General features: G+C 69.0%; 57 protein-coding genes, 1 tRNA gene and 1 pseudogene (2 of these 59 cut by a window edge). 26 read left to right on the top strand and 33 right to left on the bottom strand.

Annotation, left to right across the window (positions count from 1 at the left end; translation table 11 throughout):
- Positions 1 to 259, top strand: partial view of an ABC transporter ATP-binding protein gene (locus AXA68_RS10955; RefSeq protein WP_066416557.1) — the 3' portion only. 932 nt of this gene lie to the left of the window's left edge; the window shows 259 of its 1191 coding nt (coding positions 933-1191); the start codon falls outside the window, past its left edge; the stop codon is at positions 257 to 259.
- Between the two features lie 42 nt (positions 260 to 301).
- On the opposite strand, the gene AXA68_RS10950 is transcribed toward AXA68_RS10955, so the two are convergent.
- Positions 302 to 1504 carry a serine hydrolase domain-containing protein gene (locus AXA68_RS10950; RefSeq protein WP_080505235.1) on the bottom strand — a complete coding sequence of 401 codons (1203 nt, stop codon included), beginning with the start codon at positions 1502 to 1504 and terminating at the stop codon, positions 302 to 304.
- Positions 1505 to 1649: 145 nt separating this feature from the next.
- Between AXA68_RS10950 and AXA68_RS10945 the strand changes: the two genes are divergently transcribed.
- Together AXA68_RS10945 and AXA68_RS10940 are read left to right on the top strand one after the other, a co-directional pair.
- Positions 1650 to 2084 (top strand): hypothetical protein, encoded by a 435-nt coding sequence (locus tag AXA68_RS10945; protein ID WP_066416552.1) that lies wholly within the window; start codon positions 1650 to 1652, stop codon positions 2082 to 2084.
- A 46-nt stretch (positions 2085 to 2130) separates the two neighbouring features.
- The gene (locus AXA68_RS10940) at positions 2131 to 2613 is read left to right on the top strand and encodes a GIY-YIG nuclease family protein (RefSeq protein ID WP_066418544.1); all 483 of its coding nucleotides are present in this window, start codon (positions 2131 to 2133) and stop codon (positions 2611 to 2613) included.
- On the opposite strand, the gene AXA68_RS10935 is transcribed toward AXA68_RS10940, so the two are convergent.
- The 3 genes from AXA68_RS10935 to AXA68_RS10925 all read right to left on the bottom strand — a co-directional run bounded on the left by AXA68_RS10935 (position 2610) and on the right by AXA68_RS10925 (position 4521).
- Positions 2610 to 3053 (bottom strand): acyl-CoA thioesterase, encoded by a 444-nt coding sequence (locus AXA68_RS10935; RefSeq protein WP_066418542.1) that lies wholly within the window; start codon positions 3051 to 3053, stop codon positions 2610 to 2612. The genes AXA68_RS10940 and AXA68_RS10935 overlap by 4 nt on opposite strands.
- Before the next feature lie 141 nt (positions 3054 to 3194).
- Complete coding sequence (locus tag AXA68_RS10930; RefSeq protein WP_066416550.1) at positions 3195 to 3647, bottom strand: bifunctional nuclease family protein; 453 nt, start codon at positions 3645 to 3647, stop codon at positions 3195 to 3197.
- A 121-nt stretch (positions 3648 to 3768) separates the two neighbouring features.
- Positions 3769 to 4521: an ArsR/SmtB family transcription factor gene (locus AXA68_RS10925; protein ID WP_066416544.1), complete on the bottom strand. Its 753-nt coding sequence runs from the start codon at positions 4519 to 4521 to the stop codon at positions 3769 to 3771.
- Between the two features lie 151 nt (positions 4522 to 4672).
- Between AXA68_RS10925 and AXA68_RS10920 the strand changes: the two genes are divergently transcribed.
- The 3 genes from AXA68_RS10920 (at position 4673) to purM (ending at position 8192) form a co-directional block, all read left to right on the top strand.
- On the top strand, positions 4673 to 6412 hold the full coding sequence (locus AXA68_RS10920; RefSeq protein ID WP_066416537.1) for a TraB/GumN family protein: 1740 nt from the start codon (positions 4673 to 4675) through the stop codon (positions 6410 to 6412).
- A gap of 4 nt (positions 6413 to 6416) precedes the next feature.
- The gene (locus tag AXA68_RS10915) at positions 6417 to 7085 is read left to right on the top strand and encodes a Zn-dependent protease (RefSeq protein ID WP_066416534.1); all 669 of its coding nucleotides are present in this window, start codon (positions 6417 to 6419) and stop codon (positions 7083 to 7085) included.
- Between the two features lie 87 nt (positions 7086 to 7172).
- A complete protein-coding gene (gene purM, locus AXA68_RS10910) occupies positions 7173 to 8192 on the top strand; it encodes a phosphoribosylformylglycinamidine cyclo-ligase (RefSeq protein WP_066416531.1) in 1020 nt (339 codons plus the stop codon).
- Positions 8193 to 8637: 445 nt separating this feature from the next.
- Here the strand turns inward: purM and AXA68_RS10905 are convergent, their stop codons facing one another.
- From AXA68_RS10905 to AXA68_RS10895, 3 genes are all read right to left on the bottom strand, one after another.
- Positions 8638 to 8934 carry a DUF6360 family protein gene (locus AXA68_RS10905; RefSeq protein ID WP_066416523.1) on the bottom strand — a complete coding sequence of 99 codons (297 nt, stop codon included), beginning with the start codon at positions 8932 to 8934 and terminating at the stop codon, positions 8638 to 8640.
- 18 nt (positions 8935 to 8952) lie between these two features.
- Positions 8953 to 10737: a nitrite/sulfite reductase gene (locus AXA68_RS10900; RefSeq protein ID WP_066416520.1), complete on the bottom strand. Its 1785-nt coding sequence runs from the start codon at positions 10735 to 10737 to the stop codon at positions 8953 to 8955.
- A 111-nt stretch (positions 10738 to 10848) separates the two neighbouring features.
- The gene (locus tag AXA68_RS10895) at positions 10849 to 11157 is read right to left on the bottom strand and encodes a hypothetical protein (protein WP_198530050.1); all 309 of its coding nucleotides are present in this window, start codon (positions 11155 to 11157) and stop codon (positions 10849 to 10851) included.
- A 216-nt stretch (positions 11158 to 11373) separates the two neighbouring features.
- Here AXA68_RS10895 and AXA68_RS17475 point away from each other — a divergent pair, with 216 nt between their 5' ends.
- Both AXA68_RS17475 and AXA68_RS10890 read left to right on the top strand, forming a co-directional pair.
- Positions 11374 to 11502 carry a hypothetical protein gene (locus AXA68_RS17475; protein WP_269799193.1) on the top strand — a complete coding sequence of 43 codons (129 nt, stop codon included), beginning with the start codon at positions 11374 to 11376 and terminating at the stop codon, positions 11500 to 11502.
- On the top strand, positions 11499 to 11720 hold the full coding sequence (locus AXA68_RS10890; protein WP_066416518.1) for a hypothetical protein: 222 nt from the start codon (positions 11499 to 11501) through the stop codon (positions 11718 to 11720). The genes AXA68_RS17475 and AXA68_RS10890 overlap by 4 nt, the downstream gene beginning before the upstream one ends.
- Positions 11721 to 11758: 38 nt before the next feature.
- Here AXA68_RS10890 and AXA68_RS10885 read toward each other — a convergent pair whose 3' ends face one another.
- From AXA68_RS10885 to AXA68_RS10830, 12 genes are all read right to left on the bottom strand, one after another.
- A complete protein-coding gene (locus AXA68_RS10885; RefSeq protein ID WP_066416516.1) occupies positions 11759 to 12298 on the bottom strand; it encodes a CBS domain-containing protein in 540 nt (179 codons plus the stop codon).
- A 48-nt stretch (positions 12299 to 12346) separates the two neighbouring features.
- A complete protein-coding gene (locus AXA68_RS10880) occupies positions 12347 to 12727 on the bottom strand; it encodes a DUF555 domain-containing protein (protein WP_066416513.1) in 381 nt (126 codons plus the stop codon).
- A 126-nt stretch (positions 12728 to 12853) separates the two neighbouring features.
- A complete protein-coding gene (locus tag AXA68_RS10875) occupies positions 12854 to 13852 on the bottom strand; it encodes an isocitrate/isopropylmalate family dehydrogenase (protein WP_066416511.1) in 999 nt (332 codons plus the stop codon).
- Positions 13849 to 14505 carry a 3-isopropylmalate dehydratase small subunit gene (leuD, locus tag AXA68_RS10870; RefSeq protein ID WP_066416509.1) on the bottom strand — a complete coding sequence of 219 codons (657 nt, stop codon included), beginning with the start codon at positions 14503 to 14505 and terminating at the stop codon, positions 13849 to 13851. The genes AXA68_RS10875 and leuD overlap by 4 nt, the downstream gene beginning before the upstream one ends.
- Positions 14502 to 15923, bottom strand: a complete 1422-nt coding sequence (gene leuC / locus AXA68_RS10865; RefSeq protein WP_066416507.1) for a 3-isopropylmalate dehydratase large subunit — start codon at positions 15921 to 15923, stop codon at positions 14502 to 14504. Before leuC ends, leuD begins: the two co-directional genes overlap by 4 nt.
- A gap of 61 nt (positions 15924 to 15984) precedes the next feature.
- Positions 15985 to 17037 (bottom strand): ketol-acid reductoisomerase, encoded by a 1053-nt coding sequence (ilvC, locus tag AXA68_RS10860; protein WP_066416504.1) that lies wholly within the window; start codon positions 17035 to 17037, stop codon positions 15985 to 15987.
- A 6-nt stretch (positions 17038 to 17043) separates the two neighbouring features.
- Positions 17044 to 17697: an acetolactate synthase small subunit gene (ilvN, locus tag AXA68_RS10855; RefSeq protein ID WP_066416501.1), complete on the bottom strand. Its 654-nt coding sequence runs from the start codon at positions 17695 to 17697 to the stop codon at positions 17044 to 17046.
- Positions 17694 to 19526 (bottom strand): biosynthetic-type acetolactate synthase large subunit, encoded by a 1833-nt coding sequence (ilvB, locus tag AXA68_RS10850; RefSeq protein ID WP_066416489.1) that lies wholly within the window; start codon positions 19524 to 19526, stop codon positions 17694 to 17696. Before ilvB ends, ilvN begins: the two co-directional genes overlap by 4 nt.
- A 403-nt stretch (positions 19527 to 19929) precedes the next feature.
- On the bottom strand, positions 19930 to 21111 hold the full coding sequence (locus AXA68_RS10845) for a LeuA family protein (protein ID WP_080505233.1): 1182 nt from the start codon (positions 21109 to 21111) through the stop codon (positions 19930 to 19932).
- A gap of 215 nt (positions 21112 to 21326) precedes the next feature.
- Positions 21327 to 21785, bottom strand: coding sequence for a hypothetical protein (locus tag AXA68_RS10840; RefSeq protein WP_066416475.1), 459 nt, complete (start codon positions 21783 to 21785; stop codon positions 21327 to 21329).
- 95 nt (positions 21786 to 21880) lie between these two features.
- Positions 21881 to 22192 carry a DUF7111 family protein gene (locus AXA68_RS10835; RefSeq protein ID WP_066416472.1) on the bottom strand — a complete coding sequence of 104 codons (312 nt, stop codon included), beginning with the start codon at positions 22190 to 22192 and terminating at the stop codon, positions 21881 to 21883.
- Positions 22193 to 22585: 393 nt separating this feature from the next.
- Positions 22586 to 23128 (bottom strand): carboxymuconolactone decarboxylase family protein, encoded by a 543-nt coding sequence (locus tag AXA68_RS10830; protein ID WP_066416471.1) that lies wholly within the window; start codon positions 23126 to 23128, stop codon positions 22586 to 22588.
- A 151-nt stretch (positions 23129 to 23279) separates the two neighbouring features.
- Here AXA68_RS10830 and AXA68_RS10825 point away from each other — a divergent pair, with 151 nt between their 5' ends.
- On the top strand, positions 23280 to 24209 hold the full coding sequence (locus AXA68_RS10825) for a 1,4-dihydroxy-2-naphthoate polyprenyltransferase (protein WP_066416468.1): 930 nt from the start codon (positions 23280 to 23282) through the stop codon (positions 24207 to 24209).
- The gene (locus tag AXA68_RS10820) at positions 24209 to 25342 is read left to right on the top strand and encodes a mandelate racemase/muconate lactonizing enzyme family protein (protein WP_066416465.1); all 1134 of its coding nucleotides are present in this window, start codon (positions 24209 to 24211) and stop codon (positions 25340 to 25342) included. The genes AXA68_RS10825 and AXA68_RS10820 overlap by 1 nt, the downstream gene beginning before the upstream one ends.
- 46 nt (positions 25343 to 25388) lie before the next feature.
- Here AXA68_RS10820 and AXA68_RS10815 read toward each other — a convergent pair whose 3' ends face one another.
- A complete protein-coding gene (locus AXA68_RS10815; protein WP_066416462.1) occupies positions 25389 to 25940 on the bottom strand; it encodes a hypothetical protein in 552 nt (183 codons plus the stop codon).
- A gap of 92 nt (positions 25941 to 26032) precedes the next feature.
- A complete protein-coding gene (locus tag AXA68_RS10810; protein WP_066416459.1) occupies positions 26033 to 26401 on the bottom strand; it encodes a hypothetical protein in 369 nt (122 codons plus the stop codon).
- A gap of 110 nt (positions 26402 to 26511) precedes the next feature.
- On the opposite strand from AXA68_RS10810, the gene AXA68_RS10805 reads away from it, so the two are divergent.
- Entirely contained in the window at positions 26512 to 29202 is a 2691-nt protein-coding gene (locus AXA68_RS10805; RefSeq protein WP_066416457.1) for an AAA domain-containing protein, read from the top strand.
- 55 nt (positions 29203 to 29257) lie between these two features.
- Here the strand turns inward: AXA68_RS10805 and AXA68_RS10800 are convergent, their stop codons facing one another.
- The gene (locus AXA68_RS10800; protein ID WP_066416448.1) at positions 29258 to 30328 is read right to left on the bottom strand and encodes a pyridoxal-phosphate-dependent aminotransferase family protein; all 1071 of its coding nucleotides are present in this window, start codon (positions 30326 to 30328) and stop codon (positions 29258 to 29260) included.
- Between the two features lie 165 nt (positions 30329 to 30493).
- Between AXA68_RS10800 and AXA68_RS10795 the strand changes: the two genes are divergently transcribed.
- The 3 genes and pseudogenes from AXA68_RS10795 to lipA all read left to right on the top strand — a co-directional run bounded on the left by AXA68_RS10795 (position 30494) and on the right by lipA (position 32999).
- A complete protein-coding gene (locus AXA68_RS10795) occupies positions 30494 to 31372 on the top strand; it encodes a YqcI/YcgG family protein (RefSeq protein WP_066416445.1) in 879 nt (292 codons plus the stop codon).
- Positions 31365 to 31940, top strand: coding sequence for a cysteine hydrolase family protein (locus AXA68_RS10790; protein WP_066416443.1), 576 nt, complete (start codon positions 31365 to 31367; stop codon positions 31938 to 31940). The genes AXA68_RS10795 and AXA68_RS10790 overlap by 8 nt, the downstream gene beginning before the upstream one ends.
- Positions 31941 to 32010: 70 nt before the next feature.
- A pseudogene (lipA, locus tag AXA68_RS10785) lies at positions 32011 to 32999 on the top strand (lipoyl synthase).
- A 1-nt stretch (position 33000) separates the two neighbouring features.
- On the opposite strand, the gene ggt reads toward lipA, so the two are convergent.
- Entirely contained in the window at positions 33001 to 34662 is a 1662-nt protein-coding gene (gene ggt, locus AXA68_RS10780; RefSeq protein ID WP_066416440.1) for a gamma-glutamyltransferase, read from the bottom strand.
- A gap of 225 nt (positions 34663 to 34887) precedes the next feature.
- On the opposite strand from ggt, the gene AXA68_RS10775 reads away from it, so the two are divergent.
- Positions 34888 to 35256, top strand: coding sequence for an Hsp20/alpha crystallin family protein (locus tag AXA68_RS10775; protein ID WP_066416439.1), 369 nt, complete (start codon positions 34888 to 34890; stop codon positions 35254 to 35256).
- A gap of 235 nt (positions 35257 to 35491) precedes the next feature.
- On the top strand, positions 35492 to 36418 hold the full coding sequence (locus AXA68_RS10770; protein ID WP_066416433.1) for a DMT family transporter: 927 nt from the start codon (positions 35492 to 35494) through the stop codon (positions 36416 to 36418).
- Positions 36419 to 36467: 49 nt separating this feature from the next.
- Here the strand turns inward: AXA68_RS10770 and bcp are convergent, their stop codons facing one another.
- Entirely contained in the window at positions 36468 to 36935 is a 468-nt protein-coding gene (gene bcp, locus AXA68_RS10765) for a thioredoxin-dependent thiol peroxidase (protein ID WP_066416431.1), read from the bottom strand.
- A 595-nt stretch (positions 36936 to 37530) separates the two neighbouring features.
- Here bcp and AXA68_RS16800 point away from each other — a divergent pair.
- The gene (locus tag AXA68_RS16800) at positions 37531 to 38490 is read left to right on the top strand and encodes a hypothetical protein (RefSeq protein WP_157884829.1); all 960 of its coding nucleotides are present in this window, start codon (positions 37531 to 37533) and stop codon (positions 38488 to 38490) included.
- A 49-nt stretch (positions 38491 to 38539) separates the two neighbouring features.
- Complete coding sequence (locus tag AXA68_RS16795) at positions 38540 to 38854, top strand: hypothetical protein (RefSeq protein ID WP_157884828.1); 315 nt, start codon at positions 38540 to 38542, stop codon at positions 38852 to 38854.
- Between the two features lie 351 nt (positions 38855 to 39205).
- Here the strand turns inward: AXA68_RS16795 and AXA68_RS10760 are convergent.
- A tRNA-Tyr gene (locus AXA68_RS10760) sits at positions 39206 to 39279 on the bottom strand.
- Positions 39280 to 39447: 168 nt separating this feature from the next.
- Here AXA68_RS10760 and AXA68_RS10755 point away from each other — a divergent pair.
- Both AXA68_RS10755 and AXA68_RS10750 read left to right on the top strand, forming a co-directional pair.
- Entirely contained in the window at positions 39448 to 40323 is an 876-nt protein-coding gene (locus tag AXA68_RS10755; protein ID WP_066416430.1) for a hypothetical protein, read from the top strand.
- Between the two features lie 63 nt (positions 40324 to 40386).
- The gene (locus AXA68_RS10750; RefSeq protein WP_066416427.1) at positions 40387 to 43176 is read left to right on the top strand and encodes an ATP-dependent helicase; all 2790 of its coding nucleotides are present in this window, start codon (positions 40387 to 40389) and stop codon (positions 43174 to 43176) included.
- Positions 43177 to 43196: 20 nt separating this feature from the next.
- On the opposite strand, the gene AXA68_RS10745 is transcribed toward AXA68_RS10750, so the two are convergent.
- On the bottom strand, positions 43197 to 43385 hold the full coding sequence (locus AXA68_RS10745) for a hypothetical protein (protein WP_066416425.1): 189 nt from the start codon (positions 43383 to 43385) through the stop codon (positions 43197 to 43199).
- 71 nt (positions 43386 to 43456) lie between these two features.
- A complete protein-coding gene (locus AXA68_RS10740) occupies positions 43457 to 44437 on the bottom strand; it encodes a formyltetrahydrofolate deformylase (protein ID WP_066416423.1) in 981 nt (326 codons plus the stop codon).
- A 180-nt stretch (positions 44438 to 44617) separates the two neighbouring features.
- On the opposite strand from AXA68_RS10740, the gene purS reads away from it, so the two are divergent.
- Both purS and purQ read left to right on the top strand, forming a co-directional pair.
- Positions 44618 to 44869 (top strand): phosphoribosylformylglycinamidine synthase subunit PurS, encoded by a 252-nt coding sequence (gene purS, locus AXA68_RS10735; RefSeq protein WP_066416421.1) that lies wholly within the window; start codon positions 44618 to 44620, stop codon positions 44867 to 44869.
- Positions 44866 to 45543, top strand: a complete 678-nt coding sequence (purQ, locus tag AXA68_RS10730; RefSeq protein WP_066416419.1) for a phosphoribosylformylglycinamidine synthase I — start codon at positions 44866 to 44868, stop codon at positions 45541 to 45543. Before purS ends, purQ begins: the two co-directional genes overlap by 4 nt.
- 25 nt (positions 45544 to 45568) lie before the next feature.
- Here the strand turns inward: purQ and AXA68_RS17130 are convergent, their stop codons facing one another.
- The gene (locus tag AXA68_RS17130; RefSeq protein WP_198530049.1) at positions 45569 to 46054 is read right to left on the bottom strand and encodes an SHOCT domain-containing protein; all 486 of its coding nucleotides are present in this window, start codon (positions 46052 to 46054) and stop codon (positions 45569 to 45571) included.
- Between the two features lie 97 nt (positions 46055 to 46151).
- On the opposite strand from AXA68_RS17130, the gene AXA68_RS10720 reads away from it, so the two are divergent.
- Positions 46152 to 46544: a VOC family protein gene (locus AXA68_RS10720; protein WP_066416418.1), complete on the top strand. Its 393-nt coding sequence runs from the start codon at positions 46152 to 46154 to the stop codon at positions 46542 to 46544.
- A gap of 22 nt (positions 46545 to 46566) precedes the next feature.
- Here the strand turns inward: AXA68_RS10720 and AXA68_RS10715 are convergent, their stop codons facing one another.
- Entirely contained in the window at positions 46567 to 46845 is a 279-nt protein-coding gene (locus AXA68_RS10715) for an acylphosphatase (protein WP_066416414.1), read from the bottom strand.
- A gap of 84 nt (positions 46846 to 46929) precedes the next feature.
- Here AXA68_RS10715 and AXA68_RS10710 point away from each other — a divergent pair, with 84 nt between their 5' ends.
- Positions 46930 to 47280 (top strand): DUF4870 domain-containing protein, encoded by a 351-nt coding sequence (locus tag AXA68_RS10710; protein ID WP_066416412.1) that lies wholly within the window; start codon positions 46930 to 46932, stop codon positions 47278 to 47280.
- 670 nt (positions 47281 to 47950) lie between these two features.
- On the opposite strand, the gene AXA68_RS10705 is transcribed toward AXA68_RS10710, so the two are convergent.
- Entirely contained in the window at positions 47951 to 49468 is a 1518-nt protein-coding gene (locus tag AXA68_RS10705; RefSeq protein ID WP_066416410.1) for an aldehyde dehydrogenase family protein, read from the bottom strand.
- A gap of 86 nt (positions 49469 to 49554) precedes the next feature.
- Between AXA68_RS10705 and AXA68_RS10700 the strand changes: the two genes are divergently transcribed.
- Positions 49555 to 50292: a helix-turn-helix domain-containing protein gene (locus tag AXA68_RS10700; protein WP_066416406.1), complete on the top strand. Its 738-nt coding sequence runs from the start codon at positions 49555 to 49557 to the stop codon at positions 50290 to 50292.
- A gap of 123 nt (positions 50293 to 50415) precedes the next feature.
- Here AXA68_RS10700 and AXA68_RS10695 read toward each other — a convergent pair whose 3' ends face one another.
- From AXA68_RS10695 to AXA68_RS10685, 3 genes are all read right to left on the bottom strand, one after another.
- Positions 50416 to 51042, bottom strand: a complete 627-nt coding sequence (locus AXA68_RS10695; protein WP_066418536.1) for a class I SAM-dependent methyltransferase — start codon at positions 51040 to 51042, stop codon at positions 50416 to 50418.
- A gap of 286 nt (positions 51043 to 51328) precedes the next feature.
- The gene (locus tag AXA68_RS10690; protein ID WP_066416403.1) at positions 51329 to 52252 is read right to left on the bottom strand and encodes a DUF7351 domain-containing protein; all 924 of its coding nucleotides are present in this window, start codon (positions 52250 to 52252) and stop codon (positions 51329 to 51331) included.
- Between the two features lie 81 nt (positions 52253 to 52333).
- On the bottom strand, positions 52334 to 53191 hold the full coding sequence (locus tag AXA68_RS10685) for a CPBP family intramembrane glutamic endopeptidase (RefSeq protein WP_080505231.1): 858 nt from the start codon (positions 53189 to 53191) through the stop codon (positions 52334 to 52336).
- A 443-nt stretch (positions 53192 to 53634) separates the two neighbouring features.
- On the opposite strand from AXA68_RS10685, the gene AXA68_RS10680 reads away from it, so the two are divergent.
- Positions 53635 to 54943, top strand: partial view of a phosphomannomutase gene (locus AXA68_RS10680; RefSeq protein WP_066416397.1) — the 5' portion only. It continues 200 nt past the right edge of the window; only the first 1309 of its 1509 coding nucleotides appear in the window; it begins with the start codon at positions 53635 to 53637; the stop codon falls past the right edge of the window.

Here is a 54943-nt window from a genome sequence, read left to right as displayed (position 1 = left end):
CGAGATCTTCGTCTACCTCAAGCCGATCCTCGACCCGTCGGACGACGGCGGGATGACCGACTTCGAGGAGCGCCAGGGGCTGTTGATGAGCGTCGATCCCGCGACCGACATCAGCGAGGAGGAGGACGTCGAGATCGTCCTCGACCGCGCGCGGATCCACCTGTTCGACGACGACACCGGCGACGCGATCTCCCACGGCGTCGTGGCGGACGCCGAGATCGAGGCCGAGGCCGAGCGGGACGAGGCGCAGGCGGACTGACCGGGCCGTTCCGCGGAGCGCCCGATCGATCGACCCGACGGCTCACTCGAGTCCGTCGAGCAGTTTCGCGTAGAACCGGTCCTGCTCCCGCTGTGCGTCGGTTCCGTCGTCGTGGCCGTCGCCGCCGTCCTGGTCGTACCCGTCGCCGTCATCCTCGTCGTACCCGTCACCGTCATCCCCGTCATCGTACTTCAGCCAGCGGAGCACGACGACGAGGTCGTGTTCGGGATCGATCCAGACGGTGTTCTGCCCGTGGCCGAGCGCGGCGTACGCCGACTCGGGCGCGCTGGGCCACAGCGCCCGGTTCGTGTTGAGCCACCACAGGTAGCCGTAGTTCTCGTTGACGTCGCACGGTTCGGTCGAGGCATCGACCCACGCCTCCGAGACCAGTCGCTTCCCGTCCCAGCTCCCGTCGTTGAGGTACAGCAACCCGACCCGAGCGAGGTCGCGGGCGGAGATCCACAGCCCGCCGCCCCAGTGGCCGCCGCCGGAGACGCTGCGCATCGTCGTCCCGTCCACGTCGACCGTCGAGTTGTGGTACCCGTGCCACTCCCACGTGTCGGTCGCGCCGATCGGACGCATGACGTTCTCGGCGAGCACGCGGGGGAGCGGACGGCCGACCGTTCGAAGCAGGGACAACGCGAGCCGGTTGATCCGCACGTCGTTGTACTCCCAGAACGTCCCCGGCTCCCGGAGCGGGCGCGTCTCCGACTTGTCGAGCGCGTCGTCGCTCTTCCCGACCGCGCGGTTCCGGTCGACCGCGTCGGGCTTGCCGAAGAGCGTTCCCTCCCACTCGCTGGTCTGTTGGAGCAGGTGCCGCCACCGGATCGCCCGGTTTCGCTCGCCCTCGAACCCGCCGTCGTCGACGTACGCACGGACGCGGTCGTCGACGTCGTCGATCTCGCCGCGGTCCCAGGCGATCCCCGCGACGGCCGAGAGGAAGCTCTTGGCGACGCTGAACGTCTGGTCGACGCGGCGAGTGTCGCCCCACTCCGCGACTAGGTACCCGTCCTTGAGCACGACGCCGGCGGGACCGCCGCGACGCACGGGATGCGGCCCGATCCGCCGACCGTGCTCGCCCTCGGCCTCGTCCCACGTCTCGTGGTCCGCGAAGTCGTAGTTGACCTGCTCGTGCGGCGTGCCGTTGCGTTTGTGGTAGTCCACCGCGGCCGCGACCGCCTCCGGGTCGAGCCCGACCGCGTCGGGATCGCGTCGGTCCCAGTCGTTCGCGTCGGGGAAGTACATACCCCGCGTACGGAACTCGCCCCCTTCAGTGGATCGCGGCGGCGAGGCGCGGAACGCGGTCGGGGCGGGAGCGAGGCGATCCGAACGGGCGGTGCCCTCCCGGCGGTGTTCACCGCTTAAGTTCGTCCGGACCGTACGACCGAGCATGACCGACGTGGCCGGGTCGCCGGTGTTGATCTTCGACGGCGACTGCCCGTACTGCTCGATCGCGGCGGTCGCGCTCCGCCGGCTCGACGACGTGGAAGCGGTGCCGTGGGAGGCCGACCCCGTCGGCCCGTTCCTCGACGCGCAGTTCGGCGCGCGGCCGTTCGCGATGGTGCTCGTCGACCCTGACGAGCGCAGGGTGTACGCCGGGCGGTCGGCGGCCGAGGAGCTCGCCGAACGGGCGGGAACGCCGGGGATCGTCGGCGGGCTCGTCCGCGACAACTACGACCGGATCGCCGGCGTCGTCGGCGCGCTGTCGGGGCGCGACCGCGACCCCGACGACTTCCACGACGAGTACGACCTCACCGACGAGGCCGCCGGTCTGGTCGAGACGCTCCGGCCGGCCGCGAGCGAGGCGCCGGAACCGACCGCCTGAGACCGTGTCCGACCCGGACGCGGCCGCGTCGTCGCGGGCGGAGCCGGTGCGGACCGAACCCGATCGCGACCTCCCGGCCGCCGCCGTCGGCGGGACCTACACCCTCCTCGTCGACCTCCCGTCCTCCGCGACCGTCTCCGTCGGCGCGCTCGGCGATCAGGGGTTTCCCGCCGGCGCGTACGCGTACACCGGCAGCGCGCTCGGCTCCGGCGGGTTCTCGCGCGTCCGACGCCACCGCCGGACCGCCCGCGGCGACCACGACGTTCGCCACTGGCACGTCGACTACCTGCTGGGCGAGACGGACGCGCGGATCGACCGCGTCGTCCACGCGCCGGGCGTCGACGCCGAGTGCGCGGTGGCCGCGCGGCTCCCGTCGGGACCGGTCGACGGGTTCGGCGCGTCCGACTGCGGCTGTTCGAGCCACCTCTCGGCGGCGGCGAGCCTCGAGGACCTGATCGACCGCGTGGCCCGCGCGTACGACGCGGAGGGGGCGACGGTCCGGACCGACGCCCCCGGATCCACCGGTTAGAGGTCGTATCGCTCGACGACCTCGCGGAGCTGTTCGCGGCGTCCCTCGACGGCGCGCGTCCGGAGGGCCTCCTCCGCGTCGGTCGGGCACGCGAGGTCCGGCACCTCGGTCGGTCGACCCTCCTCGTCGAGCGCGACGAACGTGAAGTACGAGGCGGTCGTGCGACGCTCCTCGCCGGTCCGCGGGTTCTCGGCGTGGACCTCGACTTTCACGTCGAGGCTCGTCCGCCCGGTGTTGAAGACGTACCCCTCGATCACGACGACCTCGCCCATCTCGATGGGCGCGATGAAGTCGACGTGGTCCATCGACGCCGTGACCACCTGTCGGCTCGAAAAGCGCATGCCCGCTATCGCGCCGCAGACGTCCATCCAGTGTAACACCGCCCCGCCGAGCGCCCGGCCGAGGTTGTTGGTGTCGTTCGGCAGGAGCATCTCGGTCATCTCGGTGTGGGAGTCGGCCAGCGTCGCGTCGCTCGCGGCGACTGCCGGGTCGGACCCGGCGTCCGGCGAGTCCGCGTCGGGATCGCTCATACCCTCGGTCGGGCGGGTGGTCACTTGAACCCGCGGCTCCGACCCCCGCGGCTACGAGTCGTCGCGGGGACCGTCGCCGAAGCGGATCGAGTCGGGCGGGCGTCCCGCCTCGTCTATCACCGCCTCGGAGACGACGATGGGGCACTCGACGCGGACGGCCAGCGCCAGCGCGTCGGAGGGTCGCGCGTCGAAGACGAACCGCTCCGGCTCGCCCGACTCGTAGCGCTCGGCGTCGACCTTCGCGTAGAAGGTCCCGTCCGCGAGGTCGTCGATCCGAACCCGGTCTATCGCCCCGCCGAACTCGGTGAGCATCTCCACGAGGAGGTCGTGCGTGAGCGGTCGGTCGAACGGTTCGCCCTCGAGGACGGTGCCGATCGAGCGGGCCTGGTCGCCGCTGACGAAGATGGGGACGTACTCGCCGCGGACGCCCAGGACCACCGCCGGGACGTCGCCGCCGGGTGCCGAGCCGGCTCCGACCCCGACGACCTCGGCTTCGTGTTCCATACGGGAGAATGGTGACACCCGCATGAATAGCTGTCCCCGGTCGTCGGGCGCGACGGGATCCGATCACCGATCGACGCGCCGGAGCCGGAGTCTCCGGCGTTCGATCGCTTTCCGCCGACGATCAGGCCGCGGCCCGATCCCGGCGGTACCAGTAGAGCCAGGCGATCGAGAACACGAGCGCGGCTCCCAGGAAGAAGACGATCCCCGGCTCGCCGAGCGCCGCGGCGGGGTCGACGAGGAGATCGGTCGCCGAGTCGACGACGGCGTCGACGATCCCGTCGCTCGCCTCCGCGTCCACCGTCGGCTCCGCCGAGGGCGCGTCCGGTTCCTCCGTCGCGATCCCCACGTCGCTGCCCCCGCCGTTTCCCCCGCCGGTACCGGCGGTTCCGGCGTCGCCGCCGGAGGCGGTGTACCGCTCGGCCGTGGCGTCGGGGGTCGCCATCGCCGCGAGGCGTTGGACGGCGAACGCCGCGAGCCCGAGGAGCGCGTAGCCGCCGAGCAGCCGCTTCAGCGCCGTCTTGATCCCGGAGGACTGCTCCTCGCTTCCCGCGAACAACACGAGGGGCTCGTCGGCGGGCGCGTACACGTTCATCTCGCGACCCTTCTCCGAGTAGGTCGTGTCGATGACGTCGACGACCTCCGCGTCGGTGAGCTTCGAGAGGTGATACTGGACGTTCTGGAGCGACGTGTCGAGCTCGTCGGCCAGCTCGGAGGTCGTCGCCGGCTTCTCGTGAAGCGTCGAGAGGACGTTTCGAGCGGTCTCGGAGCCGAGCGCCGCGAGCAGCTCGTCGGCTTCCTCGTCGTCGACGCCGACGACGCGCGGCTCGCGGTCGTCGGGTTCGGCGTCCGGTAGGGAGGGCAACAGCCGCGACATACCCGGGTATGGGCGGGGTGTGGATACAAATCTGTTGGGACCGACGCGTCGAGCCGGCGAGGGACGGGGCGGTGACCGCGGGATCGGGGCTCCGCGCTCGCTCGATACCGACTCACAAACCCTAAACGACGTGACGCAGTACGTCGGTGTGATGACAGAGACGCCAGAGGGACCCGCCGACGTCGCGTCGGCCCCCTCCGAGAGCACCCCCGTCGACGCCCGCGAGTCCGGGTCGGTGACCGTCGTCGGCACCGCACACGTCTCCGAGCGCTCCGTCGAGGAGGTCGAGGAGGCGATCGAACGCGAGGAGCCCGACGTCGTCGCCGTCGAACTGGACGAGGGTCGCTACCGGCAGATGCAGGGGGAGACCCCCGACGACCTCGACGCGAGCGACCTGCTGCGCGGGAACACGGTCTTTCAGTTCCTCGCCTACTGGATGCTCTCGTACGTCCAGACCCAACTCGGCGAGCGGTTCGACATCGAACCCGGCGCGGACATGAAAGCCGCCGTCGACGTCGCCGAGCGACTCGGGATCGACGTCGCGCTGGTCGACCGCGACATCCAGACCACGATCCAGCGGTTCTGGGCGCGCATGACCCTGGTCGAGAAGCTCCGGATGGTCGGCGGGCTCGCGTTCGGCGTCACCGACTCCCGCGTCGTCGGGGTGGTCGCCGGAATCCTGATCGGGGTGATCGCCGGGCCCGCGATCGGCCTCTTCGGCGGCTCCTTCGGCGTCACCGAGCCGCTCCTGACGAGCGTGACCGCGGGGATGCTCGCGGCGGTGGCGGCCGCGCTCGTCGTCGACCAGGTCGGGAAGGTCGGGCTCTCGCCCGACGCCCGGCTGTACGCCGCGGCCGCGATCGGGCCGCTCGCGGGACTCGTCGTGGCGGCCTCCGGCGTCGCCGACGGGCTCGTCGCGACGTACCTCGGCGGGCTCACGGTCCGGGCGATCGGGAGCCTCGGGCTCGGGCTCGCGCTCGGGCTGTCCGTCGGCGTCGTCGGCGCGGCGCTGCTCGGGCTGTTCGGGCTCGCGAGCCCCGACGAGGACGCGGAGTACGGCGGGATCGAGGAGATCGACATCGAGGAGCTCACGGACACCGACGTGGTGACGATGATGATGGAGGAGTTCCGACAGTTCTCTCCGGGCGGCGCGGAGGCGCTCATCGACGAGCGCGACGCGTTCATCGCCCACCGGCTCGTCGCCTTACGGGAGGCCGGGCGCGACGTGGTCGCCGTCGTCGGCGCGGGCCACCGGGCGGGGATCGAGGGGTACCTCGCGAACCCCGACAGCCTGCCGCCGATGGCGGACCTGGTCGGCGAGGAGTCCGGACGCGGGTTCCCCTGGAAGAAGCTGATCGGCTACGGGATCACGGTCGGGTTCGTCGCCTTCTTCGTCCTGCTCGCGATGGCGGGCGTCCGGAACGGGTTCCTGCTCCGGCTGTTCGGCGCGTGGTTCCTGATCAACGCCGCCTTCGCGTTCGGGTTCGCGAAGCTCGCCGGCGCGAGGTGGTCCTCCGCCGGCGTCGGCGGCGCGGTCGCGTGGATGACCTCGATCAACCCGCTTCTCGCGCCCGGCTGGTTCACGGGCTACGTCGAGTTGCGGCACCTGACGGTGAACGTCGGCGACATCGGCACGCTCAACGAGCTCCTGGCCGACGAGACGCGCCCCCCCGGCGAGCTCGTCAGGGAGATGCTCGACGTGCCGCTGTTCAAGCTCATCGTGGTCGTCGCGATGACGAACGTCGGCAGCATCGTCGCGAGCTTCCTCTTCGCCGTCTACGTCCTGCCGGCGATGTTCGGCGACATCGGCGGCGTCGAGGAGGTCTCGAGGCTGATGATACAGGGCGCGCGCAACAGCGCCGAACTGCTCCGCGGACTGATCGCCCCCTGACACCATGGCAACGAACATCGCCGGCCGCCGGATCGGCGGCCTCTACTTCAGCGGCACCGAACTCAGAGACCTGCTCCTCGCGTGGCTCGCGCTCGGCGTGGCGTTCACGCTCTTCTTCGTCGGCGGGAGCGCCGGCGTCTCCCGGATCGTCGCGGCCGGCGTGGTGCTCCCGCTCCTCGTCGGACTCTCGACCGCGGGCGTCGGCTTCCTCCTCCACGAGATCGCGCACAAGGTCGTCGCCGTCCGCTACGACCAGGTGGCGGAGTTCCGCGCGGACAACGGCATGCTGTTTCTGGCCGTGGCGAGCGCCCTGCTCGGGTTCATCTTCGCCGCGCCCGGCGCGGTCCACCACCGCGGGCGGCTCACCGCGGGCGAACACGGGCGGATCGCGCTCGCCGGCCCCGTCGTCAACCTGCTTCTCATGGTCCTCTTCGTGCCCGTGTTCTACGCGGGAACGCTGCTGGGGAGTGAGGTCCTGGCGCTGGTCGGCGAGCGCGGGATCGCGATCAACGTCTTCCTCGCCGCGTTCAACCTCGTCCCGTACGGCCCGCTCGACGGGAGGACGGTGCTGGACTGGAGCCGCGTCGTCTGGGCGGTCGCGTTCGTCCCGTCGGCGCTCCTCGCGGTCCTTCTGGTGTTCGTGCTCGGCCTCGGCTTCGGCGGGCCGTTCTGAGTCGGCCGCGACGTCCGTCGTTCCCGGCGGATCCCGGCGTTCGCGGACAAGCGGTGTCCTTTTGCTCCGGCGCGCCACGACACGCGTATGGCCGAAAGGGACGGCGACGCTGGTGGCGACGGCGACGACGAGGAGCTCACGTACGCCGACGCGGGCGTCGACATCGACGCGAGCGAGGCCGCGACCGCCGCGCTGGTCGGGATGGTCGGCGAGGGCGAGGGCGACTACGCCGGCCTGCTCGACATCGGCGACCGCTACCTCGCGCTGGCGACCGACGGCGTCGGGACGAAGCTGCTCGTCGCGGAGGCGCTCGCCGACTACTCGACGGTCGGAATCGACTGTATCGCGATGAACGTCAACGACCTCGTCGCTGCCGGCGTCCGCTCGGTGGCGTTCGTCGACTACCTCGCGGTCGACGAGCCGGACGAGGGGTTCGCAGAGCAGGTCGGCGAGGGCCTCGCCGCGGGCGCGGAGCGGGCCGACATCGAACTGGTCGGCGGCGAGACGGCGGTGATGCCGGAGGTCGTCCGCGGGCTCGACCTCGCGGGGACCTGTGCCGGACTCGCCGCGAAGGACGGCGTCTTCGACGGGCACGCGGAGCCGGGCGACGCGCTCGTCGGCTGGAGGTCGTCGGGGATCCACTCCAACGGGCTGACGCTCGCGCGCGAGGCCGTCACGCGCGAACACGAGTACACGGACCCGTGCCCGTTCGCCGGGTACGACACCCTCGGCGAGGCGCTCTTGGAACCCACCCGGATCTACACCGACCTGCTTGACCCCATGCGCGAACGCGGCGTCCGGGCCGCGGCCCACGTCACCGGCGGCGGGTGGACGAACCTGACACGACTGGGCGCGCACCGCTACGTCGTGGACGACCCCTTCGACGCCCAGCCCGTCTTCGGGTTCGTCCAGTCTGAGGGGAACGTCTCCGACGAGGAGATGCATCGAACGTTCAACATGGGGACCGGGTTCGTCGCGGCGCTGGATCCCGGGGCCGCCGAGTCGCTGGCGGCGGAGACGGACGGGCGCGTGATCGGACGGGTGGAGGAGGACGACGAGGGTGACGGCGAGGAGGGGAGCGTCGCGATCCGCGGACTGGAGCTATAAGGAGCGGTCGTCGTTCGGATCCACGCCGTTGTCGACTGATCGACGCCGGAAGCTCCAGTCGTTCGGTAGTACGTCATCGACGCAGTGAACACGACCGCAGCGCACACGATCAAAGCCCCAGTCGCGAGGGCTCACGGCTTCGCCGTTCGCCACCCGAGGGCTCCCTGCGGTCGCCCTCGCCCGACTCGCGCGGTTCGCTGTGCTCCTCACTCAGTCGCTATCGCTCCTTCGTTGCGGTGCTTGCTTCACCGGGCGTCGTCCTCACGACTGCCCCTTTGAGTCCCCCCACAGCACTGCGACCGCACCTCACGCCTCCCCAACCTCGCCGACCGTCCTCCGCTTCGCTCCGGACGGTCGACTCCCTCGCGGGCTCCTCGCGCCCTCTCGGGCGCTCGGAGGCGCGCCACCGCTCAAGCCATCGGTGAGTGATTCTCGCCGCCGCGACTCACTCGCCGTCGGCGTCGCCCTTCGCGGCCTCGACGCGGGCCGCCGCCGACTCCAGCGCCTCGGCGAGGGTTCGCGCCTGCGCCGGCGAGAGCGTGACCTCGTCGGCGTGGGCGGGGAGGTCGTCGATCCCCGTGTCGTCGAGTTCGATCTGGAGGTCGACGTGGTCCGGGTCCTCCCGCGGCGCGGTGACGTTCACGACGCCGGGCGCGTCCGCCTCGAAGTCGTGGCCTCGCGCCCTCGCGTCCACGAAGTCGAGCGTCGTGTACGCGTTCACGCGGAGCAGGCGGTCGCTCATCGCTCTCCACCCGTCATCTCAGTCGTCCGCCGGCACCGGCGGGGCGTCGTCGAGCGCGTCGTCCTCGGCGTACGGGTACCAGGTGCGCTTCGTGTTGTGCATCATCGGGTCCTCGTAGTCCGTCTCCTCGGGATCGACGAGCGCGTCGAGCTCCTCGTCGTCGTGGCGGGCGACGAACGCCCGGAACGACTCGCCCGCCTCGCGCTCGTCGGCGAAGCCCTCGAGCAGGTTGGCGATCGCGCCGGGGACCTCGTCGGCGGGCACGCGCTGGGTGACCCAGCGGGCGAACCCCGGTTCCTCGCCGAGCCCGCCGCCGAGCCCCACGTCGAGCGCCTCCACCGGCTCGCCGTCCTTCCGGGTCTTCATCCCGCGGAGGCTCACGTCCGCGATCTGCGGCTGCGCGCACGAGGCGGTACAGCCGGAGAGGTGGACGTGGAACTCCTCGACCTCGTCGGGAAGCTCGGCGTTCTCCTTCAGCCACCGGGCGAACCGGACCTGCCGGTTCTTCGTCTCGACGATGGAGAGCGAGCAGAACTCGGTGCCGGTACACGCGACCGAGCCGCGCATGAACGGTGAGGGGGACGGCGAGTAGTGTTCGAGCAGGTCCTCGGCGAGGAAGTCGTCCAACTCCTCGTCGGGTACATCGGTCACGACCACGTTCTGCCGCTGGGAGAGCCGCACCTCGCCGGAGCCGTACTCCGCGGCCAGGTCGGCGAGTTCGAGCACGTCGGCCGCGCCCATCCGCCCGACGAGGACGTTCAGGCCGACGAAGTTCCGGCCGTCCTTCTGGTCGTGGACGCCGACCAGGTCGTTGCGCTCGCCCTCGCCCGCGTTGTAGGTGTACTCCTCGCGGACGTCGCGACCGGCGGTCTCGAGCTCGAAGTCGACGTAGTCGGCCTGGAGCGTCTCGCGGACCCGCTCCGGACCCCACTCGTCGACGAGGAACTTGATCCGCGCGTTGTAGCGGTCCTCGCGGTCGCCGTGGTCGCGGAACAGCGCGGAGAGCCCGCCGGCCACGTCGGACACCCGCTCGGGGGGCACCCAGACGTCGATGTCGCGGGCGAACCGGGGCTCGTTGCGCGCGAGCCCGCCGCCGACGCGGACGTTGAAACCGACGGCGTCCTCGCCGCCGTCGCCGCTCCCGTCGCTCCCGCTGCCGTTCCCGTCAACCGCCTTGTACGCCGGCTCGAACGCGAGGTCGTTGATGTCGCCCTGCCCGGAGCCGTCCGCGGAGCCGGTCACGGACACCTTCCACTTCCGCGGGAGGTTCGCGTGGTCGTCGTTCCCTTTGAACGTCTCGTTGAGGTCGCGGATGACGGGCCAGGCGTCGATCACCTCCTGGCCGTCCTTGCCGGCCACGGGGTTTCCGACGATGTTCCGCCAGGAGTCGCCGCAGGCCTGCTGGGTGGAGAGGCCGTTCTCCTCCAGCTTTTCGAAGATCGCGGGCACGTCCGACAGCTCGATCCAGTGGAGCTGGATCGACTGGCGAGTCGTGAAGTCGGCGTAGGCGTCGCCGAAGATCGGGTTCGTTCCCGGTCCGCGCGCGTACTCGTCGGCGATCTCGCCGACGACGCGGAGCTGTCCGGGCTCCAACACGCCGTTCGGCGTCCCGATCCGCATCATGAAGTAGCCCTCCTGACCGTTCCGCTGGTGGTACAGTCCCCACCACTTGAACCGCTCGAACCAGGCGTCCCGCTCGTCGTCGGGGATCGAGTCGAACCCCCGCTCGGCGAACTCGAACAGGTGCTCGCGGATCTCGTTCCCGTACACCTCCGACTTCCAGTTCTCTACGTCCGTAGGCATCGTGTCCCGACACAGGATCCCCGGTCACATAGGGCGACCCGTGGAGTCAACGTTGCCCGGTGCCCCCTCGAAGGGGCAACAACTGCCGGATAAAACGCTCCGATCGTCCCGTTACTCCCGGCGGGTCCGGCGGACGCAGGAACGGTCGAATTCGACGAACTCGCCGCCCCGAACCCGGCCGACCGGGAGCCAGTCGGTGACGCCGGTCTCGCCGCACTCGATACACTGTCCGTAGACGCGCGTCTCCACGCGCGAGCCGTCGACGCCGACCTCCTGGAAGTTCTCGACGACGAGGTCGGCCAGGTCGCAGCCGCAGAAACCGGGCGCGTCGAGCCGCCAGAGCTCGCTCACGCGGATCTCCCGGTGGTCGTCGACCGAAATCCATGCCCCGTCGTCGAGCACGCGCAGGCGAGTGGTCATACCCCCGGTTCGGACGCGAGGACCCAATGGGTAGCGGTGCTCGCAAGCGGGGACGGCGTTGGGGACGAAGCGGATCGGAGAGATCGACCGACGGCGAGTCGATCGGGACCCATACCCGCGTCACGAGTACCGGACATGGGTTCCGGTACCGGGGAGTAGTGGTCCGATTTACTCGTGGGGCTTCCCTTATGATCAGAGAGGCCGTAGCGTGGATCGATGACCGATCCGACCCCCCGAACCGCCGTCGACCGGCCGAGCGACTCCGACGGCGGCCACGACCACCGCCAGCACGCGTCCGCCGATGTCGCGCCCGAACTGTTCGACGAGCTCTCCGGCCGACGATGACCGGGAGACAGCGGTCTCGACCGCGATCTACCGACGGCGGGGTCGATGAGGAGGAGACGGACGACCCGGCGACGGAGGTCGAACCCGACGATACGGACACGGAAACGGGAGCGACGCCCGAAGAAACGGACGACGAGGGCGACCATCTCGAGGATCTGAAGGACGGCGCGGGCTGTACGGAGATCTGGGAGCACCTCTCGGAGAACCGCGACGGCTGATCGGCTACGACTCGGAACGCCGCCGGTCCCGACTCGGTCTACGACAGGTGCGCGGCGATGTCGGCCTCGGTGATGATCCCGACCGTCTCGCCGCCGTCGGTCACCATCACGGCCTTGTAGTGGTCCAACAGGTTCCGCACCTCGTCGACGGTCGCGCCCGGCGCGACGGTGGGGAACGACTCGCTCATCACCTCGCTGACCGGGTGGTCTCCGACGTTCTCGCCCGCGTGAACCACGTCCCCCTGGCTGATCGAGCCGACGGGCACGCCGTTCTGGAGGACGGGGAGCTGGGAGTACGCCTCCCGCTCCATCAGGTCGACCGCGTCGCTCACGGCGTCGTCGGGGGCGACGCTGATCACGGTCTCGTTCATCAGGTCCGTCGCGCGCACGACCTCGCCTTCGGCCTCCTGGAGGGCGTTCACGATCCGCCGCAGCGTCGAGAGCCGCGGATCGACGTCGCCACCCTCGATCCGGGCGATGAGCGGCTGTGAGACGCCCGCGGCGTCCGCGAGCGCGCTCTGGGTCAGTTCGAGCGACGTCCGTCGTTCGCGCAGGTCCTGTGGCGTCGGGAGCTCCATACGCCTAATAACCTCTGGTTATTAGAAAAGGTTTCGCCGGTCACTCGCTCAGCGAGCGCCCCCGTCCGACTCCTCGTCGTCGTCGGCCTCGGTCTCCATCACGTCGATGACCTCGAGCGGGACGTCCCGGAGCGCGCCGCCGACCTCGCTTTTCGCGATCCGCTCCGCGTGCTCCTCGCTGTCGGCGTTGAACACGTCGATCTCCAAAAGGAGCCCGACGAGCGCCGTGTTCGCCGCGAGGAAGGCGGCGTCGAACGGCTCGCCGCAGGCGGGACAGCCGGTGACGCCGGGTTCGACCTCGACGTACTGCTTGTCCGTCTCGTTGAGTCGCTTTCCGGCCTCGCTGACCGCGACGCCGATGGCGTCGTCGGTCTCCTCGACGTCACGGACCAACCAGGCTGCTTCCATCGCGACCGCGTAGTTGCTCATACGCCTTCCGAGGTGCCGCAGGGTTTCGTCTCTTGTGGTTCGGCGGCGGCGTCCCCGACGGGTGACGGGGGCCGCGCGGCCGGACCAGCCTACAGTCGGTCGACGGTCCCACAACCGGCCGACGACCTACAGTCGGCCGACGATCGCCGCGGTGACCTCGTCGGTCGTCGCGTCGCCGCCGAGATCGCCCGTTCGAGGCCCCTCCGAGAGGACAGACTCGACCGCGGTCCGGACCCGCTCGGCCTCCTCCAGGTACCCGAGGTACTCGAGAAGCATGGCCGCGGAGAGGACCGCCGCCGTCGGGTTCGCGACCCCCTCGCCGGCGATGTCTGGCGCGGTGCCGTGGACCGGCTCGAAGAGCGCGTTGTCGTGGCCGACGTTCGCCGAGGGGAGCAGGCCGAGCCCGCCGACGAGCCCCGCGGCCAGGTCCGAGAGCACGTCGCCCGCGAGGTTCGGACAGACGACCACGCCGTACTGGCTCGGATCCAGCGGGAGCTTCGTCGCGAACGCGTCCATCAGCTCCTCGTCGGCGTCGACGCCGCGCTCCGCGGCGACCTCGAGCACCGCCTCCCGGAAGCGGCCGTCGGTCTCGCGCATCACGTTCGACTTGTGTGCGACCGTGAACCCCTCCTCGGGGTCGCCCGCGGGCCCGCGGCCGTCCTCGACGAACTCGCAGGCGTACTCGGCGAGCTCGCGGGAGGCCGAGGTCGTGACCACGCGAGTCAGCGTCGAGAGGTCGTCGCTGAGCCGGTCCTCGTGGCCGGCGTAGACGCCCTCGGTGTTCTCGCGCAGGAAGACCACGTCCGTCTCCGGGCGGAGCGCGTCGACGCCGGGGTACGCCTTCGCGGGTCGGACGTTCACGAACGAGTCCACCGCCTCGCGCAGCGGGAGGATGACGTCGGCGGCGGTCTCGCCGGCCGCGCCGAACAGCGTCGCGTCCGCGTCGGCGACCAGGTCGTACGTCTCCGCGGGGAGCGCCTCGCCGGTCGACTCCTTCACCGCGTCGCCGGCCTCGCCGGAGACGAACTCGAAGCCGATCTCGAGCGCCTCGAGCACCTCGATCGCCGCCGGCACGACCTCCGTTCCGATCCCGTCACCCTCGATGACGGCGATCTCGTGGCTCACGCGTCCTCCTCCGGAACGTGCTCCGGCGGAACGTACGGCAGCGACCGGGCGGTCTCGCGGACCGCCCCCGCGTTCGCGCCCATCAGCGCCGTGGTGTCCCAGACGCCCTCGACGAGCGCCTTTCGCTGGGCGTCGTGAACCGTCGCCTCGATCGTCGTGTCGCCGTAGGTGATCGTCTCCGCGGCCACGTCGATGTCGACCTCGGCGTCGGGGTTCGCCTCGACGTAGTCCTGTAGCGCCTCGATGGATTCCTGGTCGGCGGTGACCGTCGGAATACCGAGTGCGAGACAGTTGCCCGCGAAGATCTCCGCGAACGACTCGCCGACGACGGCGTCGATCCCCCAGCGCATCAACGCCTGCGGGGCGTGTTCGCGGGAGGAGCCACAGCCGAAGTTCGCGTTGACGACGAGCACGTTCGCCCCCCGATACTTCTCCTCGTTGAACGGGTGGTCCTTCTCGTTGTCCTCGTCGTCGAAGCGCTGGTCGAAGAACGCGAACTGTCCCAGCCCGTCGAAGGTGACGACCTTCATGAAGCGGGCGGGGATGATCTGGTCGGTGTCGATGTCGTTTCCGCGGACCGGTATCCCGGTCCCGGTGACCTCGGTCACCTTCTCCGCCGGTGCCTCGCCGGCGCTGAACTCGGGAGAGCTCATACGGTCGCCACCTCCTCCATCTCGCGCACGTCGGTGACCTCCCCGGTCACCGCCGCGGCCGCGACCATGATCGGACTCATCAGGACGGTCCGGCCGTCCTTCGAGCCCTGTCGACCGACGAAGTTCCGGTTCGAGGAGGACGCGCTCGCCTCGTCGCCCACCAGCTGGTCGTCGTTCATCCCGAGACACATCGAACAGCCGGGCTCGCGCCAGTCGAAGCCGGCGTCTTTGAAGATCTCGTCGAGCCCCTCGGCCTCGGCGGCGTCGCGGACGCGCTGGCTGCCGGGGACGACCATCGCGCGCACGTCGTCGTCGACCTCGCGGCCCTTGATGAACGCCGCGGCCTCGCGGAGGTCCTTCAGACGCGCGTTGGTACACGACCCGAGGAACGCCACGTCGATCTCGTAGCCCTCCATCGTGTCGCCCGGCTCGACGCGCATGTGTTTCTGTGCGCGACGGGCGGTGTCGCGGTCCTCCTCCGGCAGGTCCTCGGGATCCGGGATCGGCTCGGTGATCCCCGCGGTCTGTCCGGGCGTGGTCCCCCACGTCACGGTCGGCTCGATGGCCGACCCGTCGATGGTGACCACGTCGTCGTACTCGGCGTCGTCGTCCGTCCGGATCGACTCCCAGTACGGTTTCAGCCGCTCGAACTCCTCCGGGTCGTCCGCGAAGGCGTCGGTCCCTTCCAGCCACTCGTAGGTGGTCTCGTCGGGGTTGACGTAGCCCGCGCGGGCGCCGCCCTCGATGGACATGTTACAGATGGACATCCGTCCCTCCATCCCCAGGTCCTCGATGGCCTCGCCGGCGTACTCGTACACGTATCCGACGCCGCCGTCGGTCCCGAGCTTCCCGATGATCGTCAGGATGACGTCCTTGGCGGTGACGCCCTCGCCGAGCTCGCCCGTGACCTCGATCTTCCGGACCTTCTGTTTCTCCATGGCGACACAGCCGGTCGCCAGCACGTCGCGGATCTGTGAGGTCCCGATGCCGAACGCCAGCGCGCCGAACGCGCCGTGTGTCGACGTGTGCGAGTCGCCACAGACGATGGTCATTCCGGGCTGGGTGAGCCCCTGCTCCGGTCCGATGACGTGAACGATCCCCTGGTCGCCGGAGTCGGGATCGGAGAAGTCGATGCCCGAACCGCGGACGTTCTCCTCGAGTTCGGCCATCATCTCCTCCGCGGCCTCGTCCCGGTACGGCCGGTCGCGGTTTCCTGTCGGCACGATGTGATCGACCGTCGCGTGCGTTCGCTCGGGGAACGCGACCTCCTGGTCACGCTCCTTCAGCATGCCGAACGCCTGCGGGCTGGTGACCTCGTGGACGAGGTGGAGCCCGACGAACAGCTGGTCCTGTCCGGTCGGCAGCGCCGTCACCTTGTGACGGTCCCACACCTTGTCGTACAGCGTCCCCTCGCTCATCGGAGATCACCCGACGACCCCGCGGGCTCGGCCGAACGGTTCGCGTCGCCGCGTCCGCCCATCAGGCCTTCACCTCGCTCGTCTCCTCCTCCTCTTCGGTCTCCTGCCAGGCGAACAGCCCGCGGAGCTCCTCGCCGACCGCCTCGATCTCGTGGTTCTTCTCGGCGTGACGGAGCTGGGTGTAGGAGGGTCGACCGGCCTGGTTCTCCGCGATCCACTCGCGGGCGAACTGGCCGTTCTGGACCTTCTCGAGGATGTCCTCCATGTTCTCGCGGGCGTGTTCGTCGACGACGACGTCGCCTTTGGTGAGCCCGCCGTACTCGGCCGTGTCCGAGACCGAGTCCCACATGTCGCCGAGGCCGCCCTCGTACATCAGGTCGACGATGAGTTTCAGCTCGTTGAGGCACTCGAAGTACGCCATCTCGGGGGAGTAGCCGGCGTCGACGAGCGTCTCGTACCCCTGTTTCACGAGCGAGGTGACGCCGCCACAGAGCACCGCCTGCTCGCCGAACAGGTCCGTCTCCGTCTCCTCGCGGAACGTCGTCTCCACGACGCCGGCGCGGGTACAGCCGATCGCGGCCGCGTACGCGAGCCCCTCGTCGTGGGCCTCGCCGGTGGCGTCCTGGTACACCGCGAGCAGGCCGGGCGTCCCCTGGTCGTTCTCGTAGTTCCGGCGCACGAGGTGGCCCGGCGACTTCGGTGCGACCATCGTCACGTCGACGTCCTCGGGCGGCTGGATCTGGTTGTAGTGGATGTTGAACCCGTGTGCGAACTGGAGCGTGTCGCCGGCCTCCAGGTTCGGCTCGATGGCGTTCTCGTAGACGTCCGGCTGGACGGTGTCGGGAACGAGCACGCTCACGACGTCCGCCTCCGCGGCGGCCTCGGCGGGGGTCGCGACGCGGAGCCCGTCGCCCTCGGCGGCCTCCCGCGAGGAGCTCTCCTCGCGGAGGCCGACGACCACGTCGACCCCGCTGTCGGAGAGGTTCTGTGCGTGCGCGTGTCCCTGCGAGCCGTAGCCGAGTACGGCGACGGTCTTCTGGACGATCGCCTCGCTGTCGGCGTCGTCGTCGTAGTATACTGTCGAATCGAACGTCTGGGTGTCGTCTTCTGTCATTGTCGGTTACTGGGTGTTCGGCGTCGTCGGTTCGCCGGCCGTTCCGGGTTTCTCTCCTGGCGCGGTGGGGATGTTCCCCCGCGCGAGCGCGGTCTGACCGGTTCGGGCGATCTCGATGATCCCGAACTGATCGAACGCGTCGATCGCGTCGTCGATCTTCGACTCGTCGCCGGTGAGCTGGACGGTGATCGTCTTCGGCCCGGCGTCGAGCGTCCGGCCGTCGTACATCTCCGCGACGGCGTGGACCTTGTCCGGCTCCTCGCCGTGGACCTTCAACAGGACGAGTTCGGACGTGACGGCGCTTCCGGAGACTTCGCCCACGGAGATAACGGGCTTCAGCTTCGCCATCTGTTTTTCGATCTGGTCGATCCCCGGGTCCGTCTCCTCGACGACCATGGTGATACGGGAGTGGCCCTCGACCGTCGTCGGTCCGACGGTCAGGCTCTCGATGTTGAACTGCCGCCGGGAGACGAGCCCCGAGACGCGCGCGAGCACGCCGGGCTCGTCCTCGACCAGCGCGGAGATGACCGCGCGCCGCGAGTCGTGTTCCGCCTCCACGACGGGGTCGATCCGGTGACCCTCCAGGTTCCGCCGTCCCTCCGGCTGGGGGCGCTCGTCCGGTGCCGGACCGGGCATGCCGGCCGCGTCCTCCCCGCTCATAGCTGGTCCTCCGTGAGCGCGAACCGCCCGTTCGCTCCGCCGCTCGGGACCATCGGAAGCACGTTCTCCTCGGGGTCGACGTGGAAGTCGATCACCGCGGGGCCGTCGTACGCGAGCGCCTCCTCGACCGCCGGGGCGACCTCGTCGTAGCCGTCGACGCGGATCCCGAGCGCGCCGAACGCCTCGGCGAGCTTGTCGAACTCCGGCATCCAGTTGTAGTCGGACGCCATGTGTCGACCCTCGAAGAAGGCGTCCTGCCACTGGCGCACCATCCCGATGTACTCGTTGTTGAGCACCGCGAACGTGACGTTGAGGTCCTCGCGGACGGCCACGGAGAGCTCCTGCATCGTCATCAGGAAGGAGCCGTCGCCGTCGAAACAGACCACGTCGCGGTCGGGCTCGCCCATCGCGTCGGCGGCGACGCGCGCGCCGATCGCGGCCGGGACGCCGTATCCCATCGTCCCCAGCCCGTGCGAGGAGACCCACGTTCGGGGCTCCGTGTACGTCCAGAACTGGGAGGCCCACATCTGGTGTTGGCCGACGCCGGTCGTCACGATGGTGTCGTCGTCGGTCGCCTCGTCGAACGCCTCGACGACGAACTGCGGCTTCAGAGGTTCGTCGTCGGGCGTCGCGTACGTCATCGGGTACGTCTCCTTCCACTCCTGACACTGCTCGCGCCACTCGTCAGCGTCGGGCGCGTCGCGAACCGCCTCGAGCAGCTGTTCGAGGACGGTCCCGGCGTCGCCGATCAGCGGGTAGTCGGCGTACACGTTCTTCGAGATCTCCGCCGGGTCGATGTCGACGTGGACGACCTCGGCCTCCGGCGCGAAGGTGTCGATCCCGCCCGTCAGCCGGTCGTCGAACCGGGTGCCGACCGCGATCAGGCAGTCGGTGTGGGTGATCGCCATGTTGGCGTAGCCGGTCCCGTGCATCCCCGCCCACGACAGCGACAGCTCGTCGTCTTCGGGGAACGACCCGATCCCCGGCATCGTCGTCGTCACGGGGATCTCGTGGGTGCGCGCGAACTCCCGCGCGACCTCGCTCGCCTCCGCCTTGATCACGCCGCCGCCGAACAGACACAGCGGCCGGTCGGCGTCCTCGATGGCGCGGGCGGCGGCCTCGACCGCGTCCTCGCGAGCCCGCGGGTCCGGATCGGTGCCCGCGGGGGCCTCCGCCGGGCCGGGCGTCTTCTCGGTGTCGTCGAGGGTGACGTTCTTCGGGAGGTCGACGAGCGTCGGACCGGGGCGGCCGACCCGCGAGAGCTCGAAGGCCTCGCCGACCACGTCGCCGATGGCGTCCGCGTCGTCGGCGAAGTAGTTGTGTTTCGTGATCGGGCGGGTGACGCCGACCGTGTCGGTCTCCTGGAACGCGTCGTTGCCGACGAACTCCGTCGGGACCTGCCCGGTCAGCGCCAACATCGCGTCGCTGTCCATGTCGGCGTCGGCGATGCCGGTGACGAGGTTCGTCGCGCCGGGGCCGGACGTGGCCAGACAGAGCCCGGGCTCGCCGGCGACGACGCCGTAGGCGTCTGCGGCGTGCGCCGCACCCTGCTCGTGGGCCATCGTCAGGTGACGGATCGAGGAGCTGTACAGGGCGTCGTACACCGGCATGATCGCCCCGCCCTGGACGCCGAAGGCGGTCTCCGCGCCCGCGGCCTCGAGGGCGGCGACGACCGACTCCGCGCCGGTCGACACCTGTCTCGTCTCGCCGTCTGGTCGGTTCTCCTCGCCGGCCGGCTCCGCCGCGTCCGGGCCGTCCGCGTCGGCCGGATCGGACGCCTGCTCGGCGTCGGGGTCGTCCTCTCGTGGGTGTGTTGCTGAATCGCTCATCGTGTGTGGTGTGTGGGTCTCTCTCGGATGCGGGCGTCGATCGGTCCGGACGCGGGCCGCGACGACGGGCCGTCGCCGGTTGGCGACGAGTCGCCGGCACGGGCGCGTCCGTCGATACGTCGGGTCGGTGAGGAAGTGGTGGTGTAGGGGATCAGACCCCTACGATGGCTACAGCGACGGCTCCGGACCGGGTGGCGTCCCTGCGGGCGTGCCGTAACCGTCGCATTCGATCCAAACCCACGCGGGCCGCCTATAAATTCCTGTCGGCGCGAGCGATCGACCCGGAGACTCCTCGGCGCGCACCCGATGTCCGCCGGCGATCCGTCAGACGCAGCCCCGTCGCCGGACCGACGCGGAGCGTTCGGCAGTCGCTGGCGGGTCGCTACGACCGCGGAGGAGGCCATCAGATCCGGACCTCCTCCTCGCGCTCGACGCCGGCCTCGCGGGCGAACCGCTCGACGTCGCCGGCGGTCACCTGCCGCTTGCCGGCGCCGTACTCCTTGACCCGCTTCGTGATCTCGCGGACTTCCCCGTCGGTGGGGTCGAAGCCGGCCTCGACCAGGTGCTTGCGCACGCTGTGGGTGCCCGTGTGCTTGCCGAGCACGAACTCGCGTTCCGCGCCGACCATCTCGGGCGTCATCACGCCCGTCTCGAAGGTGTCCGCGTTCTCGATCACGCCCGCGGCGTGGATGCCCGACTCGTGGGCGAACGCGTTCCGCCCGGTGACGGGCTTGTTCGCCGGCACCGGGATGTCCGAGGCGTCCTCGACGATCCGGGCCAGCTTGGTGATCTGGGTCGTGTCGATGCCGGTGTCGACGCCGTACACCGACTCGACCGCCATCACGACCTCCTCGTAGGCCGCGTTGCCGGCGCGCTCGCCGATCCCGTTGACCGACACCTGCGCCTGCTCCGCGCCGTTCTCGAAGCCCATGACCGCGTTGGCCGCGGCCATCCCGAAGTCGTCGTGGGTGTGGACGTCGACGCGGGCGTCCGTCGCCTCGACGACCGCCTTCACCGTCTTGCCGAAGCTCGTCGGCATCGCGACCCCGCAGGTGTCCGGGATGTTGATCCAGTCGGTGCCGGCCTCGCTTACCGCCTCGACTATCTCCGTCAGGTAGTCGGGGTCGGTCCGCGTGGCGTCCATCGGCGAGAACATACACTCGACGCCGGCGTCTTTCACCTGCTCGACGGCGTCGACGGCACGCTCCTTGGCCTCGCGGCGCGTGGCGTGCATGGAGTCCTCGAGCTGGACGTCGCTCGTCGAGACGAACACGTGGACCATCTCCACGCCCGAGTCGATGGCGGCGTCGATGTCGCCCTCGACGACGCGGGCGAGCCCACAGACGGTCGTGTCCGTCGCGGCTGCGATATCGCTCACGGCCTCGAACTCCGCGTCGGAGTTCACCGGGAACCCGGCCTCGATGACGTGGGTCCCCATGTCGTCCAGCGTCGCCGCTATCTCGCGTTTCTCGTCGTAGCTGAACGAAGTACGTGGTGACTGTTCTCCGTCTCGTAACGTCGTGTCGAAGATCCGTACAGGACCGATTTCGATGTTAGAAGCTATCGTGCCCTGGAAGAACTCGATCCGCCGGGGTGTCCGACGAAGCCTCCGTGATGTCTGTCATCGACTGACAGCAGGACGTTTGTCTACTTAAGTATTACGTCCCGAGAGGGATCCGATCGTTCGATCAGCGATCCTCCCACACGGAGCGAGTAGCAGGAGATCCGTGGGGAACTCGACCGGCGTATGGTGTCGATTCGACGACTCCGCGGGAGATGCGGCGCGCGTCGAGCGCCCGGCTACGATCGATCGAGTCCGCCCTCCGCCGCTTCCGCCGACGGGAACCCGTCGTAGCACAGCTCGTTCAATCGCACGTTCCGCTCCCGTTCGATCTGGACGTAGACGGCGTCACCGGCGGAGTCGTCGGAGCAATCAATCGTGACCGAGCCGCTTGCGCTCAAGCCGTCGCCGAAGGAGGCGGTCACGTCGAGACGGGTCCCGTCCGACACCTCGCCGAGCGCGATCTCGGTCTCCACCGTCCCCCACGTATCCGGCGTGGCGGCGGCGACCTCCACGTACTGGCGGACCAACTCCGTGTCCCCCTTCTCGATGAGGATCCGGCCGTCCCGACGAGAGGGGGTGTAGTTGTTGACCGCGACCAGAAGGGACCGTCGCGGATCGGAGAGCGCCGAACACCCGGAAAGCAGGGTGACACCGCCTGTACTCGCGAGGAGGAACTGCCGGCGAGTCGGGGACATGCGACCACCGACCGGACCGAACGGTATATGTTCTCCGGAAGCGAGGGCGGGTCAGAGACGCGTCCTCCACGGCACACCGCGGTCCGCTCCGAGGGTCACATCCCCATGTCGGCCGCGGCCTCCGGAACGGGGAGGTCGCGAGCCGCGACGCCGACCAGTTCGGCGGCGTGGTCGAGCGCCATGTCGAACCCGTAGTACCGCTCCAGTTCGTCGCCGTCCGGGCCGGTTCGAACCTTGAGCATGGCGTACCCCTCGCGGTTCTGTGCGACCGTCGCCTCCCGCCCGTCCGCCGAGAACGTGAGCAGGCGCTCGGCGTCCGTCTCCTCGTAGCGGCCCGTGACGCCCTCGGCTTCGGCGGTCGCCGTCTCGCCCGGTTCGGCGTGCTCCGACTCCGTCGTGTCCGTCATACCCGACGTTGGCTCCGAACCCTGTCGTATCTGTCGGTCCGGATCGTCTCCTTCGCGGGTTCGCTTTTTAGACCGGTCTCCCTCCGAATCGGCCGCTATATTTCGTGTGCTAATGGTACGGATACTTCGATGGAGAGCGAGTTGATGAGAACAGTGTCGTTGCTGGCGCGGTGAACACCGCCAAAGCCCCAGCCGCGAGGACTCGCGGCCGCCCCTTTGAGTCCCGCCCGCCCCGCACAGCCCCACACCTCACGCCTCCCCAGCCTCGCGGCTCACGGCTCGCGGCTTCGCCGCTCGCCACCGAGGTGCTCGTTTCACTCGCACCTCGCTCGCCGCGTCCCTCGCGGGCGGTTCGCGCCCTCCGGGCGCTCACCGGCGCGCCACCGCCATCGCTCACCGCGGGTCCCAGCCGTGGAACGTCGTCCCCGACTCCAACTCGAGGTCGAACGCGCGGATGAGCGCCCCGAGCGCGGCGTACCCTCCTGCGGTTGCGGCGATCCCGACGATCTCGTCGTCGTCGTACAGCGCCGCGATCGACTCGTGGGTGACCGCGTCGACGGACTCCTCGACGACGGCCCGGACGTACGCCACGAGGGTCCGCTCGTCGCGGTCGAGCGCGGTCGGGTCGCCGGTTCCGATCCCGGCGATGACCGCGTCGTCGATGCCGACGTCGCGCGCGATGTTGACGTGCTGGTGCCACTCGTAGCGGCTGTCGATCGTCGCCGCCGTCGCGAGGATGACGAGCTCCCGTTCTCTATCCGTGAGCCCGCTGTCGTTCCACAGCGAGCGCAGGAACGACCGCATCCCCGCGAGCACCGCCGGGTTGTTGCCGATCGAGCGGTAGACGTTGAGCGGCTTCCCCTGGAGCGCCGACTCCAGCAACGCCTCGTGTTCGTCCGGGACGTCCGCCGCCTCGACGTATGGGACGCGTGCCATACGCCCGACGCGGTCGCACGGGGGTTAGGTGTACGCGAGTCGGTAGCGTTCTCCGCGAGTCGACGCCGACGGGACTCGGACGGGCTCGGCGACGCCGGCGACCCCGCCGTCGATGGGAAGGTTAAGGGGCGGGACTCCCCAAGCGACGGTAATGGCTATCGAGGTGTCGCGTCGGCGGGCGTGGGTGCTCGCCGCGCGACCGCAGACGCTCCCCGCGGCGGCCGCGCCCGTGATCGTCGGCGTCGGGCTCGCGGTCGGAGCCGGAACGTTCGCCCCGCTCCCGGCGCTCGCGGCGCTGGTCGGCGCGGCGCTGATCCAGATCGGGACCAACTTCGCGAACGACTACTACGACGCGATCCAGGGCGCGGACACCGACGACCGCGAGGGGTTCACCCGCGTCGTCGCCAGCGGCCTCATCGAGCCGGCGGAGGTCAAACGCGCGATGTGGCTGACGTTCGCGGCCGCGATCGGCGTCGGCACGTACCTCGTCTACGTCGGCGGCGTCCCGATACTCGTCGTCGGGCTGGCGAGCGTCGCGGCCGGGATCGCCTACACCGGCGGCCCGTACCCGCTCGGCTACCACGGGCTCGGCGACGTGTTCGTCTTCGTCTTCTTCGGGCTGATCGCGGTCACCGGAACCTACTACGTCCAGGCCGCGGCGCTCCTCGCCGGGGCGTTCCCGCTGTGGATCCCCGAGGGGACCGTCACGCTCTCGGCCGCCGTCGCCAGCCTGCCGGTGGCCGCGCTCTCGACGAACATCCTCGTCGTCAACAACGTCCGCGACCGCGAGGAGGACGCGGCGACGGGCAAGCGAACCCTCGCGGTCCGGTTCGGCTACCGGTTCTCGCGGGTCCAGTACGTCGGCCTCCTCGCGCTCGCGTACGTCACCCCCTTCTGGTTCGTCGCGACCGGGGACGGGCTCACAGTCCTCCTCCCGCTCCTCACGCTGCCGCTCGCGGCGAGCGTCGCTCGGACCGTCCTGACCGAGACGAGCGGCGACGCGCTCAACCCCGCGCTCGAGTCGACCGGCAAGCTGCTCGCGGCGTACGCGGTCGCGTTCGCCGTCGGCCTCGCGCTCTGATGAGAGTTCGTCCGTTCTCCGTCGCGCTCGCGAGTCCCCTTCGAACCGCCCGCGAGGAGCTGACCGAACGGGCGGGGTTCCTCGTCGGCGTCGGCGGCTCCGACGGTGAGGTCGACCGGGACGGCGGCGACGGGGACACCGGCGACGTAGACGCACCCGCGACCGGGATCGGCGAGTCGACGCCGCTGCCCGGCTGGACCGAGTCGCGGTCGGCGTGTGCGGCCGCGCTCCGCGAGTCGGCCGTCGCGAGCGCGAACTCGGGAGGGCCGGCTGCCGCGCTCGCCGACCTCGACGCCGGCGACACGCCCGCCGCCCGCCACGGGCTCGCGCTCGCGCTCGCCGACGCGGCCGCCCGCGAGGCGGACCGATCGCTTTCCGCGCACCTCGCCGACCGGATCGCCCGGTCCGGCGACCGGACCGGACTCCCGGAACCCGCCGCCTCCGTCCCGGTCAACGCCACGATCGGGGACGGCACGCCGGAGGCGACCGCGGCGGACGCGGAGCGCGCGGCCGCGGACGGCTACCGCTGTCTGAAGGTGAAGGTCGGCGCGCGCCCGCTGGAGACCGACCTCGACCGGCTCCGGGCGGTCAGGGAGGCCGTGGGGCCCGCGGTCGACCTCCGCGCGGACGCCAACGGGGCGTGGGACCGGTCGACGGCGCGACGGGCGCTCGACCGGCTGGAGTCCCTCGATCTCGCGTACGTCGAGCAGCCGCTGCCGGCGGCGGCCCTCGACGCGACCGCCCGGCTGCGCGTGGAGGCCGCGGTGCCGATCGCGCTCGACGAGTCGCTCGCCGAACACTCGGTCGCGGACGTGTTGGCGGCCGACGCGGCCGACGCGGTCGTGATCAAGCCGATGGCGCTCGGCGGCCCGGACCGCGCGCTCGAGGCGGCGCTGCGGGCCCGAGAGGCGGGCGTCGAGCCGGTGGTCACGACGACGATCGACGCCGTCGTCGCGCGGACCGCGGCCGTCCACGTCGCCGCCGCGATCCCCGACGTCGCCGCCTGCGGGCTCGCGACCGGCGGGCTGCTCGCCGAGGACCTCGCGCCGGACCCCTGCCCGGTCGACGACGGACGGGTGGAGGTGCCCGACGGGCCGGGGATCGCGGGCGGCGCGTTCGACGGGCTGGTGTGAAAAACTCGCGTGAGAACGGCGATCGGGAGGGACCGATATCGGGGCCTCAGTGGAAGCCGCGGTCGACGTCGTCGGCGTCGATCAGGTCGTCGAGCTCCGCCGAGAGCAGCTCCTCGGCCTCCTCGAAGGTGTCGCCCAGCTCGTCGAGCTCGTCCGGACGGCCGTCGAACTCGTAGGCCATGGGGCCGAACGCGGGCGAGTCGATCGCCTCCATCACGTCCTCGAAGAGGTGGTCGGGCTCCGTGGGGGCCTCCGCGTGGACCTTCAGCGTCTCCTCCAGTCGGGTCGCCATGCTCTTCGCCTCGTCCTCGCTCTCGGGGGGCGTCCGCACCGCGAACCGCCCCGGCGACCCCTCGTCGGGGAGCAGCGGGTCGAGGTCGTCGTCGACCTTCCGGGCCACGCGGGTCCCGACCCCGCGGAGGTCCCGCGGGTTCTTCGCGTACGTCTTCAGGTGGTAGACGCCGACGCTCGGGTGCCCGAAGTAGAGGTCCTCGCCGAGTCCCTCGCGTCGGGAGCCGGCGACGGCGCGCCAGCCGTCCGGGTCGGTCGAGTCGCTCGCGACGTCCGCGAGGATCTCCTGCCAGTCGCGTACGCGCATGTCGGCGTCACGTTACCGCGGGACCCGCATGAGCGTATCGGTCGCGGTGACCGGCCGGGAGAACCCCCGCGCCGGACGCCGTCGTCACGGTCTCACCGCTCGGACGCCGGCTTCCGCCCGTCTCGCGGGGAGGAGTACGACTCCCACGCGATCAACAGCGAGCCGCCGACGAGAAAGAGGTAGGCGAGCGGCGCCTCCGCCCCGGCGATCAGGTCTGCGGAACCCCACAGCACGAGCACGCCGTACAGCGCGATCCGGAAGCGGGCGGTGTCGTATCCCTCGCGGAACGTCCCCCAGACGACGACCGCCGCGATGTAGAGGCTGACGACCGCGTCGCCGGCGGCCGCGAGCCCGGCGCTCGAGACGCGGAGATACGCGCTCGCGACGGAGAGCCCGGCCAGCACGAGGACGAACCCGACGACCGCCGGCCGCCCGTACCGGTCGTACAGCGAGTCGCTCATGCCCGCCCCCACGCGTCGAAGGGTAAGGAACCCACCGGTCGCGCCGCGGCGGGCCTCGAAACCGCCCCCCGCACCGACAGCGTTTTTCGCCGCCGCCGAGGATGGGAGGCGTGAACGTTCGGGGGCCGATCGTCTCCGTCGGGGAGACGCGAACGGTGTCGACGTCGTACGGCGAGCGCGACCTCCGCGAGCTACGGGTCCGCCCGGAGCGCGGCGCGGCCGAGCCGGTCGACGTGACGCTGTGGGGCGACTGGGCCGAGACCGGCGAGCACGCGGAGCCCGGCATGGAACTGCTCGTCACCGACGCGGAGGCGGACGAGTACGGCGGGGAGTCGGGCTACGCGACGACCGGCGACTCGTGGGTCGTGCTCGAACCGGATTTCCTCGTGGACGTGACCGGGATCCGGTCGTGGGTCCAGTGCCCGCGGATGTACTACCTCAACAAGCTCTCCGGGATCCCGCTCAACTACCCGGTCGTCAAGGGGACCATCGTCCACGAGGTGTTCGGCGACCTGCTCCGGGGGATGGACCTCGGGGAGTCGGTCGAGGAGCGCGTCGCGGAGGCGGGCCTCGAACTCGGTTTGCTCGGGTACGAGACGGCCGAGGTGGAGGACGAGGTGCGGCGAAACGCGGCCGCGATCGAGGGGTGGCTCGCGCAGGGCACCCTCACCGACGAGGACACCTGGCGCTCGGAGTTCACGCTCCTCTCGCCGACGTTCGGGCTGAAGGGGCGCGCCGACGCGCTGCGGCGCGGGACCCCCGTGGAGCTCAAAACGGGCAAGAACACGAACCGCGAGCCGCGCTTTCAGGACAAGATCCAGGCGGCCTGCTACGCGCTCATGCTCGAGGAGCGCGGCGTCGACCCGGACATCGGGACGCTGCTGTACACCAAGAACACCGCGCTCGAGCGGAACGAGGAGTCGGGCGACCTCGCGCCCGCCAAGGAGTTCACCGTCGGCGACGGCCTGTTGAAGTTCGTCGTGCGCGAGCGCAACGCGCTCGCGGCGATGGAGTGGCGCGCGCTGAACGACCCCGGCGAGCGCCCGACCGTCCCCACGGGATACGAGGCGGACGCGACCTGTAGCTACTGTTTCGAACGGGACGCCTGCATGGTCGTCTCCGGCCGCCTCGACCAGGAGTCGAAGGCCGGGCAGATCGGCACGGCCGTCCCCGAGGAGGAGCGCGACTACTTCGACCGCTTCTACACCGCGATCGAGGAGGAGCGCCGCGAGACCCACGCCGAGTACCGGAAGCTCTGGGAGCAGACCCCGGAGGAACGCGCGGCCGACGACCGGGCGCTGATCGACCTCGACCCCGTCTCGCGGACCGAGATCGACGACAACCGCTGGGAGCTCCGCGCCCGCAAGCCGGACGACGCGGTCTCGAAGCTCCGCGAGGGCGACGTGGCGCTCGCGAGCGACGGCGACCCCGTGACCGGCCACGCCGAGCTCGGTCGGATCCGGGCGCTGGGCGAGGAGGTCGTCGTCGAGACGGACGAGCCGGTCGACCTCCGGCGGCTCGACGTCTATCCCTCGGAGATCTCCGTCGACCGGATGCTCACCGCCCTCCACGACGCCGTGTTGAAGGGCAGCGAGCGACGGAAGGACGTGATCTTCGGTCGACGGGAGCCGGCGTTCTCGAGGGGGTCCGCCGCCGCCGCCGATCCCCCGACGTACATCGACAACAACGCGGCCCAGAACGAGGCCGTCTCGCTCGCCGTCGACGCCGAGGACTGCGCGCTGATCCACGGCCCGCCGGGGACCGGGAAGACGTACACCATCGCGCGGACGATCCGGGCGCTCGTCGCGGAGGGGAACCGCGTGCTGCTCGCGGCGTTCACGAACCGCGCCGTCGACAACGCCCTGGAGGCGCTGCGCGAGCAGGGGTTCGACGACGTCCTGCGGGTCGGCACCGAGACCGGCGTCCGCGCCGACATGCGGGACGTGCGGCTGGTCGAGCGCGGCGACCCGAACGAGAAGGCCGCGGAGCTGCGGGACGCGCCGGTCGTCGCGGCCACGACCGCCGCCTGCGGCTCCCGCGTCATGCGCGAGTGCGAGTTCGACGTGGCGCTCGTCGACGAGGCCTCCCAGCTCACGGAGCCGAGCACTCACGCCGCGATCACGCTCGCGGACCGGTTCGTGCTCGTCGGCGACCACGAACAGCTTCCCCCCGTGGTCCGGGCGGAGAACGACCTGAAGACCTCGCTGTTCCAGCGGCTCATCGAGACGTACCCCGACGCGAGCGTGATGCTCGACCGCCAGTACCGGATGAGCCAGCGGATCCAGGCGTTCGCCTCCGCCGAGTTCTACGACGGCGCGCTCCGGCCCGCCACGCCCGAGGTGGCCGGCCAGCGGCTGGCGGACTTGGGTGTCGACCCCGCCGCGCTCGCGCCCGAGTTGACCGGCGGCGTCGGCTTCGTCGACCCCGACGGCGAGCGCGACGGCAACCGCAACGTCCGGGAGGCCGAGCGGGTCGCGGGGATCGTCGACGCCTACCTCGCGGCCGGCGTCGACCCCGACGACGTCGGCGTCATCGCGCCGTTCCGCGCGCAGGTCGCGGAGATCGGCCGCCGGACCGACGTGACCGTCGACACCGTCGACCGGTTCCAGGGCTCCTCGAAGGAGGTGGTCGTGGTCTCGTTCGTCGCGACCGGCGACCTCGACGGGCCGATCTTCGAGGACCACCGCCGGGTGAACGTCGCGCTCACCCGCGCGAAGAAGCAGTTGACGCTCGTCGGCGACGCGACGGCGCTCGGCTCCGACCCCTTCTACGGCCGGATGCTGGAGTGGGCGCGGCGGTAGCGGTCGGTCGCGCCGGCGAACGCGACGATCGCGACGATCGCGCCCACCTCTCCCGTCACAACACCGCCTCGAGCGCGTCCATCGTCTCGTCGACGCGCTCGACGCGCGCGGCGTGGCCCATGTGGCCGACGCGTACCACGTCGTCGGCGAGGTCGCCGAGGCCGGTCGCGACGAGCACGTCGTGTTCCTCGTGGAGCCGGTTCTGGAGCGCCTCGGCCCGACCGGGGACCTTGAACGCCGTCACGGTCGGCGACGCGCGCTCGGGGTCGCCGAACGGTTCCAGGCCGAGCGCCGCGCCGCGCTCGCGACACCGCGCCGCGGCCGCCTCGTGGCGGGCGTAGGCGTCGTCGAGGCCCTCCTCAAGCAGGAGCGCGAGCGCCTCCTCGAGCGCCACGACGTTCGTCGTGAGGTGGGTGTACGGGAACCCCTCGTCCGTGTCGCGCCACGGGAGGAAGTTCGTGTACAGCGAGTGGGGACCGCGTTCCTCCATCGCCGCCCACGCGCGGTCGCTGATCGCGGCGGTGGTGAGCCCCGGCGGCGCGCTGAAACACTTCTGGGAGGCCCCCAGACAGACGTCGATCCGCTCGGTCGGCACCGGCGTCCCGCCGAGCGAGGAGACGGCGTCGACGACGGTGAGCGTCTCCCCGTCCGTCGATTCCAGCAGATCGATCGCGGGATCGAGGTCGTTGAGGGTTCCGGTGGGCGTCTCGCAGTGGACCATCGTCGCCACGTCGAAGTCGGCGTCACTCTCGGCGAGCGCGGCCTCGAGGGCGTCGAGCGGGAGCGGCTCGTCGTAGGGAGCGTCGACGGGGGTCGCCTCGCCGCCGTACGACTCGACGAAGTCGGCGAAGCCGTCGCCGTAGAGCCCGTTAGAGAGACAGAGGACCTCGGTGCCGGGCTCGACGAGCGAGGCGATCGCGGCCTCCAGCCCGAGGATCCCCTCGCCGCCGGGGACGACGACGTCGTGCGAGTCGACGTCCCCGACCCCGTACACCGTCTCCAACCGGTCGACGAGGTCGGCGTAGACGTCCCGGAACGCGGGGTCGACGTCGGGGTTGATCAGCTCGCGGCTCATCGACTCGCGGACGGGCTCTGGGACCGCGGTCGGTCCCGGCGTCATGAGCATACGTCGTCACTCGCGGCCGACGGGATAAACGCCCCGGCGGGCCGTGCGTGCCGACGCGTCGAGGCTCCGGTCGCCGCGCGGCTCGAATCGGTCGTCGCCGTAGCGACGCTCTCACGGCGCGGATCTCGCCGAAAGTCAAAAGCCGGTGGCCCACGGAGCGAACCCATGAACGAGCCCGGAACCGAGGGCGTGCTGTTGGACCAGGAGACGCTCCACGGTCGGCTCGAGGACGCGCCCGGCTGGCTCGCGGACCACTACCGCACGTTCCGCGAGTCGATGCTCGGCGAGCGCGACGGGTCGCCGTTCCCGTGTTACTTCGGGATCGAGGTCGAACGTGAGGGCGATCTGCTGTACGGGGCGTGTGGATCCACGAGCGACCCCGCCGCGCTCCTCCGGCTCCGCGACCTCCTGTTGGAGTACCTCGAGACGTACCCCGACCACGCCGAGCGCGCGCCGCTCGCGGTCTTCTTCGCCCCCTTCGGCGAGGACGCGACCGAGGCCGACTACCACGAGGCGCTCTGGCACGTCCTCGAGTTCCTCCACGTCCACGACCCGGAGCCGTGGCCCGAGGAGATCCCGACCGACCCCGACGACCCCTACTGGGAGTTCTGTTTCGGCGGCGAGCCGCTGTTCCCCACCTCGCGGGCCCCCTTCTACGACGACCGCAAGAGCCGCTACTCGCCGGTCGGCCTGGAGATCACCTTCCAGCCGCGGGCGGTGTTCGAGGGGATCACGGCGGACACCGAGGCCGGCGAGCGCGCCCGCGAGACGATCCGCTCCCGGATGGAGGCGTACGACGGCGTCTGCCCGCACGCCGACCTCGGCGACTGGGGCGCGGAGGGCGACCGCGAGTGGAGACAGTACCTGTTCCGCGAGGACGACGCGGAGAGCCCCGACGAGTGCCCGCTGGAGCCGACCCGCGAACACCCGAAGGCACCCGACGCGCTGCTCGAGCGCGGCGCGTGGCGACGCTTCGCGGACGCCGACGACGGCGGCGGCCCGGGCGGATCGACGCCGACCGTCCTGGGGGTCGGCGATGACTGATCCCGGCCCCTCCGACGACTCATCGCTCCCGGACGACGCGGTCCTGCTCCTCGTCGACTTCCAGACCGGCTTCGACGAGCCGGGGTGGGGCGAGCGCAACAACCCGGACGCGGAGGCGGTCGCCGCCGACCTCCTCGCGCGCTGGCGCGCAGCCGACGACCCGATCGCGCACGTGCGACACGACTCGACCGAGCCGGAGTCCCCGCTCCGCGGGGACGCGCCGGGGTTCGCCTGGAAGGCCGAGACGGCCCCGGCCGCCGGCGAGGCGACCTTCGTGAAGTCGGTCAACGGCGCGTTCCTCGGGACCGACCTCGACGAGTGGCTGACGGACCACAGATACGGGACCCTCGTCGTTTGCGGGCTCACCACCGATCACTGCGTCTCGACGACCGTCCGGATGGCGGAGAACCGCGGCTACGACGTGTACCTCGTCGCCGACGCGACCGCGACCCACGAGCGCGAGGCCCCCGACGGGGAGCGGATCGATCCGGAGACCTCCCACCGGGTCGCGCTCGCGCACCTCTCCGGGGAGTTCGCGACGGTGATCGACGCCGCCGACCTGGGTTGAGTCCGACGGACCCGGACTCGAACCCGGATCGACCCGCACGCTTTTCCTCCCGCCCCCCGAGGGATCGAGCATGCAACGCGGCCGGCGGAAACCGGACTGGCTGAAGTCGCGTCCCCCTCGGGGAGCCGGTTCACGGAGATCAAGGCGATCCTCCGCGACCGCGACCTCCACACCGTCTGTGAGGAGGCGAACTGCCCGAACATGGGCGAGTGCTGGTCGGGGGGCGCGAACGCGCCCCCGAACGACGAGGCGGCGGACGCCGCCGAGGGCGGCCGCGGCGGGCCGGGCACGGCGACGTTCATGCTCATGGGCGACCGCTGCTCGCGCGGGTGTAACTTCTGTGACGTCGAGACCGGCGGGATGGAGCCGCTCGACCCCGACGAGCCGGAGAACGTCGCGGACGCGGTCGCGGAGATCGGTCTGGAGTACGTCGTCCTCACGTCCGTCGACCGCGACGACCTCGCGGACGGCGGCTCCGAGCACTTCGCCGAGACGATCCGCGCGATCAAGCGGCGCGACCCCGGGATCCTCGTCGAGACGCTGATCCCCGACTTCGGCGGCGACCCGGAGGCGGTCGACCGGATAATCGACGCCGGCCCCGACGTGATCGCCCACAACGTGGAGACGGTCGAGCGGCTCCAGTGGCCCGTGCGCGACCGTCGCGCGGACTACGAGCAGTCGCTCTCGGTGCTCGACCGGGTCGACCGCGAGTCCGACATCCACACCAAGACCAGCCTCATGCTCGGCGTCGGCGAGTACGACCACGAGGTGTACCGGACGCTCGGCGACCTCCGGGAGGTCGGCGTCGACGTCGTCACCTTCGGCCAGTACCTCCAGCCGTCGCGCTCGCACCTCGACGTCTTCGAGTACGTCCACCCGGACGTCTTCGAGACGTGGCGCGAGGTGGCCGAGACGGAGTTCGACTTCCTCTACTGTGCGTCCGGACCGATGGTCCGTTCGTCGTACAAGGCCGGCGAGCTGTTCGTCGACGCGCTCCTCCGGGAGGGGCGCTCGCCCGAGGACGCGAGACGGCGGGCGCGGGCGGCCGGCGGGGACTGAGTTAGTACCCCTGCGCGTTCCCGTCCTTTCGCGGCTCCGTCGCCGCCGAGAGGACGCCGTCCTCGTTCCGCGCGATCTGTGCGCCGCCGAACATGACCGGGGAGAGCGTCCGGACGTCGTGGTCCCTCCGGACGAGCTTCGCCGCCACGTCGTCGTCGAAGTGCGGCTCCAGCGCGAGCGTCCCGTCCTCGCGGTACCGCCACCGCGGCTCGTCGAGCGCGCGCTGGAGCGGCATCCCGTGATCGACGAGGTTCGAGATCACCTGGACGTGCCCCTGCGGCTGCATGTACCCGCCCATCACGCCGAAGGCGGCCCAGTCGTTCTCGTCGAACCGAACGACGCCCGGAATGAGCGTGTGGAACGGCCGCTTGCCGGGCTCGAGGCTGTTCGGGTGCTCGGGGTCGAGCGAGAACGACGACCCGCGATTCTGGAGGGCGATCCCGGTGTCGCCGGCGACGAGCCCGGAGCCGAACCCGGCGAACCGCGAGTTGATGTACGAGACCACGTTCCCCTCGTCGTCGGCGACGGTGAGGAGGACGGTGTCGGCGTCCTCGGCCTCGCCGGCGTTCGGCACGCCGAAGGTCACGTCGTGGTTCGCCGTCTCGCCGACCTCGGCGGCGCGTTTCCTCGCCCACGCCTTCGACCCCAGCGGCGGGTGGTCCTCGTAGTCGGGATCGGTGATGTAGCGGTGGCCGTCGTGGAAGGCGACCTTCAGCGCCTCGGAGAGGTAGTGGACGTGTTCGGCGGAGTCGTGGGGATGTTCGCCCGCGCCCAGCTCCTCGGCGACGTTGAGCGCCTCCAGCGCGATGAGCCCCTGGTTGTTCGGCGGCAGCTCGTACACCTCCGCGCCGTTGTACGTCGTCGAGACCGGCTCGGGCCACTCGACCTCGAAGTCCGCGAGGTCGTCGACGGTCATGAACCCGCCGTGCGACTGGACCTCCGCCGCTATCGCCTCCGCGATCTCCCCCTCGTAGACCACGTCCGCGCCCTCCTCCGCGATCCGCTCCATGGACCGGCCGAGTTTCGGGAGCGTCACCCGCTGACCGACCGACGGCGACTCCCCGTCGAAGAGGAAGGCGTCGCGGGCGTGGGGGTCGGAGAACAGCTCCTCGGCGCTCTCCCAGTAGGAGGAGATGACCTCCGAGACGGGATACCCCTCGGTCGCGTACCGGATCGCCGGGGCGAGCGCGTCGGCGAGGGTGAGCCGACCGAACCGCTCGATCGTCGCCTCCCATCCCCGCGCGGTGCCGGGAACGGTGACCGCGTGCGGCCCGTAGAAGGGCATGCCGGCCTCGTCCGTGTCGTCGACCGCGTACCCGCCGTCGTCGGGGTAGTAGGCGGAGGGGTCGTCGGCGTCCCGGAGGGCCGACCGGACGTTCTCGATCGTCGCGTCCGCGGGCGCGCCGCCGCAGGCGCGCATCGCGCCCACGTCGCCGTCGGCGGTCCGGTACAGCGCGAACACGTCGCCGCCGAGCCCGGTCGAGGTCGGCTCCACCACGTTGAGCGCGGCCGCCGTCGCCACCGCGGCGTCGAAGGCGTTGCCGCCCTCGCGCAGGACGCCGACGCCCGCCTCGCTCGCGAGCGGCTGGCTCGTGGCGACCACGCCGCGCTGGCCGTAGACGGTCGATCGTCGGGACGTGAATCGGTCGAGGTCTGGTTCCATATCACTCGCCCACGGTCGAACGCCGTAAATAACCCCATATACCGGATCGATGGTGCGCCTTTTCGGTTCGTCCGGAGCGCCGCCGCCGGGATCCGCCTGGAAGGCCGAGACGGCCCGTCGACGGGTCCGTACGTGGTGTGTAGTATGTGTGTTATTTACACTCACGAAACGTGTGATTTATTACGAACCGCAACCATACTACCGAGTGGATTCGAGGTGGTACACATGGCTCTTCCACGACCAGCAAGCACGTGGACCGGAGGCATGGACATGCCGAGCAGACTGTTCGAGCGCGGCAGCGACGATTACCAACTGTACGAACAGGACGACGAGTTCGTCCTCGCGGTGGAGCTTCCCGGCTTCGATCCGGCGGAGCTCACCGTCTCGTGGGACGACGGCACGCTGAACGTCGCCGGCGAGCACGAGGACGAGTTCCGCGGGACCCGCCGGACGTACCACCGCCGGTTCCGGTTCCCGAAGACGATCGAGAAGGAGGAGATCGAGGCCGAGTACGAGAACGGCGTCCTCACCGTCCGGCTCCCGATCGCCTTCGAGGCCGCGACGAGCGGCACCGAGATCGAGATCGAGAGCTGACGGGTTCGTCGGGATCGGTCGACGACGCGGAAGCGTCGTCGAGGACGAGCAATCCGCGATTCGCCGTCACGCCGTTTCTTCCGCGATTCGCCGTCACCTCTCCCGTTCCGTTCACGGCGAGCCGGTTCGTTCGCGCCCTCCGAGGCGTGCCGTCTCTCCGCGCCACCGAGGCCGATAACCCCGTTGGCTGACCGGAACGGACACCGATATACGGGAGGCCGCCCTCCCCATCGGCGTGTCCAGGTATCGCGACGTCCTCCTGTTCTTCCTCCTCGCAACCCTCTGGGGCGGCTCGTTCGTCGCCATCGAGGTCGGACTCGAGTACTATCCGCCCGTGTTGTACGCGGCCTACCGGTTCGACATCGCCGCGTTGGTCCTCGTCACCTACGTCCTGCTCACCGAGTCGAGCCCGTTCCCGCGGACCCGCGGCGACCTCGCCGCGATCGGGCTCAGCGGCGGGTTCAACGTGGCCGTCAACAACTCGCTTCTGTTCACCGGCCAGCAGTACACGACGAGCGGGATCGCCTCGATCACCTACAGCCTCGTCCCCATCGTCACCGCGGCCGTCGCGGCGCTGTGGATCGGCGAGTCGAGCCTCGACCTCCGAGGGAGCCTCGGCGTCGTCCTCGCGTTCCTCGGCGTGGGGCTCGTCGCCCAGCCCGACCCCGCGAACCTGGCCGGCGGGGTGACGATCGGGGTCGCGCTGATCTTCGTCGGCGTGGTCTCCGTCTCCTTCAGCAGCGTCGGGCTCCGCGTCGTGGAGACGACGTTCTCGAGCGTCGCGCTCACCGGGTGGGCGATGCTGTTCGGCGGGCTCGCGATGCACGGGTTCAGCCTCGGGCTCGGCGAGGGACAGCGGCTCCCCGCGACCGAACTCCCGGCGCTCGTCGCGCTGGGATTCCTCGGCGTGCTGTCCTCGGCGGTGGCGTACACGATCTATTTCACGCTCCTCGACCGGCTCGGCGCGTTCGAGATCAACCTCGTCTCCTACGTCGTCCCGGTGGTCGCGACGGTCGCCGGCGCGGTCCTCCTCGCGGAGCCGGTGACGGCGACGACCGTCGCCGGGTTCGTCACCATCCTCGGCGGCTTCGGGCTGGTCAAACGGCACGCGATCGCGGAGGAGGTGCCGAAGCTCGTCTCGCGGGTCGGCGGGTTCTTCTGAGGGGGGCCGCGAGGGACGCGGCCTCGGTCTCCTCGCGCCGTTCAGTCTCTCAGTCCTCGATCGCCGCGACGTCCTCGAGGATCCGCGCGGCGTGCTCCTCCGGGGAGACGCCCTCGTACGCGAGCACGATCGTTCCCTCGGCGTCGACGACGTACGTGTTCCGGAAGACGCCGTCGAAGACGTCCCCGAACATCTCCTTTTCACCGTAGGAGTCGTACGCGCTCGCGACCTCGCCGTCGGGGTCCGAGAGGAGGTGGAATGGGAGGTCGTGTTTCGCCGCGAAGTCCGCGAGGTCCTCGACGGGGTCGTCGCTGATCCCGAGGACGGCGACGTCGGCCGCCTCGAAGGCGTCCCACTCGTCGCGGAAGCCGCACGCCTCCGTCGTACAGCCGGGCGTGTCCGCCCGCGGGTAGAAGTAGACGACCGTGTAGGCGGCGTCGCCGTCGCCGAGCGAGACGGACTCGCCGTGCTGGTTCTCGAGCGTGAACGTCGGAGCTTCCGTGCCGGGGTCGAGCATACCGCTCGTCGAGCCGGTGGGCGCTTATGTACTGCGGTGTAGATCGCTAAAATCTCGTCGTTCACGGAGGGGATACGGAAGACCGCGTCTCCCCCGTCTGCGCACACTGAGGACACCGAATGTGGCGACTCGGCCCGGTCCCTTTTATCGATGCTCACGTCTCCTCCGGAGGGCTCCGAGGGTGTTTCATTGGTCCGGATAATCACGCCGGATCTCTCTTCGATTCGCGGTTCGCCGTGGTGGACAATTCATCCAAAACCGCGAACAGAGAGTCGTCAGTCTGATGAATCAGGAAGTGGATGTAGTCAGCACGACCCCTTTCGTGTTCGTCGGCCTGTTAGGTCACGTCGTTGATTACCTCCATCGGGTGTCGACAGTCACATTAATCGAAGGAGAAATATCGATAGATATGACACAGACGGAAGCCATACGCCAATTTATGAGCCAGATGTTGATAATATTTCACTTTGCATGGGATCATATAATTTGGATTAATATAATGTTTTGAAATCCGACACAATACAGCAATATTTCTACTACATTCAAGAATTCTCGACACATTAATATGGTGCCCTATCAACATGAATTATAACATATGCCGACCAGAGTTGCCTCCGTACTAGGATCATATGATTTATTTGCAAAAACGATACCTGGAACATTATTTTTCATTGCTCTGGTATCCCTCAGCCCATCTATTCCGGATGTGTCCCTCGATGGAGCAAGTCTAGGCGTTATTTCAATTCTTTTTATAGTTACTGCAGTATCTGGACTTATTATTGGTCAAGCACTACATTCAGTTGCTGTAGCGGGCGAAACTGCTGGGTACAAACTCACCCGGATTATCCACGATAGTTCCACGAGAGCAAGAACTAGTTACTGGAAAAATTATCAGAAAATGGATCCAAGATCTCCAGAAAACACTCTGTCTAAGGAATGGCCTTTTATTGAAACAGAGCTTGTTTTACGCCGTTTGTTTGGTCAAATATATTGTTGGATTGTCAATCGTGTTAATGAAGTCGTTCTTCCCCACCGAGTGTGGTTCAAAAAGCGGCTTAGAGACGAATTTGGTGAAGGAAATGAAGCAGACGGATTGTATGACTGGTTCAAATTACAGTCTAGAAATCAATTAAAATCGATGGACATGGACCTGGTTGAAGAGCATGAGAAGATCTATCGGTTCGTCATGAGTTACCTTAGGTTTGTCAATAGTGGAAGAGCCAGAAAATTCCAAGCTACATCGTCATTCTGTAGAAGTACATGGCTCACATTACTGACATTCGCTATAGTCTATGTAATTATCATCTTGGGTAATGTGGAGCCTATAATTGGTTACTCGCCAGTTATTGAGCCTGTATTAGTTGAATACGGCTATAGTATACCAGTTGGTCTATTTACTGGCACACTTCTGTTCATGTACTCTGCTGGGCAGTACAAAAAACACTTTACAGAATATATTGTAGTTGATTTTTATAATGCTGTAGAGAATAATTCAGAGTCAAAGGATATAAAACTGGATGTTGAAAAACTAGACGTAAATCTCAACGATAAATAATATAAAATTGATACAAATCCTTAAGTTAATACCGTCAGTATTCCAACCCATGCCCCTGTACAAAAGGGATGTCGAAGACAAGCAGGCAGGATTCAAGATCTCTAAAGCAGATACGGAAAAGCTTAGTGATGATCCCTCTGAGTTATATTATGATATCTTTACAGACCGATTTATGAGTAAGTACACCAGATTCACTTCTTTCAGAGAATTCATGTACGAGAGTCCCACGCAGTTAGATCACCCACCTTCACCGCAAACTCGGGATTTTGACAGATTTGTCTCAAAAAAGACTGTCTTTGATGACTGGGAAGAGATGAAAGAGAAGGCAATTGAGGAATGGGTCGTGTCTGAAATTGATCCCTAAATATTGGTCTATCGTACTGGCAAATCAAGAGGGCTAGAAACAGTGGACTTTAACTATATCCCCGGACGTGGAATGCGCAAGTATTGAGAAATCGAGAGCACCGAGGTGGACCGTTAGATCGCGTTGACCTTGGATTTTTTAACCGTCCTCTGAAAATTGAGTCTACCGATTCATGTCTTCCCTGAGTAGAATCAGCTAAAACCGGAGTATAAGTGGTTTTGCGGCGAAACTCGTCTCCGATGTCCCTGAATTCAAATACGTGAGACATCCTGCGGTCGCCTCGCTGTTCTCGCGAACGAAGACGGAGGACAAACCGACCTACGGTCGACTCCGAATTGGTTTGAGAGGAAGTCCGCCCTCCCCGAATTGAACGGGGGACAAGCCGATCTACAGTCGGCTGCTCTACCAGGCTGAGCTAAGGGCGGTCACTGAATTCTACCCGCTGGATCCGACTTAAGGGTTCCCTTTCGGGGGCGGTTCGTCCCGGTATCGCACGCCGGAGCCGTCACGCCGGGGCCGCGCGTCGGCGACGCCACACCGGCCGGTCGACGCGGCGCGCCGTCGTTAAGTCGGTCGGGGCGGGAGCGGTGTGTATGAGCGACGACGGACCGGAGCGACAGGCCACGTTCGGGACCGACGGCAGCCTCGAGACCGACACCACGCCGGAGGCGACCGGCGAGAACGACTTCGGCGAGCGGAAGGCCGAAAACGAGACCGACGGCGGCTACAGCCGCTACGCCGTCTCCAGCCTGCTCCAGAAGGCGGTCCGCCGCTCCGACGAGGAGGTCGCGGCGTGGGCCGCCTGGGAGCTCGCCCGCTCGGGCTACGCCTGGAACCTCTGGGACCGCCTGAACCTCTACGTCGTCGAGGACCTCCGCGCGGGAGACGAGATCGCCCTGACCGTCGAGCGCTACGAGGAGCTCGCGACCGACCGCTGGGAGCCCGACGGCTGGCGCGGCCGGCTGTGTGCGGTCCACGCCGCGCTCGCGGCCGCCCGCGCCCGCTCGACCCGCGAGGCGGCCAACGCCGACGCCTATTTCTCGGCGGTCGCCGAGGAGCGGGCCGCGGCCCGCGAACGCGGCGAGGAGCCCGACCGCGACTTCCCCGCCGGCGACCTCGAGGCGGGCGGACGGTTCGACGTCGCCCTCGACGGCCACACCGGCGAGGGGGCCAAACGCGACCGCGGGACGCGCTTTTTCAAGACCCGCGGCGCGCGCGTCGGCCCGGAGGGCGAAGACGAGACGAGCGCCCGTTGGCAGCGACTCGCGATGTCACTCGACGACGATGTCGACTACTCGGCGGCCGAACTGGAGCACGCCGTCGCGCCGGTGGACCCCGACGACCCGTGGACGGAGCCGGCGGAGATCGGCGGCGACGAGACCGACGACGATGACGACGAATCGATCACCGACGAGTCGGTCGCCGACGACGCGAACCCGGACGGGTCGCTGACCGACTTCTCGGGGTAGGGTGGGCGGTTCGTCCGAGGGTCGACACAACCGCTTTGACGCGGCGGCCCCACGGATCGGACCGTGACCGACGGAGCGGACGGGACGACCGGAGCCGCCGAGGCGCGGGCGAGGCGGCTCCTCCGGGAGGCCGGGGGCGACCGCGACTGGCCGTTCGACCCCGAGACGGTCCCTATCGACGACGCGGGCGTCCTCGAACACCTCTCGCCGGTCGTCCGTCGGTGGTGGGTCGAGCGGTTCGGCGCGCACGTCGCGGAGAACGGCGGCCTCTTCACGCCGCCACAGCGCGGCGCGATCCCGCACGTCGCCGCCGACCGGAGCTGTCTCGTGGCCGCGCCGACGGGCAGCGGGAAGACGCTGGCGGCGTTCACCGCCGTCCTCGACGACCTCTTCGCGCGCGACCGCGCCGGCGACCTGGGGAACTCGGTGTACTGTCTGTACGTCTCGCCGCTCAAGTCGCTCGCGAACGACGTCGAGCGCAACCTCGAGACGCCCCTCTCGAAGCTTTCCGAGCGGATCGCGGGGCGAACGGACAACGAGCCGGACGTGCGCCAGTCGATCCGTCACGGCGACACCGACGAGGCGGACCGGCGGGCGATGCTCGGAGAGACGCCGCACGTCCTCAACACGACGCCCGAGACGCTCGCGATCCTGCTCAACGCGCCGCGGTTCAGGGAGAAACTGCGGACCGTCGAGTACGTGATCGTCGACGAGATCCACTCGCTGGCGGCGAACAAACGGGGCACGCACCTCTCGGTCTCGCTCGAACGCCTGGAGGCGCTGGCCGACGGCTCTCCCACCCGGATCGGCTGTTCGGCGACGGTGGACCCGCTAGAGGGGATCGCGGAGTTCCTCGTCGGTCGCGAGCGCGTCGCGGGCGAGGTCGGCGACCCGGACGGACTGACGCCCCGCGAGTACGAGGTCGTCGACGCGCGGTTCGGCCGGGAGTTCGACCTCGCGCTCCGGACGCCCGCCGCCGACCTCGTCCACACGCCGCGGTCCGTCGTCACCGACCGGTTCTACGCGGCCCTCCACGAACTGATCGAGGGCCACGAGAACACTCTCGTGTTCACGAACTCCCGCTCGGGGGCCGAGCGCGTCCTCAAGGAGCTCCGAGACCGGTTCGACTACGACGAGTCCGACTCCGGCTGTCATCACGGAAGCCTCGGGGAGGCGACGCGGGTCCGGGTCGAGGAGGGGCTGAAGTCCGGCGACCTCGACGTGGTCACGACCTCGACGAGCCTCGAGCTCGGCATCGACATGCCCCACCTCGATCTGGTCGTCCAGGTCGGCTCGCCGAAGTCGGTCGCCTCCCTCCTCCAGCGGGTCGGCCGGGCTGGCCACAGCCCCGGCGAGACCGTCGAGGGGCGGTTGTTCGCGCTCGACCGCGACGAGCTGGTGGAGTGTGCGGCCACGGTCGCCCGCGCGGAGGCCGGCTTCGTCGACCGAGTGGTCGTCCCCGAGAACGCCGCGGACGTCGCCGCCCAACACGTGTACGGGATGGCGATCAACCGGGTCCGTCCCGACCGCGAGATCCGCGAGACGCTCCGACGGGCGTGGCCCTATCGGGACTTCGGGGAGGAGCGCTACGAGTCGTTGATGCGGTACCTCACCGCGGACTACGAGGGGCTGGCCGACCGAAACGTCTACCCGAAGGTGTGGCGGGACGCGAACGACCCGCCCGGCGGCGACCACCATCACGAGGGTCTTCCGGTCGGCGAGACGCTCGTCGGCAAGCGGGGGCGGCTCGCCCGGGTCATCTACATGACCAACGTCGGGACCATCCCCGACTCGTTCAGCTGTGCCGTGTACACCCGCGAGGACGAGCGGGTCGGGACCCTCGACGAGGCGTACCTCGACACCGTCGATCCCGGCGACGTGTTCGCGCTCGGCGGCGAGCGGTTCGCGTTCCGCTACCGCCGCGGCTCGAAGGTGTACGTCGACCGGACGGAGGAGCGGGCGACGGTCCCGACCTGGTACGCCGAGCGCCTCCCGCTGTCGGCCGACCTCGCCCGCGAGGCGCTCGCGTTCCGAGGGGAGCTTCTCGAGCGCTTGGAGGCGGGCGGCCCGCCGGCGGTCCGCGCGTGGCTCCGCGAGTTCCCGCTCGACGGCAACGCGGTCCGCGCGATCGCCCGTATGTACGACGAACAGGTGCGGTACGCCGGCGTCGAGAGCGTTCCGACGCCCTCGCGGATCGTCGTCGAGGAGGAGCTCGACAGGGAGGCGTACAAGCGTCGATTCTACGTCCACACGCCCTACGGCCGGCGGTTCAACGGCGGCCTCTCGCGGCTGGTCGCCGCCGAGTGCTCGCGACGGATCGACGCCGAGGTCGCTCGCGCGGTCGCGGACGACGGCTTCAGCCTCGCGGTCCCGCTGAACCGCAAGATCGACGTCGCGGGCGTCCTCCGCGGGTTGGACCCCGACTCCGTCCGCGAGGACCTTCGGGACGCGCTCGAGGGCACCGACGCGTTGAAACGGACCTTCCGGATCGTCGCCGGCCGGGCGCTCATGGTGTTGAAACGCTACAAGGGCCGCGAGAAGACGGCCGCCCAACAGCAGATGTCCGCGGAGATGCTGCTTCCCTTCGTGACGGACCTCGAGGGGTTCGTCGTGACCGAGGAGACCTACCGCGAGCTCGTGGAGGACGACCTCGACGCGGCGGGGATCCGCGACGTCCTCGAGGGGATCGAGCGTGGGAGGATCCGGGTCGTCCACCACGCGACGGAGTCGCCGTCACCGCTGTCGTTCGGCCTCGCGACGCTCGTCGACTCCGACGCGGTCATCGCGGACGACGAGGCGAGCGCGCTCCGGGAGTACCACGCCAGCGTGATGGCGGCGATCGGGGAGGAGTGAGGGACGGAGACTCTGACCCGTCACCCGAGCCCGACGACGCTCGGCGGAACCTCCGGCAGGGTCTCGAGGAGGGAGACGGTGTAATGGAGCAGCACGACGAGGACCACGATCGACAGCAGGGCGAGAAGGACGGAGACCACCCGGTCGTCGGTCCGGACGGTCGCCCGGGAGTCCGCTCCGATCTGCCGCCCGCGGTCACGTCCGCGCATCGTCGGAGATAGGCGACAACGCGGATAAAAACGTCGCGATCGGTTCGGGAAGCGCCGTCCGCGGACGTCGCTCAGTCAGATCCGGGCGTCGGCGGGTCGGGCCGCGTCAGCGGCTCGCCGTCGACCGGCTCCTCGGGGTTCGCCTCGCTCGCTGCCGCGGGGAGCCCCAGGTCGGGATCCGCGTCCGACTCCTCGCGTACGTGGACGGTGCCGCGGTGGACCGCGATCGCGTCCGCCAGGTGGAGCCGAACCGCCTCCAGCAACGCCTCGGCCTCGAGGGGCTGCCCGCGGCGTTTGATCTCCTCGACGGTCGCGCCGTCGGGCACGTCGAAGGCGCGCTGGGCGATGATCGGCCCCTGATCGAGGTCCGTCGTCACGTAGTGGGCGGTGACGCCCGCGATCCGGACGCCGGCGTCCTTCGCCTGCCGGTACGCCTCCGCGCCGGGGAAGGCGGGCAGAAGCGAGGGATGGACGTTGACGATCCGCCCCTCGTAGCGGAAGACGACCTCCGGCGAGAGGATGCGCATGTAGCGCGCCAACGCGATCAGGTCCACGTCGTACTCGGCCAACAGGTCGAGCAGCCGCCCCTCGTCGGTGTTGCCGCTCCCGTCGCCGACGTCGTAGAAGGGCTTGTCGTAGCGCTCGGCGAGCGACCGGAGGTCGCCGCGGTTGCCGATCACGACCGGGATCTCGGCCTCGCCGTCGTCGGCGAGCTCGCCGTTCGCCTCCGCCTCCAACATCGCCTCGGGGACGTGCGTCTCCTTCGTGACGAGCAGCGCGACCCGGCGGGCGTCCCGGTCGCTGGGGAACCGCACCTGGATGTCGACGTCGAGGTCGCGGCCGAGCTCGGCGAGCGCCCGCCGAAGTTCGCCGCGGGAGGTCGTCATCTCCGCGGTGTCGACCCGCGTCGTCATCCGGAAGACGCCGTCGCGGACCGCCTGGTCGAGCCCCTCGATGTTGATTCCCCGCTCGAACAGCAGGGAGGTGACGCGAGCGATGAGTCCCGTCTCGTCTCCTCCGACGACCGTGATCTCGGTCAGTTCGCGGGTCATGCGCCGATCACCTCCGCCGGTTCGAACGGTGGCATACACCCACACCAGACCCCGGAGGGGTTTGCCCCTTTCGTTCCGTTCCGACCGTCGTCTCCGACGATCGACCGAAATAGATCCACGCTCGTGTATAGACGCGGCGTTCCAAAACGGTTTTTACACACGACCCCGCACCATCGGACGATGACCGAATTCACCGCGACCGTGACGGTCCGGCTGAAGCGGGGGGTGCTCGATCCCGAGGCCGAGACGACGAAGCGGGCGCTCGAGCGGCTCGGGTTCGAGCTCTCCGCGCTCCGCTCGGCCGACCGGTTCGAGCTCGACCTCGAGGCCGAGGACGCCGCGTCGGCGGAGGCGCGCGCCGACGAGATGGCCGAGCGGCTGCTCGCGAACCCCACGATCCACGACTACGACGTCGCGGTCGCGGAGCGATGACCGTCTCCGTCGTCCAGTTCGGCGGGTCCAACTGCGACCGCGACGCGGTCCGCGCGCTCCGGCACCTCGGGATCGACGCCGAACGCCGCTGGCACGAGGACGGCCTCCCCGCCGACCCCGACGGGATCGTCCTCCCCGGCGGCTTCTCCTACGGCGACTACCTCCGGGCGGGCGCGATGGCCGCACGCGCCCCGATCATGGCCGAGGTCCGCGAGGCGGCCGAGGCCGGCGTCCCCGTCCTCGGCGTCTGTAACGGCGCGCAGATCGGCTCGGAATCCGGGCTCACCCCCGGCGCGTTCACGACCAACGCCTCCGCGCGCTTCCAGTGTGAGCCCGTCCACCTCCGGGTCGAGCGCGCGGACACCCCCTGGACTGCCGCCTACGACGAGGGCGACACCATCGAGGTCCCCATCGCCCACGGCGAGGGACGCTTCGAGATCGAGGCCGACGCCCACGAGGAGCTCGTCGACGACGACCGCGTCCTCTTCCGCTACTGCGACGCCGACGGGAACGTCACCGACGCGGCGAACCCGAACGGCTCGACCGACAACGTCGCCGGCGTCCTCGGCGAGCGCGAGACGGTCGCGGTGTTGATGCCTCACCCCGAGCGCGCGACGCTCCCGGATCTCGGCCGGAGCACGGACGGCACGGGGATCCTACAGGCGTTCGCTTGACCGGCTTCGCGCCGATCGGTCGTCGCTACCGTTGGCGCAGCGAGGCCGAGCGTTCTGCGTCCCCGAACTCGTCGTCGAATTCACCGTCCCCGTCGCCCTCCTTGCCCTCGAGTTCGCGCTCCAGCGCCCGCTCGAACTCGGCCTCGGTGAGTTCTCCCTCGGTGTAGCGCCGCTGAAGTCGGGTGATCGGGTCGAGTTCCGCTTCGCCGTCGACCCCGTCGTCTACTTGGTCCTCCTCGCCCCCGCTCGCGACCGCGCGGACCCCGACGTAGCCGAACGCGAGGAGGGCCGCGAACGCGAAGAGCGTGAGCGGGAAGAGGAAGAACCCCGATCCGCCCATCATTCCGCCGCCCATCATTCCGCTGCCCATCATCCCGCCGCCCATCATCCCGCCGGGACCGGTCGTGCTCGCGGTCGGAAACCCGACCACGAGCGCGAGGAGCCCGATGCCCACGAGCGCGACGAGGCCGATACCGGCTGCGACGAGAGAGGATCGATCGAGACGAGTCATGTGTGATACATACATTTCTACGCATATATGCCACACGACCGGTCTCACGTCCGTAGATTCCCGTCGGTTTTTGCGCCCCGGGTCCGAACCGAACCCCATGAAAGCACGTCACATCGACCACGTGAACCTCCGGATTCCTGAAGACGGCGTCGCCGACACCCGGGAGTTCTACGGCGACGGGCTCGGCTTCGGCATCGAGGACGCGCTCTTCGAGGCCGGCGAGAAGCCCTTCCTCGACGTGCGGCTCTCGGCGACCGGCGTGATACACCTCTGGCCGACCGCGGAGTTCGAGCCGCCGACGGCGACGAACTACGACCACGTCTGCGTCGTCGTCGAGGAGTCGCTCGAGGCGATCGAGGCCGAACTCGCGGAGGCGGGGATCGACCTCGAGCGGACGCTGGAGTCGCCGCTCGGCGCGACCGGGGAGGCCGCGGCCGCCTACGTCCGCGACCCGTTCGGCTACCGGATCGAGATCAAAGCGCGCGTCTGAGGGCGTTCGCCGGCGCGATCGGTCACCGTCGGATCTCGAACCCGTCGAGCCCCTCCGGCTCCCCGTAGGTCGCGTCGACGTCGTCGACGTCGGCGGCCGGGCTTCCCGTGTGACACCACTCGACCAGTTCCTCGACGGCGGACTCGGGTCCCTCGAAGACGGCCTCGACGCGGCCGTCGTCGAGGTTCCGCACCCAGCCGTCGACGCCGCGCTCGCGGGCGGCGTCCCGCGTCGTCGCGCGGTAGAAGACGCCCTGGACGTTCCCGGTGACGTACACGTGTGCTCGCGTTCGTGAGGACATCTCGGAACCGCCTTCGGCTCTGCGGTCAGTAAAAACGGCGGTACCGACACAATACTTAAGAAGCTCCTATATGATCGGCGACATATGTCAGTGGAGACCGACGACGGCGAGCCGGAGACGGCCGAGGGCGACACGACGCTGGCGGCGCTTGCGCACGCGTCGGCGCTCGTGGCCTCGGTCCTCAGACCGATCCTGTTCTTGGTGCTCGCGGACGACGACGACGAGTTGGTGAAAGAGAACGCGAAGAACTCGCTGAACTTCCAGATCGTGATGTTCGTCGCGTTCGTGATCTCGGGGATCCTGACGGTCGTGCTCATCGGCCTCCTGTTGATCCCGATATTCGCGATCATCGATCTGGTGTTGGTGCTCATCGCGACGGTGAAAGCCAACAACGGCGAGGTGTACGAGTACCCGTACACGCCGAGCATCGTCTAGGATCGCGGCAGGGAGTTGCCGAGGATCATCGCACGGAATCGTCGTGACGAGTCCGCGGCGAGCTTCGGGCGAACGAGAATCGAAAACGAGTCTCGAGGTTCCATTGAGATCTTTTTCGGATCTACTCTCGTCCGAGACAGATGGTCGCTGAAGAGTGCTAGTGGTAGGGCTGTTTCGTGAGTGATCGAGGTGAATTAAAATCGACCGTTACTGGCGCGGAGAACACGACCACGGCGGACGCCGCCAAAGCCCCAGTCGCGAGGACTCGGGGGCCTCGTTGCGCTCCTCAGTCGCTCGTTTCACTCCCTCCCTGTGGTGCTTACGTCGGCCGCCTTCGCCCTCGCGACTGCCCCTTTGAGTCCCAACCAACCGCTCCGCAACCGCACCTCACGCCTCCCCAGCCTCGCGGCTCCCTGCTCGCGGCTTCGCCGCTCGCTTATCGAGGTACTCACTTCGTTCGTACCTCGTCACACTCGCCGCGTCCCTCGCGGGCCGGTCGCGAGCCTCCGGCCCGCTCCCGGGCGCGCCACCGCTCCGGCGATCGCTCAGTGCTTCACCTGTATCGACCGAAATCGGGACAAAAAACATCCGTTTAACGACGGTTGAACGGAGCCGGTTTCCGGGGGTTCCGACGCCGTTCACGATCTCCGGCTGACTCCGCGTTTCCCGCTCAGTCGTCGGTCTTGATGTCCGCCGAGAGGCCCTGGGCCATCTCGATCTCCTTGGAGTTGTTCAGCGTCCAGGCGGTGCGGTCGGTGACGGCCTCGATCGCCTCGCGGGCGGAGGGGTAGCCGTTGCCGGACTTCTTCACGCCGCCGAAGGGCAGCTGGACCTCCGCGCCGATACACGGCAGGTTCCCGTACGCCAAGCCGATCTCGGCGCGGTCGCGGTAGTAGTTGATCTGGCGGTAGTCCTCGGAGATGATCGCGCCGGCGAGCCCGTAGTCGGTGTCGTTCTGGATCTCGACGGCCTCCTCGATGTCGCCGTCGTACTCCATCAGCGCGACGTGGGGGCCGAAGACCTCCTCGTGGGTACACGTCAGGTCGGCGTGGGCGTCCGCCTCGTAGACGAACGGGCCGACCCAGTAGCCGTCCTCGTGGCCGTCCGGGATCTCCTCGTCGTCGAGTTCGGTCCGGTCGACGAGCACGTTCACGCCCTCCTCGCGGGCCTGCTCGTTGTTCCGAGTGACCTTCTCGTGGTGTTCCTCCTCGATGAGCGGGCCCATGAACGTGTTCTCGTCGAGCGGGTCGCCGACGGAGACGCTCTCCGCGATGTCGACGAAGCGCTCCTTGAACTCGTCGTACACGTCCGAGTGGACGATCAGGCGCTCGGAGGAGACGCAGCGCTGGCCGGTGGTCTTAAACGAGGACATGACCGCCGAGTGGACCGCGATGTCGAGGTCCGCCTCCTCCGTGATCACGATGGCGTTCTTGCCGCCCATCTCGCAGGCCGCGCGCTTGCCGGCGACGCCGCCGAGCTTGTCCTGGATGTGGTGGCCGACCTCGGCCGAGCCCGTGAAGATCACGGTGTCGACGTCGTCGTTCTCGACGATCGCGTTGCCGGCGTCGCCGTACCCCTGGACCATGTTGAAGACGCCGTCGGGGATGCCCGCGTCCTCGAACATCTCCGCGATGACCTGCGCGCACCACGGGGTCTGCTCCGCGGGCTTGAAGACGACCGTGTTCCCCTCGACCAGCGCGATGGCCATGTGCCAGTACGGGATGGCGACCGGGAAGTTCCACGGTGTGATACAGCCGGTGACGCCGCGGGGCTTCCGGCGCATGTAGGCGTCCTTCGCGGGGATCTCCGAGGGGACGATGTCGCCTTTCGGGTGACGGGCGTCGCCGGCGGCCCACTCGACCATGTGGGCGGCCTCGACCACGTCCGCCTTCCCCTCGCTTATCTCCTTGCCGCACTCCTTGGTGACGATCTCGCCGAGCTCGTCGGTCCGCTCGCGGAGCTCGTGGTACACGTCCCAGAGGTACTCCGCTCGGTCGATCCGGGAGAGCTCGCGCCACTCCTCGAACGCCTCGTCCGCGGCCGCGACCGCGCGGTCCACGTCCGCCGGCGTTCCCTTCCGGAACTCGCCGAGCGTCTCCCCGGTCGCGGGGTTCTCGCTCTCGAACGTCTCCGTTCCCTCGCCGTCGACCCACTCGCCGTCGATGTAGTGGTTGTAGGCGTCTGCCATGGACGCGTCTTTTCTCCGCGGACGCCAAACTCCCCACCCTACCATGGTCGGGAGATTCTTTACCGCGCGGTGATCTAGATCGGATCATGTCTGCGCTCGACGCGAACGAGACCGGCGGGTGGTCGGGCACCCGGCTGACCCTCGACCTGTGGCACCCGAACTGCTGGGCGATCGAGGCGACGAGACGGACCGACGGCGGCGTCCTCGCCCACGCCATCTACAACTCGCCGAAGGCGGACGGCGAGACGCCGAACACGGTGAAGGGGCTCTTCACCGCGTTCGCGGACACCAACGAGGAGGTGGAGGCGCTGCTCGACGCGGTTCGCGCCTCCGACCGCGCCGGGGACCTCCACGAACTCCAGGAGCGGTTCGGACGCGCTCGGGACGCCCCGGGAAACGTCGTTCGCGAGTTCTTCCTGGAGTACGACCCGACCGACATGATGTGTCCGACCCTGCTCGAGAACGGGTTCGTCCACAGCGCCCCGGTCCGGATCGAGGACGGACGCGAGGAGTGGCAGGTGTGTTTCGTCGGCGAGCACTCCGGGATCCGGGAGTCGCTCGACGCGGTCCGCGAGGCGACCGGGGCCGAGGTGAACATCGAGTCGATGTCGTCGTCGGGAGCCGGCCAGAAGACCGCCCGCGAACACCGCCTCGACACGCTCACGACGACCCAGCGGGAGGTGTACGAACACGCCCGCGAACAGGGGTACTACGAGTGGCCCCGCGGGACGTCGACGCGCGAGCTCGCCGACGACCTGGAGGTCTCGAAGACGACGATGCTCGAACACCTCCGGAAGGCCGAATCGAAGCTGCTCGACCCGTAGCGTCCCTCGCCGGATCGAACGGGAGTCGGAGGGTTCGCGAACGCGGACTCGCCGTCACCGAGCACCGTCGTCGTCGAGAGACACACCCGAGACGGCTGGTTCGTCGACTCGGCGTCCGATCTCTCAACGGGCGTCCTCGGTCGGGACCGGGTCACACACGATTCGGGTGATCCGGCCGAGCTGTGCGGTTTCTGCTTCGTCCACGGAGAGTCCGGCTCGACGGACCACGGAGAGCGGCTCTTGGGTCACTCGGCAGCCGGACGTCTCGTAGTGGGCGTCGGCGCGCCACTCCTGGTACCGTGCGACGAGACCGTTGTCGCTTCGACCGTGTTCGAGCAACAGGATCTGCCCGTCGGGCCGACAGACGCGGGCCATCTCCCGAAGGGCCGCGTCGGGGTCGGGGAACGTACAGGTCGAGAACGAGGAGATGACCGTATCGAAACCGTCGTCCTCGAATTCGAGATCCTGTGCGTCCATCCGCGTGACGGTCCCCTCTCGTTCGAGGGTTTCGAGTTCCGATCCGGCACGTTCCAGCAACGGTTCGCTGATGTCGACGCCGACGATCTCGGTCGACTCCGGCAGGTACCGAAAGTTCTCGCCCGTTCCGCACGCCACGTCGAGGACGCGTCCCTCGGCGTGAGAGAACTGGCGGCGGCGATATCGTCCCGTCAACAGGCGATTCACCCAGCCGAGCCGGTCGATCCACCTCGCGTAGCGTGCGTAGGCGTCCTGGATGTCCTCGACGGTCATCCGACCGTCGTTCGACGGCTTCGGTCCGTGATCTGTCGAGTGCCGGGGAGGGTCCGACGTTTCGATCGTGTCGTGGTTGGCCATCGGTGAGCACCTCGGTCTTCGTTCGAAGGGAGGGAGACGCGACCGATAAGTGTTGTCGAACTATTGATATATTTTCAGGTCGGTTTCAAAACCACGATTGAGCGCCTGCGCGCATTCGAGAGCCGTAACGCGACATATGAAGCACGGCAGTACGAACACCTCCGAAACGGTCAATCGATATTTTGAAATCTAAGTGACGTGTTCAGTTCGATTCGTGGTCCCGACCGCGCACGCGCTCGGTCCGCGTCGTCCGAGCAGCAGCGTCGAGGAACACCCGAAGCATCGCGTCCTCGTGACGCAACTCGACTCGGTACTCAACCGGGTCGGTAGCGATCCGTTCGGCGCTCCAACGGCCCTCCCTGAGATACCGGTGTAGCTCCCACCACCCGGTCCCGAGAATGTCGACACCGCGGTCCCAGTGGAACGCGATCGATGGAGGTCGAAACGCCGCGCTGTACGTCAGCGGTCCGCTGTACCGGCGTAGACACGTCTCACACTCGTCGATCGTGAAGTACGAGACGGGCACGTCGCCGGGCAGCGACTGCTCGTTCGCATCCAGAACCTCGGTCCGGATCTCCCCGGCACACTCGGGACAGATCCCCTCCTGAACGAGACCGAACTCCGTCGCTTGCTTGCGCTTGAGCGACTCCAGTAACGCCCGTCCCGACCGCGCACGCGCCTGCGCCGGCGTCACGACGTAGCCGGTCACCGGCCGGTCACACGACGGACACCGCACCACGAAGTACTGGTCGTCGAGTCCCGCCTCGAGCTGCGTCTCCCCGCAGAACAGGCACATCCCTTCCGTCTCGATGCCGTCGATGTCGGGCGGCCGTCTGAAGTTCTCCGCGAGGATGAACCGAACGATCTGCTCCCCAGCGTGCGTGAACGCGTAGCCGTCCTCGACCTTCCGAAGATACGTCCCCGCGAGTTCGCCGAGGTGATACGAGAGCTTCGACGTGTTCTCGATCTCGACGCGCTCGTAGATGGCTGAAAACGACAACGGCACGACGCCCGAGTTCGACGGGGCCTGCTCGGACTGCGCCACGGCGACGGCCCGAAGGATGTCCACCCGACTCTCGTCCGAAAGCAGCGCCAACATGTCGGCCGCCGTTCGCTCGGAAGCCATACGCGGACGTTCGTTCTCACTCACTCCCAATAGCGTCTGCGCCGAAGACCGGTCCACGAGCGCGTCGCGGCCGTCGCGACCCTACGTGGACGGGGTCGCGTCGTGAGCGGATCCGCGCGTCAACGACGGCGTGCCGGACAGCGCGATGCCGACGGCGGCGAGCCCGAACGCGAGAACGCCGGCGGCTCCGACCGGACTGGCGACCAACTCATTGAGCACGGCGTCGTCCGCGACGGCATAGACGGTAACGAGACCGGCGGACCCGTTGAAGACCCCGTGGAGTAACGCCGCCGCAAGCACGGACTCCGATCGGATGACGAGGTACGTGTAGACCGGTGAAAAGGAGACACACGCGACCGTCATAGCGACGACTCCGACCACCGGGAACGAGGGGTAGTTGTAGCCGGCGACGATGACCGGCGCGTGCCAGACGCCCCACAGGCCACCGATAGCGAACGACGCCTTCCAGAACCCCCACGGTGCCAACTCCCACAGCAGATACCCTCGCCAGCCGAACTCCTCGCCGAAGGCGAACACCGCGTTCACCGTCGCTCCGAGTCCGAGCACGAGTCCGAACGTCGCTATCACGCCGAGAACCCCCGAGGGTAGCTCGAGCCCGGGCGTCGGATCGACCGTCGGATCGAATCCGACACCGGGGACGGCGACCGCGACGAGGAGCGTCAACGTCACGAGCGGCAGGGCACCCACGGCGGCCACGGCGAGCCATCGTCCCCGGCCGATCCGGAGTCCGACCGCCGACAGCGGAACGTCCCGGCGGAAACAGACGACGAGCCCTGCGATCAGCGGGGAGAACATGTATCCCGGCGCAAGCGTGATCGGACTGACTGCGGTGATTCCGGAGACGGCGTACAGCAGGACCGCGGAGACGGCGAGAACGCTGACGAACAGCGTGAGACGGGTTCGGTCAGGGCTTGCCATTCGGGATCACCGTACCGGACGACACGGTCTCACGGTAAAAAGAACTGATCGACTCGGCCGAGGTCCTACCCCTCAGACGGGCTGAAACGGCCGGTCGTCGCGGAGTGCTGACGGTACGGACCCCGCCCTCGAGAACGCCTCGTTTCCGTCGCGGTGAACACGGTCACGGAGAACGTCGCCGGGATCCCAGCCGTGAGACGCGGCGCGTCTCTGGAAGCCTCGGACAGCCGGCGGCAACGCCGCCCGCGACGCCACCGCTCGCCGCCGCGCCACCGCTCAGACGCTCGCTCGTTCACTCCTCCGTCACGAACGCCACCGCTCGCCGCCGCGATTCGAGAACGACGGACCCGTGGAGCGGGATTCGAGCGTCAGTCCCGCCGTCGTTCCCGACGACCGCCGCCCGGACCGACGGGTACTAACGACCGGCGGGCGATCGGGTCGACATGGAACTGTTCGGAACCGCGGGGGTTCGCGGCCGCGTCGAGGAGCGGGTGACGCCGGAGCTCGCGCTCGCGGTCGGTCGCGCGGTGGCGGCGGAGGCGCGGGAACTGGAGGCTGGCGCGGGTGACGCGGGCGACGAGGTGGCTCCGGAGGTCGTCCTCGCTCGCGACGGTCGGGTGAGCGGACCGGCGATCGCGGCCGCGGCGGAGGCCGGGCTCGCCTCCGGCGGCGCGACGGTCTCGCGGGCGGGGCGGCTCCCGACGCCGGCGTTGGCACACGCCTCGCGGGGGCGCTACGGCGTCATGCTCACCGCCTCGCACAACCCCCCGTCGGACAACGGGATCAAGCTCTTCCGCGACGGCGTCGAGTTCGACCGCGACCTGGAGCGGGCGATCGAGGCGCGCGTCGAGGCCGAGGAGCCGCCCGCGGCGTGGGACGCGTGGACGGAGCCCGACCGGATCGACACCCTCCACGACTACCTCGACGACGTCGGCGAGTACGCGGCGGAGTTCGCGGTCGCCGGCGACGGGACCGACTCTCCTCTCGAGGGTCTCCGGATCGCGGTCGACTGCGGCAACGGGATGGCCGCCCCGGCGACCCCGACCGTCCTCCGCGAGCTCGGCGCGACGGCGGTCACGCTCAACGGGAACGTCGACGGCCACTTCCCCGGCCGCGGGAGCAAGCCCACGCCGGAGACGCTTCGCGACCTCCGGGCGTTCGTGGCCGACGCGAACGAAGGCGTCGACGAGCCGGGACGCGACGGCGACGGGTTCGCCTTCGGGATCGGCCACGACGGCGACGCGGACCGGATCGTCGTCGTCGACGCCGAGGGAGAGGTCGTCCACGAGGACACCGTCCTGGCGATCCTCGCCGAGCGATACGTCCGGGCGAGCGACGCCGCCGATCCGGTGGTGGTGACGACCCCGAACGCCTCCGGCCGGATCGACGAGCGCGTCCGCGCGGCCGGCGGCCGCGTCGAGCGCGTCCGGCTCGGGGCGCTCCACGAGGGGATCGCGGCGGTGCGGGAGGAGGCGGGACGGGCGGCACGGGAGGAGGCGCCCTCGGCGGCCGACGAGGAGACGGGGGACGACGCCGAGGTCGTCTTCGCCGCGGAGCCGTGGAAGCACGTCCACACGGCCTTCGGCGGCTGGATCGACGGCGTCTGCTCGGCGGCCGTGATCGCCGAACTCGTCGCGAGCGAGGGGCTGGAGTCGCTCCGCGAGCCGGTCACGGAGCGGCCGTACCGGAAGGTCAGCGTCGACTGCCCGGACGGGCGCAAGGAGCGGGCCATGGAGCGGCTGACCGAGCGGC

The sequence above is a fragment of the Halorubrum aethiopicum genome, from assembly GCF_001542905.1.
Taxonomy (GTDB): domain Archaea; phylum Halobacteriota; class Halobacteria; order Halobacteriales; family Haloferacaceae; genus Halorubrum; species Halorubrum aethiopicum.
This window is presented reverse-complemented; position numbering and strand designations above follow the sequence as displayed.

Bases quoted from the DNA above. Each gene is read 5' to 3' on its own strand.
- AXA68_RS10950 (WP_080505235.1), bottom strand. From the start codon at position 1,504: ATGTACTTCCCCGACGCGAACGACTGGGACCGACGCGATCCCGACGCG.
- AXA68_RS10945 (WP_066416552.1), top strand. From the start codon at position 1,650: ATGACCGACGTGGCCGGGTCGCCGGTGTTGATCTTCGACGGCGACTGC.
- AXA68_RS10935 (WP_066418542.1), bottom strand. From the start codon at position 3,053: ATGACCGAGATGCTCCTGCCGAACGACACCAACAACCTCGGCCGGGCG.
- AXA68_RS10930 (WP_066416550.1), bottom strand. From the start codon at position 3,647: ATGGAACACGAAGCCGAGGTCGTCGGGGTCGGAGCCGGCTCGGCACCC.
- AXA68_RS10925 (WP_066416544.1), bottom strand. From the start codon at position 4,521: ATGTCGCGGCTGTTGCCCTCCCTACCGGACGCCGAACCCGACGACCGC.
- AXA68_RS10920 (WP_066416537.1), top strand. From the start codon at position 4,673: ATGACAGAGACGCCAGAGGGACCCGCCGACGTCGCGTCGGCCCCCTCC.
- AXA68_RS10915 (WP_066416534.1), top strand. From the start codon at position 6,417: ATGGCAACGAACATCGCCGGCCGCCGGATCGGCGGCCTCTACTTCAGC.
- purM (WP_066416531.1), top strand. From the start codon at position 7,173: ATGGCCGAAAGGGACGGCGACGCTGGTGGCGACGGCGACGACGAGGAG.
- AXA68_RS10905 (WP_066416523.1), bottom strand. From the start codon at position 8,934: ATGAGCGACCGCCTGCTCCGCGTGAACGCGTACACGACGCTCGACTTC.
- AXA68_RS10900 (WP_066416520.1), bottom strand. From the start codon at position 10,737: ATGCCTACGGACGTAGAGAACTGGAAGTCGGAGGTGTACGGGAACGAG.
- AXA68_RS10895 (WP_198530050.1), bottom strand. From the start codon at position 11,157: ATGACCACTCGCCTGCGCGTGCTCGACGACGGGGCATGGATTTCGGTC.
- AXA68_RS17475 (WP_269799193.1), top strand. From the start codon at position 11,374: ATGACCGATCCGACCCCCCGAACCGCCGTCGACCGGCCGAGCGACTCC.
- AXA68_RS10890 (WP_066416518.1), top strand. From the start codon at position 11,499: ATGACCGGGAGACAGCGGTCTCGACCGCGATCTACCGACGGCGGGGTC.
- AXA68_RS10885 (WP_066416516.1), bottom strand. From the start codon at position 12,298: ATGGAGCTCCCGACGCCACAGGACCTGCGCGAACGACGGACGTCGCTC.
- AXA68_RS10880 (WP_066416513.1), bottom strand. From the start codon at position 12,727: ATGAGCAACTACGCGGTCGCGATGGAAGCAGCCTGGTTGGTCCGTGAC.
- leuD (WP_066416509.1), bottom strand. From the start codon at position 14,505: ATGAGCTCTCCCGAGTTCAGCGCCGGCGAGGCACCGGCGGAGAAGGTG.
- leuC (WP_066416507.1), bottom strand. From the start codon at position 15,923: ATGAGCGAGGGGACGCTGTACGACAAGGTGTGGGACCGTCACAAGGTG.
- ilvC (WP_066416504.1), bottom strand. From the start codon at position 17,037: ATGACAGAAGACGACACCCAGACGTTCGATTCGACAGTATACTACGAC.
- ilvN (WP_066416501.1), bottom strand. From the start codon at position 17,697: ATGAGCGGGGAGGACGCGGCCGGCATGCCCGGTCCGGCACCGGACGAG.
- ilvB (WP_066416489.1), bottom strand. From the start codon at position 19,526: ATGAGCGATTCAGCAACACACCCACGAGAGGACGACCCCGACGCCGAG.
- AXA68_RS10840 (WP_066416475.1), bottom strand. From the start codon at position 21,785: ATGTCCCCGACTCGCCGGCAGTTCCTCCTCGCGAGTACAGGCGGTGTC.
- AXA68_RS10835 (WP_066416472.1), bottom strand. From the start codon at position 22,192: ATGACGGACACGACGGAGTCGGAGCACGCCGAACCGGGCGAGACGGCG.
- AXA68_RS10830 (WP_066416471.1), bottom strand. From the start codon at position 23,128: ATGGCACGCGTCCCATACGTCGAGGCGGCGGACGTCCCGGACGAACAC.
- AXA68_RS10825 (WP_066416468.1), top strand. From the start codon at position 23,280: ATGGCTATCGAGGTGTCGCGTCGGCGGGCGTGGGTGCTCGCCGCGCGA.
- AXA68_RS10820 (WP_066416465.1), top strand. From the start codon at position 24,209: ATGAGAGTTCGTCCGTTCTCCGTCGCGCTCGCGAGTCCCCTTCGAACC.
- AXA68_RS10815 (WP_066416462.1), bottom strand. From the start codon at position 25,940: ATGCGCGTACGCGACTGGCAGGAGATCCTCGCGGACGTCGCGAGCGAC.
- AXA68_RS10810 (WP_066416459.1), bottom strand. From the start codon at position 26,401: ATGAGCGACTCGCTGTACGACCGGTACGGGCGGCCGGCGGTCGTCGGG.
- AXA68_RS10800 (WP_066416448.1), bottom strand. From the start codon at position 30,328: ATGCTCATGACGCCGGGACCGACCGCGGTCCCAGAGCCCGTCCGCGAG.
- AXA68_RS10795 (WP_066416445.1), top strand. From the start codon at position 30,494: ATGAACGAGCCCGGAACCGAGGGCGTGCTGTTGGACCAGGAGACGCTC.
- AXA68_RS10790 (WP_066416443.1), top strand. From the start codon at position 31,365: ATGACTGATCCCGGCCCCTCCGACGACTCATCGCTCCCGGACGACGCG.
- ggt (WP_066416440.1), bottom strand. From the start codon at position 34,662: ATGGAACCAGACCTCGACCGATTCACGTCCCGACGATCGACCGTCTAC.
- AXA68_RS10775 (WP_066416439.1), top strand. From the start codon at position 34,888: ATGGCTCTTCCACGACCAGCAAGCACGTGGACCGGAGGCATGGACATG.
- bcp (WP_066416431.1), bottom strand. From the start codon at position 36,935: ATGCTCGACCCCGGCACGGAAGCTCCGACGTTCACGCTCGAGAACCAG.
- AXA68_RS16800 (WP_157884829.1), top strand. From the start codon at position 37,531: ATGCCGACCAGAGTTGCCTCCGTACTAGGATCATATGATTTATTTGCA.
- AXA68_RS16795 (WP_157884828.1), top strand. From the start codon at position 38,540: ATGCCCCTGTACAAAAGGGATGTCGAAGACAAGCAGGCAGGATTCAAG.
- AXA68_RS10755 (WP_066416430.1), top strand. From the start codon at position 39,448: ATGAGCGACGACGGACCGGAGCGACAGGCCACGTTCGGGACCGACGGC.
- AXA68_RS10745 (WP_066416425.1), bottom strand. From the start codon at position 43,385: ATGCGCGGACGTGACCGCGGGCGGCAGATCGGAGCGGACTCCCGGGCG.
- AXA68_RS10740 (WP_066416423.1), bottom strand. From the start codon at position 44,437: ATGACCCGCGAACTGACCGAGATCACGGTCGTCGGAGGAGACGAGACG.
- purS (WP_066416421.1), top strand. From the start codon at position 44,618: ATGACCGAATTCACCGCGACCGTGACGGTCCGGCTGAAGCGGGGGGTG.
- purQ (WP_066416419.1), top strand. From the start codon at position 44,866: ATGACCGTCTCCGTCGTCCAGTTCGGCGGGTCCAACTGCGACCGCGAC.
- AXA68_RS17130 (WP_198530049.1), bottom strand. From the start codon at position 46,054: ATGACTCGTCTCGATCGATCCTCTCTCGTCGCAGCCGGTATCGGCCTC.
- AXA68_RS10720 (WP_066416418.1), top strand. From the start codon at position 46,152: ATGAAAGCACGTCACATCGACCACGTGAACCTCCGGATTCCTGAAGAC.
- AXA68_RS10715 (WP_066416414.1), bottom strand. From the start codon at position 46,845: ATGTCCTCACGAACGCGAGCACACGTGTACGTCACCGGGAACGTCCAG.
- AXA68_RS10710 (WP_066416412.1), top strand. From the start codon at position 46,930: ATGTCAGTGGAGACCGACGACGGCGAGCCGGAGACGGCCGAGGGCGAC.
- AXA68_RS10705 (WP_066416410.1), bottom strand. From the start codon at position 49,468: ATGGCAGACGCCTACAACCACTACATCGACGGCGAGTGGGTCGACGGC.
- AXA68_RS10700 (WP_066416406.1), top strand. From the start codon at position 49,555: ATGTCTGCGCTCGACGCGAACGAGACCGGCGGGTGGTCGGGCACCCGG.
- AXA68_RS10695 (WP_066418536.1), bottom strand. From the start codon at position 51,042: ATGACCGTCGAGGACATCCAGGACGCCTACGCACGCTACGCGAGGTGG.
- AXA68_RS10690 (WP_066416403.1), bottom strand. From the start codon at position 52,252: ATGGCTTCCGAGCGAACGGCGGCCGACATGTTGGCGCTGCTTTCGGAC.
- AXA68_RS10685 (WP_080505231.1), bottom strand. From the start codon at position 53,191: ATGGCAAGCCCTGACCGAACCCGTCTCACGCTGTTCGTCAGCGTTCTC.